The sequence below is a fragment of the Flavobacterium sp. MEB061 genome (assembly GCF_000834715.1).
Taxonomy (GTDB): Bacteria; Bacteroidota; Bacteroidia; order Flavobacteriales; family Flavobacteriaceae; genus Flavobacterium; species Flavobacterium pectinovorum.
The window spans coordinates 1-57,671 of record NZ_JXQR01000074.1 but is presented as its reverse complement, the minus strand read 5'-3'; the positions used below and the strand labels follow the sequence as shown (position 1 = coordinate 57,671).

Annotated in this window: 39 protein-coding genes and 1 pseudogene (1 of these 40 running past the window's edge); 17 read left to right on the top strand and 23 right to left on the bottom strand. The window is 33.4% G+C overall.

Going from position 1 to position 57,671, the window contains the following annotated elements; genetic code table 11:
• Nucleotides 1–2,364 carry the 5' portion of a SusC/RagA family TonB-linked outer membrane protein gene (locus tag RT99_RS21430; protein ID WP_242607240.1) on the bottom strand. It extends 1,173 nt beyond the left edge of the window, so the window shows 2,364 of its 3,537 coding nt (coding positions 1–2,364); the start codon lies at nucleotides 2,362–2,364; its stop codon lies off the left edge, out of view.
• Between the two features lie 323 nt (nucleotides 2,365–2,687).
• Nucleotides 2,688–3,839: a FecR family protein gene (locus RT99_RS21425; RefSeq protein WP_042566789.1), complete on the bottom strand. Its 1,152-nt coding sequence runs from the start codon at nucleotides 3,837–3,839 to the stop codon at nucleotides 2,688–2,690.
• Nucleotides 3,840–4,118: 279 nt separating this feature from the next.
• Here RT99_RS21425 and RT99_RS21420 point away from each other — a divergent pair, with 279 nt between their 5' ends.
• The 16 genes from RT99_RS21420 (at nucleotide 4,119) to RT99_RS21345 (ending at nucleotide 24,141) form a co-directional block, all read left to right on the top strand.
• Nucleotides 4,119–4,721, top strand: a complete 603-nt coding sequence (locus tag RT99_RS21420) for an RNA polymerase sigma factor (RefSeq protein WP_042566788.1) — start codon at nucleotides 4,119–4,121, stop codon at nucleotides 4,719–4,721.
• A gap of 143 nt (nucleotides 4,722–4,864) precedes the next feature.
• Complete coding sequence (locus RT99_RS21415) at nucleotides 4,865–5,218, top strand: hypothetical protein (RefSeq protein ID WP_242607239.1); 354 nt, start codon at nucleotides 4,865–4,867, stop codon at nucleotides 5,216–5,218.
• A 263-nt stretch (nucleotides 5,219–5,481) separates the two neighbouring features.
• Nucleotides 5,482–6,177 carry an ABC transporter ATP-binding protein gene (locus RT99_RS21410; protein ID WP_042566787.1) on the top strand — a complete coding sequence of 232 codons (696 nt, stop codon included), beginning with the start codon at nucleotides 5,482–5,484 and terminating at the stop codon, nucleotides 6,175–6,177.
• A 27-nt stretch (nucleotides 6,178–6,204) separates the two neighbouring features.
• On the top strand, nucleotides 6,205–8,496 hold the full coding sequence (locus RT99_RS21405; RefSeq protein ID WP_042566786.1) for a TonB-dependent siderophore receptor: 2,292 nt from the start codon (nucleotides 6,205–6,207) through the stop codon (nucleotides 8,494–8,496).
• 8 nt (nucleotides 8,497–8,504) lie between these two features.
• The gene (locus RT99_RS21400) at nucleotides 8,505–9,941 is read left to right on the top strand and encodes a DUF3526 domain-containing protein (RefSeq protein ID WP_042566785.1); all 1,437 of its coding nucleotides are present in this window, start codon (nucleotides 8,505–8,507) and stop codon (nucleotides 9,939–9,941) included.
• A 1-nt stretch (nucleotide 9,942) separates the two neighbouring features.
• Entirely contained in the window at nucleotides 9,943–11,289 is a 1,347-nt protein-coding gene (locus RT99_RS21395; protein WP_042566784.1) for a DUF3526 domain-containing protein, read from the top strand.
• 211 nt (nucleotides 11,290–11,500) lie between these two features.
• The gene (locus tag RT99_RS21390; RefSeq protein WP_042566783.1) at nucleotides 11,501–12,145 is read left to right on the top strand and encodes a hypothetical protein; all 645 of its coding nucleotides are present in this window, start codon (nucleotides 11,501–11,503) and stop codon (nucleotides 12,143–12,145) included.
• Nucleotides 12,146–12,548: 403 nt separating this feature from the next.
• A complete protein-coding gene (locus RT99_RS21385; protein ID WP_042566782.1) occupies nucleotides 12,549–13,148 on the top strand; it encodes an RNA polymerase sigma-70 factor in 600 nt (199 codons plus the stop codon).
• 67 nt (nucleotides 13,149–13,215) lie between these two features.
• Nucleotides 13,216–14,319, top strand: coding sequence for a FecR family protein (locus RT99_RS21380; protein ID WP_042566781.1), 1,104 nt, complete (start codon nucleotides 13,216–13,218; stop codon nucleotides 14,317–14,319).
• A 42-nt stretch (nucleotides 14,320–14,361) separates the two neighbouring features.
• Nucleotides 14,362–17,688 carry a SusC/RagA family TonB-linked outer membrane protein gene (locus RT99_RS21375; protein WP_242607238.1) on the top strand — a complete coding sequence of 1,109 codons (3,327 nt, stop codon included), beginning with the start codon at nucleotides 14,362–14,364 and terminating at the stop codon, nucleotides 17,686–17,688.
• Nucleotides 17,689–17,692: 4 nt separating this feature from the next.
• On the top strand, nucleotides 17,693–19,171 hold the full coding sequence (locus tag RT99_RS21370; RefSeq protein ID WP_242607237.1) for a RagB/SusD family nutrient uptake outer membrane protein: 1,479 nt from the start codon (nucleotides 17,693–17,695) through the stop codon (nucleotides 19,169–19,171).
• The gene (locus RT99_RS21365) at nucleotides 19,158–20,621 is read left to right on the top strand and encodes a hypothetical protein (RefSeq protein ID WP_042566779.1); all 1,464 of its coding nucleotides are present in this window, start codon (nucleotides 19,158–19,160) and stop codon (nucleotides 20,619–20,621) included. Before RT99_RS21370 ends, RT99_RS21365 begins: the two co-directional genes overlap by 14 nt.
• Nucleotides 20,622–20,703: 82 nt before the next feature.
• Complete coding sequence (locus RT99_RS21360) at nucleotides 20,704–21,852, top strand: cytochrome-c peroxidase (RefSeq protein WP_052483755.1); 1,149 nt, start codon at nucleotides 20,704–20,706, stop codon at nucleotides 21,850–21,852.
• Nucleotides 21,853–22,051: 199 nt separating this feature from the next.
• On the top strand, nucleotides 22,052–22,702 hold the full coding sequence (locus tag RT99_RS21355) for a VOC family protein (protein ID WP_042566778.1): 651 nt from the start codon (nucleotides 22,052–22,054) through the stop codon (nucleotides 22,700–22,702).
• Nucleotides 22,703–23,003: 301 nt separating this feature from the next.
• On the top strand, nucleotides 23,004–23,621 hold the full coding sequence (locus RT99_RS21350) for an outer membrane beta-barrel protein (protein ID WP_042566777.1): 618 nt from the start codon (nucleotides 23,004–23,006) through the stop codon (nucleotides 23,619–23,621).
• Between the two features lie 46 nt (nucleotides 23,622–23,667).
• Nucleotides 23,668–24,141: a hypothetical protein gene (locus RT99_RS21345; protein ID WP_042566776.1), complete on the top strand. Its 474-nt coding sequence runs from the start codon at nucleotides 23,668–23,670 to the stop codon at nucleotides 24,139–24,141.
• A 170-nt stretch (nucleotides 24,142–24,311) separates the two neighbouring features.
• Here RT99_RS21345 and RT99_RS25620 read toward each other — a convergent pair whose 3' ends face one another.
• The 9 genes from RT99_RS25620 to RT99_RS21290 form a co-directional block, all read right to left on the bottom strand.
• Nucleotides 24,312–27,182 carry an RICIN domain-containing protein gene (locus RT99_RS25620; protein ID WP_242607236.1) on the bottom strand — a complete coding sequence of 957 codons (2,871 nt, stop codon included), beginning with the start codon at nucleotides 27,180–27,182 and terminating at the stop codon, nucleotides 24,312–24,314.
• A 296-nt stretch (nucleotides 27,183–27,478) separates the two neighbouring features.
• A complete protein-coding gene (locus RT99_RS25755) occupies nucleotides 27,479–29,350 on the bottom strand; it encodes a carbohydrate-binding protein (protein WP_242607235.1) in 1,872 nt (623 codons plus the stop codon).
• 2 nt (nucleotides 29,351–29,352) lie between these two features.
• Entirely contained in the window at nucleotides 29,353–30,978 is a 1,626-nt protein-coding gene (locus tag RT99_RS24840; RefSeq protein ID WP_052483754.1) for a glycosyl hydrolase family 18 protein, read from the bottom strand.
• A 314-nt stretch (nucleotides 30,979–31,292) separates the two neighbouring features.
• Nucleotides 31,293–33,959 (bottom strand): beta-1,3-glucanase family protein, encoded by a 2,667-nt coding sequence (locus RT99_RS21320; protein WP_042566775.1) that lies wholly within the window; start codon nucleotides 33,957–33,959, stop codon nucleotides 31,293–31,295.
• A 125-nt stretch (nucleotides 33,960–34,084) separates the two neighbouring features.
• A complete protein-coding gene (locus RT99_RS21315) occupies nucleotides 34,085–38,047 on the bottom strand; it encodes a family 16 glycosylhydrolase (protein ID WP_042567185.1) in 3,963 nt (1,320 codons plus the stop codon).
• Nucleotides 38,048–38,543: 496 nt separating this feature from the next.
• The gene (locus RT99_RS21305; RefSeq protein WP_042566773.1) at nucleotides 38,544–41,471 is read right to left on the bottom strand and encodes a triple tyrosine motif-containing protein; all 2,928 of its coding nucleotides are present in this window, start codon (nucleotides 41,469–41,471) and stop codon (nucleotides 38,544–38,546) included.
• A 447-nt stretch (nucleotides 41,472–41,918) separates the two neighbouring features.
• Nucleotides 41,919–42,554: an HAD family phosphatase gene (locus RT99_RS21300; RefSeq protein WP_042566772.1), complete on the bottom strand. Its 636-nt coding sequence runs from the start codon at nucleotides 42,552–42,554 to the stop codon at nucleotides 41,919–41,921.
• A 76-nt stretch (nucleotides 42,555–42,630) separates the two neighbouring features.
• Nucleotides 42,631–43,095, bottom strand: coding sequence for an NUDIX domain-containing protein (locus tag RT99_RS21295; RefSeq protein WP_042566771.1), 465 nt, complete (start codon nucleotides 43,093–43,095; stop codon nucleotides 42,631–42,633).
• Nucleotides 43,096–43,176: 81 nt separating this feature from the next.
• Entirely contained in the window at nucleotides 43,177–44,106 is a 930-nt protein-coding gene (locus RT99_RS21290; RefSeq protein WP_042566770.1) for a nuclear transport factor 2 family protein, read from the bottom strand.
• A gap of 228 nt (nucleotides 44,107–44,334) precedes the next feature.
• On the opposite strand from RT99_RS21290, the gene RT99_RS21285 reads away from it, so the two are divergent.
• On the top strand, nucleotides 44,335–45,504 hold the full coding sequence (locus RT99_RS21285) for a DUF4861 family protein (protein ID WP_042566769.1): 1,170 nt from the start codon (nucleotides 44,335–44,337) through the stop codon (nucleotides 45,502–45,504).
• A 72-nt stretch (nucleotides 45,505–45,576) separates the two neighbouring features.
• On the opposite strand, the gene RT99_RS21280 is transcribed toward RT99_RS21285, so the two are convergent.
• From RT99_RS21280 to porQ, 12 genes and pseudogenes are all read right to left on the bottom strand, one after another.
• Nucleotides 45,577–48,168 (bottom strand): T9SS type A sorting domain-containing protein, encoded by a 2,592-nt coding sequence (locus RT99_RS21280; protein ID WP_042566768.1) that lies wholly within the window; start codon nucleotides 48,166–48,168, stop codon nucleotides 45,577–45,579.
• Nucleotides 48,169–48,309: 141 nt separating this feature from the next.
• On the bottom strand, nucleotides 48,310–50,091 hold the full coding sequence (rpsA, locus tag RT99_RS21275; protein WP_026984997.1) for a 30S ribosomal protein S1: 1,782 nt from the start codon (nucleotides 50,089–50,091) through the stop codon (nucleotides 48,310–48,312).
• A 423-nt stretch (nucleotides 50,092–50,514) separates the two neighbouring features.
• A complete protein-coding gene (locus RT99_RS21270) occupies nucleotides 50,515–50,841 on the bottom strand; it encodes a helix-turn-helix domain-containing protein (protein ID WP_042566767.1) in 327 nt (108 codons plus the stop codon).
• An 11-nt stretch (nucleotides 50,842–50,852) separates the two neighbouring features.
• A complete protein-coding gene (locus RT99_RS21265) occupies nucleotides 50,853–51,185 on the bottom strand; it encodes a type II toxin-antitoxin system RelE/ParE family toxin (RefSeq protein WP_042566766.1) in 333 nt (110 codons plus the stop codon).
• Between the two features lie 129 nt (nucleotides 51,186–51,314).
• Nucleotides 51,315–51,671: a hypothetical protein gene (locus RT99_RS21260; RefSeq protein WP_042566765.1), complete on the bottom strand. Its 357-nt coding sequence runs from the start codon at nucleotides 51,669–51,671 to the stop codon at nucleotides 51,315–51,317.
• Nucleotides 51,672–51,697: 26 nt separating this feature from the next.
• Nucleotides 51,698–52,420: a hypothetical protein gene (locus RT99_RS21255; protein WP_042566764.1), complete on the bottom strand. Its 723-nt coding sequence runs from the start codon at nucleotides 52,418–52,420 to the stop codon at nucleotides 51,698–51,700.
• An 83-nt stretch (nucleotides 52,421–52,503) separates the two neighbouring features.
• Nucleotides 52,504–53,879: pseudogene (locus RT99_RS21250) on the bottom strand (nucleoside permease).
• Between the two features lie 68 nt (nucleotides 53,880–53,947).
• Complete coding sequence (gene cmk / locus RT99_RS21245; RefSeq protein ID WP_042566763.1) at nucleotides 53,948–54,640, bottom strand: (d)CMP kinase; 693 nt, start codon at nucleotides 54,638–54,640, stop codon at nucleotides 53,948–53,950.
• A 36-nt stretch (nucleotides 54,641–54,676) separates the two neighbouring features.
• Nucleotides 54,677–55,279, bottom strand: coding sequence for a murein L,D-transpeptidase catalytic domain-containing protein (locus RT99_RS21240; RefSeq protein ID WP_042566762.1), 603 nt, complete (start codon nucleotides 55,277–55,279; stop codon nucleotides 54,677–54,679).
• 21 nt (nucleotides 55,280–55,300) lie between these two features.
• Nucleotides 55,301–55,813, bottom strand: a complete 513-nt coding sequence (locus tag RT99_RS21235) for a hypothetical protein (RefSeq protein WP_042566761.1) — start codon at nucleotides 55,811–55,813, stop codon at nucleotides 55,301–55,303.
• 96 nt (nucleotides 55,814–55,909) lie between these two features.
• A complete protein-coding gene (locus RT99_RS21230; RefSeq protein WP_042566760.1) occupies nucleotides 55,910–56,509 on the bottom strand; it encodes a murein L,D-transpeptidase catalytic domain-containing protein in 600 nt (199 codons plus the stop codon).
• A gap of 11 nt (nucleotides 56,510–56,520) precedes the next feature.
• The gene (gene porQ, locus RT99_RS21225) at nucleotides 56,521–57,540 is read right to left on the bottom strand and encodes a type IX secretion system protein PorQ (protein ID WP_042567184.1); all 1,020 of its coding nucleotides are present in this window, start codon (nucleotides 57,538–57,540) and stop codon (nucleotides 56,521–56,523) included.
• Nucleotides 57,541–57,671 lie beyond the last annotated feature (131 nt).

Sequence of the window (57,671 nt, the reverse complement as noted above, 5' to 3'; positions counted from 1 at the left end):
TTTATCGATATTCCATCCGGCTCCGGCAGACCATGTAGGCTTATTTTGATATTCGCTGTCGGTTCCCCAAAGATTAGAACGGTCCCATCTTAAACTTCCTGATAATGAATACTTTTTATCATAAGTATAACCTCCTGTTCCATAAACAGAAACGTAACGGTTTAATAATTCTTTTTCTAATGAAAAATCGTCTTGTATCATAGATCCTCCAAAAACGCTTCCGTATACTTTAAGAAGATCTGCCTGATTTACCGGTGCAAAACCTAAAGTTTGGGCATCATAACCATAACGTGTATTAGTATTGAATTGTAGCTTAGTGTGACGAATTTCCATACCTGCAATAGCAGATACATCATGCTTTTCGTTAAAAGTTTTATTGAAATTTAACTGTTGACGGAAATTATAAGCATTTGTAATCTGCTCTGTATTTTTTATAATATCTCCGTAAGGCAAATTATAAACTGCTTTGTTATTGGCAATTGTCACCATACTATTTACCATACTTCTTACGTAATATGAGTCTTTATCAAATAACTGGTTGGCACGATCTGAACCAAATTCGTATTGAAACATGGCATTATAAGTAAATGCATTACTGAATTTTACATTAAACTTGGCAAATGTTCGGTTTAGGAAATTTTTACTTTCTGTAAGATTTCTTCCCAGCTCATCCATTGGCGTAATGTTCATATCATAAAGACCATAGTTTTTGATAGAATTTAGCGTAAAAGCATTGTAGCGAGATTCTGGTGTAGAAACAAAATTAGTTCCATCGTCATTAACTAACTGATTGTATGGCATATATTTATAACCAGGATTGTTTGAAACAGAAGCTGGATTTGTAGGCAGATAACTCTGCGTATCACCTTTTCCAAAATTGGTATAAGATCCTAAATCCAAAGAAAGCCAGCTGTTAATCTCAGTTGAGTTTTTTAAGTTAAGACCAACTGTTTCGTTTTCAGAATACATATCTTCAAACTGATTGCTTTTGTATGTCAAAGAAGCATTAAAAGTATTTGTTTCTGTTGCTTTGCCTAAACTAAGATTGTGCTGTAAAAAATATTGATCACGTTTAGCATATTTAGCTACATCGTCATAATATTTATAACCTTGAGAGCCAAGCTGATCCAAACGACCGTTCATTTCTGTTTGTGAAATATTTCCTGCATAACCATTTAAAATAGTCTGCATTCCTAAACTTGTAAATACAGCATTATTAAGCAATGATTGTGAATAAGTACTTGCATTAGCCGTTTTTAAATTAGGGTTTCCGTCTGCCCATCCTCTTTCTAAACTGATAATATCTGCAGAATCTGTCAGGTTTCCTGTATAATTTCTATAAGGAGTAATTGTTAAATTACTTGAAAACGAAATATTTGTTTGTCCTGCTTTTGCTTTTTTAGTTGTAATTACCACAACTCCATTAGCTGCACGCGCACCATAAATAGAAGAAGCTGCCGCATCTTTTAAAACCGTAATCGTTTCAATATCTTCTAAATTCAGATTAGGCAAATTTTCTTCTATTGTAGAATACGGAGTTAATTTTGTATTCTCAACCGGAAATCCATCAATAACATATAAAGGAGTACTTTTACCTGTCATAGTAGTTGTACCACGAATTTTTCCATTTTGATATCCAACGATACGTCCTTCCAAAATGTTGTCTAAACTACTTAAACGTTGCTCCTGAAAATCCTTTGCTTTTAAACTGGAAAAAGATCCTGTCGCTTTCTCGGCACTAATGTCCTGATAACCTGTCTTTAAAACAAGACCTTCTAATTCCAGAACATCTTCCTTCAAAACAACATTTATAACATTTCTACCCTCAACTTTAATTTCCTGTCTCTCAAATCCCAAATAGGCAAAAGCCAAAGTAGTTTCACTGCTTACTGCAATAATTTGATATTCACCATTAAAATCAGTTTGTACACCTCTTCCCGAACCGTTATCAGAAATCGCGGCACCTACTAAAGGCATTCCTTTTTCGTCTGTAACTCTACCTTTTACAATAAAATCCTGGGCTTCTGTTACAACTGGTTTAGATTTGGTTTCTTCCGGTGCTTTTTTGGCACTTAGAACAATATGAGAACCCGAAATTTTAAAATCCGTTCCCGTATTATTAAAAATTACGCTCAAAATATTTTCCATCGAAACATTTGTTAGACTAATGTCTATAATTCGGTCCAGATCAACAGATCTAACATTGTAAACAAATCTGTAATCTGTAGTATACTCAAGCTTTTCAATCACTTTTGCAACAGTCATATTGTTTGCATTGAAAGAAATCTTCGCTTTTTGTGAGTACGAAACCCCAGCGTGCATTACAGATAAAGTGGTCAATAAAAATATTGTAGTCAATTTCATTTTCAAATCAAATTTCAAAAAAGGCTTATCAAACCTAATTTTGTTCAAGAGTTTTTTCATACTTTTAAATGTTTTTTAGTGTGGTTGGTTAATTAACTGATCGCATTTTTATCTACCGGAAAATGTTGGCGCATTTTCCGGTTCTTTTTTAAACACGATCCTTTTAGCGGGATTTTTGCTTCATAGGCGTTTTTTAAATTTTAGATTCTTATTTAATTTTAGATTGTTGATTTTAGATTTTAGATTCTGTATTTATTCTATTTTCTATATTCTATATTCTATTTTCTATTCTCTTGCTTCTTGCTTCTTTCCTCTTAACCAAACTACCTAATCACAATCTCATCTTCATCAATCTTATAATCAATAGCATAACTGTCGTTGAAATATTTCAAAACCACTTCTATCGGTTCATTGTCAAAACGGGCGTTAAAAATTTCTTTTCCTAAAACTTTATTTCTGTTGATGAAAGTTACATTGTAATGACGTTCAAGTTTTTTAATGATCGACGCAAAAGATTCATTTTTAAATACTAAACTTCCTTTTACCCACGCAGTATAATAATCTGTATTTACTTCTGCTTTTGTAATTGTCGGTTGTCCTTTTACGTTTGTTCCCTTTAATCCCGGAGTTAAATAAACCTGATTCTCGTTTGTTTTTTGACCTTTATAAAGCGAAACCTTACCTTCAACCAACACAATATCAGTGCTTGTATCTTCTGTATACGAATTCACGTTAAACTTAGTTCCCAAAACTTCCACATCAACTTCTTGTGTATTTACCGTAAACGGATGCGCTTTATCTTTGGCAACTTCAAAATAAGCTTCGCCAGTTAGAAAAACTTGTCGGCTTTTATTTTTAATAAACTGAACCGGATATCGCAACGATGTTCCCGAGTTTAAATGCACAATAGTTCCGTCAGATAATTGAACTTCAAACTTTTTGCCGTACGGAATCTTCAACGTATTATAAACCAATTCGCCGCCCGACAAAGTATTTGTATAAACCAGTTTGCTTTTGCTTTGTTTTCCTATTATGTTTCCAAATTTATCGGTAACATTTCTTTCTTCAGACAGATCAATCGTTTGTTCTGATTCGTTACCAAATTGTAAAACAATATCATCTTCTCTCGGAACCACAACATTATCTTTATGATGAAATAAAGTCGGGTTTGTATAGAAATAAAAACTGCCCAGAACCAATATTAATATCGCTGCATATTTATAATAAGAGGAGAATCTTCTTTTATAGAAAACACTTTTCTCACTTTGAATTCTTTCAGATAATTGTTTTTTTACTTCCGTAGAATCAAAAGTGTACATTACCTTATCAACGGCATAATTTGTTTTTACAAACTCCTTAAACGTAATTTTGTTCTCGTCCTTTTCAAGCCACTTTGTTAACTTTTCAATTTCTTTTTGATCGGCCTGATTGGTGATGTATTTTACAATTAATCGTTCTGACTTTTTCACTGTCATTTTAGTTATTTTTAATATTATTACGAAGCCAAAAAACAAAACCCTAACAATTTGATAAAGTTTTTTTCATTTTGATGAATTTTATGTTTTTCACAAGTCTTTTCTCTCAATAAAACTATACTAATTCAATAGAAATAATAAGGTAAATGATTTATCTTTGCTTTTTTGCTCCTTTTTATTTGTAATAAAATTCAAGTAAAAAATGGTAAAACACCGATTCTGAGCGAAATTAAGCTACTAAATGAATCCTAAAACCCATTAATTTATATATTTGTTTCTATGAAAAATGATGATTATAACGATAACAACGCGCTGATTGAAGCTCTGAGAAACGGAGATGAAAAAGCGTACTCGTATTTAATCGATACTTATCATCATAAACTTTGCGTTTATGCAAACAGTCTGGTAAAAAACATTTACAGCGCCGAAGACATCGTGCAAAATGTTTTTATTAAAGTGTGGGAACAGCGCACCAGATTAAAATCAGACCATGCCCTTAAAAGTTTTCTTTATAAATTGGTTTACAATGAATTCATTGATTTGTATAGAAAAAACCAATCGTTATTTTCTCTCGAAAAATCGTATTATGATGCTTTGAATTCTATTGTTTTTGAAGATGATTCAGAATCATTTCAGCGTGTTTTAAATGTTGTAAACAAAGAAATTCAAAACTTGCCGCCAAAATGCAAAGAGGTTTTTATTTTGAGCAAAAAAGAAGGTTTGACCAATATAGAGATTGCAGAACATCTTGACGTTTCTGTAAAAACAGTCGAAGCTCAAATCACGAAAGCTTTCTCTATTTTACGTACTTCTCTTGAAGAAAAAATAAAAAATGTGCTGTTTTTATTATTCGGAAAAAAGAAAAAATTTGGACTACACTAAATTCTGATTTTTATAGATTCTTTAATTCCCAAGAAATTCATTCCCAAAAATAAAATCACCAACCTTATATAATTTGCAAATAAGATCTCTATATTTGCAACCAAGTTGCGTTATTTTCCACAAAAGATTTTCCAAAATCAAGAATGAAGAAAAAGAAATTTTTAATAATTAATCTTTTAATGTCGTTGACAGTATTGTTCGCCATGCTGTTTCAAACGATACATTCTTACGAACACGTTTATAAGCAATTAACAGAAAAACCTTGCGAGCATAAATACAGCGCTCATAAAAATCAAATTACACACAGTCATAGTGTAGAAAATAATTGTCCTGTTTGTCATTTTACATTTAGTACTTTTATTTCAAATTCATTTCATACTTTTTCATTTCACAAACAAGAGGTTTCAACTTTAACTGTATTTTTCTACAATAGAGAAACTTCAACATTTTTTAAAGGCAGTCTCTTTGCTTTACGAGCGCCTCCTACTCTATTTTAGTTTACTTAACGAAATTTATTTAGAATGAACTTTTGCTTTATTTAAAAGCAAATAGTATCACTATTTCATTTTTTTGATGAATTCTATTTTGGCGAATAGAACAAAATCTCAAAATGTACTTTTTTCTCTTGAAGAAAACTGTTTAATTCGTTAGTAAACAACACCTTCCACTATTATATAATATTCTGATTAATAAGCTTTAATAAAGTTTATTGATTCGATAATCTTATTATTAAAATTAAATCCCAAACAAATATAAAACCATGCTTACAGCAGAAAATCTGACTAAAAAATACGGCGATAATATTGCCCTAAACAACTTGAATCTAACAATTAACAAAGGCGAAATCTTTGCTCTTTTGGGACAAAACGGTGCCGGAAAAACAACAACGATAAACCTTTTTCTTGGATTTATAAAACCAACGCAGGGAGAAATTAAAATCAATGATATTTCGGTTGTAACCGATGCTGAAAAAACAAAAAAAGATGTGGCTTACATTCCCGAAACTGTAATGTTATATCCCAATCTTACTGGTTTAGAGAACCTTAAATTCTTTTCTTCTCTGGCCGGATTTAACTATTCTACCGGAGAACTAACTTATTTTCTAGCAAAAGCCGGTTTGCAAACCAAAGCTCACGATCAAAACCTTGGCGGATATTCTAAAGGAATGCGACAAAAAGTGGGAATTGCGATTGCGATTGCCAAAAAAGCAAAAGTGCTTTTATTAGACGAACCTACAAGTGGTTTAGATCCAAAAGCTTCAAATGAATTTTCTCAAATCCTGAAAGAACTTTCTGCAGACGGAACGGCGATTTTAATGGCAACGCACGATATTTTCAGAGCGCGTGAAGTCGCAACACATATCGGAATTATGAAACAGGGAAATCTGGTAACGGTTATTGAAGCTGAAAAAATTTCGGCCAATGAACTGGAAGATTTGTATTTACAAACAGTTTAAAAAGGAAAGATTTCCATCAACATAAAAATGAAACAGCTATTTTCCTTTATATTTTTAATAATTGGGACACATTACGCACAATCTCAAACCAATAAAGTTACTGATAGCATTGCCAAAGATTCCATTAAAACAAAAGCAGTCAACGAATTGCAAACCGTTGAAATTGTTGGCCGGTCTACTAAAAAATACAACAGCGATTATTCTTTTGCAGCGACAAAAACGGCGGCACTAAACAAAGATATTCCGCAATCTATTTCGACTGTCACCAAAGAATTAATTGCCGATAAAGCCGCTTTTTATCTCGCCGATGCCGTAAAAATGACGAGTGGTGTAATTCCATCAAGTTATTACAATCAATACACCATTCGCGGAATCAGCCAAAACGAAGAAGGTCAGATTATCAACGGAATGCGAACCCGACAATATTACTTTTTACAGCCTTTAACCAATAATATCGAACGTGTTGAAGTCATAAAAGGGCCGTCGAGTGCTACATTTTCATCTGTAGATCCGGGCGGAAGTATTAATTTGGTGACCAAAAAACCTTTGGCGACAGACCGAAAAGAAGTTACTTTGAGCGTTGGCAGTTTTAGTACTTTTCGTGGAGCACTAGATTTTACAGGACCTTTAAACGAATCAAAAACACTTTTATATCGCGTAAATGCAGCGTATCAGGAAGCCAAATCGTTTCGTGATTTAGTGGGCAATAAATCGTTTTTGGTTTCTCCGTCATTCAGTTATATTCCCAATGAAAAAACGGCTATTAACGCCGAATTAATCTTAAGCGATATGACTGGAATTCTGGATCGTGGTCAGCCAATTTTTGGTGCCGTTGCCGGAGTTACCAATTTAAATAAAACGCCAATTAGTCTGAATTTGGGTGCGCCAAGTGATTTTTTTAAGTCGAAAGAACTTATTATGATGACCAATTTTGCGCATAAATTCACTTCAAAAATTGGTTTTAATGCCCAATATATGAAACAATCCTGGACAGAAGATCTTCAGGAACACAGAACTACAAATGCTTTTGCGGTCGATATGAACAATCAGCCCGTAACAAGTTTGGCGATGATGCAATTTGTTCAGCGTCAGCAATATTGGAATGTAGACAATTTAAGTACCTATTTTAATTTTGATATTAAAACCGGAAAACTAAAACATAAATTATTGGCAGGTTATGATTTAAGCAGTTGGAACAAAACCAAAGGCGGCGGACAAAATGCAGCAAGAGGGTATTTATTAAAAGACGGAACGGTTTCCGGTACTTTTGTCCCTGCAAACGCTTCAAATTATCAAACCATTACAGTTGACGGTGTTGTATTGCCAAAACCAAACGTAAATTTTTTCAACTTAAATAATCCGGTATACACAGTTCGAAGTCCCGAAGATTATACTTTGAATGTGAGAACAGCATTGCCATCGGCATTAACGACAACCAATGCTATTTATATTCAGGATATGATTCAGTGGGAAAGGTTTACTTTTATATTGGGTTTGAGAAACGAGTGGTTTGAAGACATTACAAATTATGAAACCAACAACGAACTAAAAGTAAAAAAACAAGCTTTACTGCCTCGTGTTGGTGTTACTTATGCTGTAAATAAAGCTATTAACGTATATACAACTTATCTGGAAGGCTATCAGCCACAATCAAATACTGTTACTTTAATGCCGCAAACAGGAAGTTTACCAGCAGGAAGTTTATTTGATCCGCTTGAAAGTAATTTGAAAGAAGTGGGGTTAAAAGCAACCTTTTTTGACAATACGATGAGTTTTAATGCTGCGATTTACGAAATCAATCAGCGTAATATTTTGATGAATGCCAATGATCCTGCAAATCCTGATTTATTGGTTACCAGAGGTGCCGAAAGAAGCCGTGGTTTCGAGTGCGATTTGGCGGGATATATCACGCGTGATTGGCAAATAAATGCTTCATACAGTTATATCGATGCCGAAATTGTAAATGATCGCGACGCTTCGTTAATTGGTGCAAGAAAACAAAACACACCAAAAAACAGCGCAAATTTATGGACACGCTACAATTTTAACTCTGATTCTGTTTTAAATGATTTTGGGATTGGTTTGGGAATGCAGTATCAAAGCAGCAAAATTCCTTGGTTCACCAGAGATTTTACCCTTCCTGATTTTACTGTTTTTGATGCTGCTTTATATTACAAACCTACTAACAGCAATATGCAAATTGCCATTAATGCGGGTAATATTTTTAATAAAACCTATTGGCTGGGTGCACAAAATTATCTGCGTTTATTTCCTGGTGCGCCACGAAATGCAACGCTTACTTTAACTTATAAATTTTAATAAAAGCCATGTCTTTACACGTAGAAATTTTAATTGCAAAACATTTAAAAAACTCCGCTTTTAAGAATTCGGCTGTTTTTATAATTACTTTTTTTATTGGTATTTTACTCGCTTACGCCGTTTTTTCTGGCTGGGAAAATTATACCAATCAAAACGAAACCAGCGCAAAATACCAGCACGAATCTCGCGAAGACTGGTTGAAAAATCCGGATAAAAACCCGCACCGAATGGCACATTACGGCAATTTTGCTTTCCGCAAAAGTACTTCGCTAAGTGTTTTTGAATTTGGAATGGAACCGTTTTTCGGAAATGCCATTTTCCTTGAAGCTCACAAACAAAATACAGCCAATTTTTCTGAAGCCGGATTCTCTAACAGTATGTTACGTTTTGGTGAAATTAGCATTGCCATGATTTTGCAAATTTTATTGCCTTTGCTGATTTTTTTCTTCGGATTTAATTCAGTCGCAGCCGAAAGAGAAAATGGAACTTTAAAACTTCTTTTAAGTCAGGGAATTAACTGGAAACAGCTTTTGTTAGGTAAAACTCTCGGAATTGCTTCTGTAATCATGCTATTGTTTATTCCAACAATTATCGTTTTGGTTTTCATTTGGTTAGTGCTTCAAAGTTTCACCATTTCATTTGATGAAACGATTAAGATGATTCTGTTTATTGTATTTCATTTTTTGTATTTAATATTCTTTTGCGTCATCGCGGTTCTGATTTCTGCTTTAAGCAAAACCTCAAAAAAAGCTTTGATTTCCCTTATCGGAATCTGGCTGCTTTTTACGATTATTTTGCCAAGAGTTACACAGGCAATTGGCGCTTATATTTTTGAAGCTCCTTCAAAAATAGAATTTAACAGCAACATCGAAAAAGACATTCTGAAACAAGGAGACAGCCACAATCCGAATGATCTGCATTATAAAGCAATAAAAGACTCTTTGCTTGCGGTTTACAAAGTCGATTCGGTTCAAAAATTGCCTTTTAATTATTCCGGTTTTATCATGACCGAAGGCGAAAAAATAAGCGCCAGAATTTACAACAGACATTTGGACACTTTGCTTCATGTTTACCAAAAACAAAACAGTTTTTCCAGAGCCATGTCATTTTTAAATCCGTATATCGCGATGAAAAACCTTTCTATGGCCTTGTCAAATACCGATTATGATTCGTATATCGATTTCCAGAAACAAGCCGAAACCTATCGTTATAATATGGCTCAAAAAATGAATGCTTTACAAATTAAATATATCAGTAATGATAAAAGTAAACCGGCTTTAATTGGCAAAGATCATTGGGCAGAAGTAAAGGAATTTCATTATGAACCAAAAGGAATCCGGGCAATTTTAAAAAATGAAATCACTTCGGTCATTTCTCTTTTTCTGTGGATTAGTTTACTGTTTATTTTCATCAAAATAGCCTCAAAAAACCTTAAAGCCATTTAATATGTTAGCATTACTATTTAAAAATTTCATTCGATCGAAAGGGACAAAAATTGGATTATTGTTTCTATTTCTCATCGGATTTATAAGCCTTTTAATTGGAAAACAATTTCAGGAAAAACAAACTAAAAATATCGCCGAAGCTGCTGAATATCAAAAAGAGCATATTGCGCGAAATGCCGCTTTTCATAAAGACGAGATTGGGCTTTTGCTCTATTATGTCAAGTTTTCGCTAGTCAATAAAACGTTTCCTATAAACAGTCTGGCAATTGGACAGCGAGACGTAAACCCGTCGATTCAAAGTGTTACAATTCGCGGTTTGGAAGGTCAGAAATATGATTCGGAATTAAATAATCCGAGTAATCTTTTGTTAGGAAACATTGATTTTAGTTTTGTTTTGGTTTATCTTTTTCCACTTTTAATAATCGCTTTTACCTATAATATTGTTTCTGAAGAAAAAGAAAGCGGAACCTGGAAAATTGTGGCAACACAAACTGATAATACATTTTCATACATCATTAAACTATTCTACATTAGAATTTTAAGTTTAATTGCATTACTAACAATTGTAATTTTCATTGCCATTTTTATACTGGATATTCCATTTAACAAATCACTTTTTACATTTTACATTCTAAGTATTTTGTACATTCTTTTTTGGTTTTCGGTTTGCTTTTTTATTGTTTCATTGCAAAAGAATTCAAATTTTAATGCCGTTATTTTGTTAACAATCTGGCTGTTTTTGATTATTATTTTACCGGCAACAATTAATACTTATATAGTAAATAAATATCCCGTTCCCGAAGCTTTAGAATTGACTTTAAAACAACGAAATGCCTATCATGAAAAATGGGATATGGATAAGCAAACAACGCTTGATAAATTCTACAAACATTATCCTCAATTTAAAAGTTATCCTTTGCCGGATAAGGAATTTAGCTGGCTTTGGTATTATGCCATGCAGCAAATGGGTGACGACGAATCGGCAATTCAGTCAAAAGAATTAGAAACCAAGCTGACACAAAGAAATCAGGCAAGCCAGAGAATTGCACAATTTATACCAACTTTGCACACACAGATTCAGTTGAATGAAATTGCAAAATCGGATTTAGGAAATCAACTTTTGTTTATGCAAAAAACAAAAGACTTTCACGAAAAAATGCGATTGTATTTTTATCCAAAAATTTTTGATAATACTCCGGTAGAGAAAGAAAACTGGTCTAAATTTAAGGTTGAAACTTTTAGTGATGAATCTTCAATAAGTTTTGTGAAAGCTTTTCTTCCGTTATTAATTTTTAATTTATTGTTGATTGGTTTCGGATATACAAACTTCAAGCGTAACTTTTCTTAACCGCAAAGAGCGCAAGGGTTTACGCAAAGTACGCTAGGCTTTGTGGTGAGTTTTACCACAGAGATTCACAAAGGTTTTCACAGAGATTCGCAAAGTTTTTACACAAAGCTTTGCGAACTTTGTTTTTATAAAAAACCGCTTATTCTAAAACTTTGTGCTCTTTGCGGTAAAAACTTTGCGTACTTTGCGGTAAAATACACTCCAAGTAGAAATGAAAAAAATAATATTAATAAGCTTACTTATAATTGCAGTTTTCTACGTTCTTAAACAATTCGTTTACAGACCTTATGCATGGAAAAAAGCAATTAATAGTCCGGAACACAAACTACAAGTTGGCAGTTTTATTTTTAGCAAAAAAAGAGGCTCAAACGGAAGCCAAAGTATGCAGAATTATTATTTTGCTTTTAAAGTAATTGAAATAAACGGCGATCTGGTAAGACTTTCGGTGATTAGAAAATTATCAGATAAAAATAATCTTTTGCAATCTGATTTTTCGACTACAAAAGAAGCTTATAAAAACTTAAAACAAAACATTCAAAATCTCACCATTACCGGAATACTCACAGAAGATTTATACAAAATTGATGGCGCAACATATACCATAAATGACTATTTAAGAAGCAAATATCCAGATCTAAAAAAGTCAAGATATTATTATCAGGATATTCCGGCGGCTAAAAAAAATACCGCTGTACCAACAAATCCAGACGATCTGATTATGTATTACGATTTAGTTTATTCTAAGGAAGAAATCATTAAAAATGGCAGACTTTCTCCGTATACAATGACAAATAGAACAAAAGGCGAAATTGATACGGGATTATCTCAAGATATAGATTTGATTATAAATGAATGATTTTTTCACCATATAAGTTATATAAGTTCATATAAACTTTGTGCAGATTAAAACTAAACTTTAATTAAGACCATATAATACTCTTTGCAGTTATATATTTTTTCACGATATGAGCTCATAAACCTTTACAGTTTTTTAACCATACAAGTTTGTATAAGTGATTAATATTTGATGACCTATATTAAGCTTTAAATTATCCCAAAGTTTATATGAACTTATATAACTTATGTGGTGGGAATTTTTTTTTACGCTTATTCTGAATAATTTTTCTGTAAATATTCTTTATTTGAATTTTATTTAGAATTAGTATAAATAATATTTTATATTTGCCGGATTCTGAGCAAAAACGAGTAGTTTTTAGAAATTACTTATATTGCTTTTCCAAAAACAGAAATCCGTTTCGATGATTGATAATAACAGTTTTGAACTTAATCTTTTTGAATCTTTTAAAGAAGGAGATCAGGCTGCATTTACTTATTTCTACGACAAATATTTCCGCCGGATTCAGGCTTTTAGCGTTCAGTTTGTTTATGATAAAGATGAAGCAGAAAATCTGGCTCAGGAAGCTTTGCTTTATTTATGGCAAAACAGGGAAAGTGTTGATTCTATAAACGGAATACAATCTTTTTTATATACCTACGCCAAATCGAAATGTTTGAATATGATTCGTCATAATAAAGTGAAGGATAAATTTAAAAGCGATGTATTAAATCAGAAAGAAAGAGAACTGGATATCGAAGTCTTAAATTCGATACAATTTGACACTTTAGAATTAACCGAATTAGAACGTATTATTCACGAATCAATCAACGAACTTCCAACTAAAACCCGAGAAGTTTTTATAAAAAAACGATTCGAGAACAAAAAAAATGCAGAAATAGCAGAAGAAATGCAAGTGACCTTAAAAGCTGTAGAAGCCCATATGACAAAGGCTTTGAAGATTTTAAAAACAAAATTATCTGATTATTTATTTTTACTTTTTATTCTTATTTGTAATAATTAAAAATAAAAGGTAGGGTTTTTTATTTCTGAAGTGTACTTACTAAAACCAAAAGATTAAAAACCAAAAAATGATATCGGAAATAATCTATAAATATTTATCGAACGAAGCTTCAGAACAGGAAATTCAAACTCTTTTTGAATGGATCGATGCTTCGGAAGAAAATAAAAAACAGTTTATAAATTTAAAAAAGACCTGGGCAATAACTTCGTTGTCTGAAGATTTTTCTAGTGAAACTATTCCTGTAATTTCAATCAAAAAGAAAAACAAACTAACAACCTTCTTAAAATTTGCTTCTGTATTTTTAGTCCTTTTCGGATTAGCAAAACTGGCTTTTAATTATAGTCAAAAAACAGCATCTTCAAAAGAAATTGTGTTAGAACTCGCAGACGGAAGTTCAGAGTTAATTACTTCAAATAATCAATCGAAAGTAGTAAATGACAAAGGAGATTTGATTGCCAAAAAATTTCCAGACCAAATTGTTTACTTCGGAAAAGTTCAGGATCAGGAAGTGGTGTATAATACACTTAAAATTCCGTACGGAAAAAGATTCAAACTACAGCTTTCAGACGGTACTGTTGTGAATTTAAATTCGGGAACAACTTTAAAATACCCGGAGCAATTTGGTGTAAACGGAAAAAGAAATGTTTACCTGACCGGTGAAGCTTTTTTTGAAGTCGCCAAAGACAAAACTCATCCTTTTATCGTGCACGCCAACAAAGTCGAAGTTGAAGTTTTGGGAACAAAATTCAACGTAAGCGCTTATCCTGAAAACCCAACAGTAAATAGCACTTTGATCGAAGGAAGTATTCAAATGGCTGAAGTCGAAAACAAATCAAATGCTGTTTTATTGGTGCCAAACCAAATGGCAACATGGCAAAACAATTCGAAAAAAATCACCACCAAATTCGTAGATACAAGTATTTATGCCGCCTGGACAAAAGGCGATATTGCTTTTAAAGATACCCCATTTTCAACTATTGCAAAAATTATAGAGCGCACTTATGATGTAAAAATCATCAACGAAAATTCTGATTTGGCCAGACAGAATTTTACCGGTTCTATAAAAATTAGTGAGTCGAGCGTCGAGAATATTTTAGAATTGCTAAAACGCGACACTCCATTTAATTACGCAATAAAAGAAAATACTATTACTATTACCAATATTCCATAATTAACTAAAAACATGACATTTACGATACCCAATTTAAGGAAAATGCTATTTTTCCTAGCCCTGTTCATATCTGGTTTTAAAGGTTTTTCCCAGAATAAAACGATTACTTTACATGAAAAAGAGCAGCCTTTAACTGTAATTATTAAAGCTATCGAAGAGCAAAGTAATTTCAGAATCATTTATAATGCCCGTAAAATCGACGCCGATCAAAAAGCGTCTATTGATGTAGATAATGCAACTTTAGAAACTGTTTTGACGCAATTGTTTAAAGGAAAAAATATTTCGTTTTACGTTCAGAACAAGCAGGTTTTACTAACTAGCTCCACTCCTGTTTCAACAGATAATTCTTCGCAGGAAACAGAAAGATTCATTACCGGAACCGTTTATAGTGCCAAAGACAAACTGCCTCTTCCAGGTGCCACAATTCGCATCAAAGGAACGGGAATGGGTGCTGTAACCGATTTTAATGGAAAATTTGCTTATCAGCTAAAAGGAAATAACATCAATAATCTTGTTCTGGAAGTTGCTTTTTTAGGAATGATTCCACAATCTCAAAAGGCAGAAAACAAGAAAGATTTTGTGTTTTACCTTGAAGAATCTGTAGACGAATTAAATCCCGTTGTAATTACTTCATCTTATGGAACTACAAAACTGAAGGAAGAAATTGTGGGCAGTATTTCGACTATAACTGCGAAAGATATTCCGGTGCAGCAAGCCTCAGAAAGCGTTGATAAAATGTTGGAAGGGCAAATTGCGGGGGTTTTAATTGAAAACACTTCTGGAGTTGGTGGTCCTGTAAAAATAAATATTCGTGGTCAGGGAAGTTTGAAATCGTTAAGTAATTCCATTTTAGGTACATCTACTCAACCTTTAATTATAGTTGATGGTGTAATTATGAGTGAACAAACTGGAATTGACAGCCAATATTTTGACGGAGGAAGACTCGCAGAAGGATTGTCAAATCCATTGGCAATGATTTCGCCTGATAATATCGAAAATTTCACTGTTTTAAAAGATGCCGCAGCCGTTGGTATTTACGGTGCCGATGGTGCAAATGGTGTAATTTTGATTACAACCAAAAAAGGGAAATTAGGAAAAGCTAAATTTGGTTTCTCCAATCAGCTTGGTGTTTCTTCTGCAATAAATCAAATTAAATATTTAAACGGAGAACAATATACAGAAGTAAGAAATCAATATTTAAAAAATACAACTTCCGGTTATGTTCCTGTTGCTTATAACGGAGTTGATACAGATTGGTTTGGTTTATTAAACAGGTCTGGCATTTATAATAAGTATAATTTTAATGTTTCAGGAGCCACTTCAAAATTCTCTTACCGAACCAATATTTCTTATTTAAATATTGATGAACCACAAGTAGGAAATACTACAAAACAGCTTAATGGAGGGATAAACTTAGGTTATCGTGCATCAAAATGGGATATTAATTTATCGCTTAATCCTAGTTATATTAAAAAAGATGCTCCAAACATCTATTATGATTTTGCTTATTTGCCCACTATATCTCCATACAATGCTGATGGAACTTATGCCAATTTAGGTGTATCCGGTGGTAATACAGGAGGAAATCCATTGGCAGCAATTGAGCAAAACAAAAATGAGACTGAATCACGTGGACTTTTAGGAAGTTTGAATGTAGCTTATGAGCTAAATAAAAACATAAAATTCTCTACTTTATTTGGAATGGATTATGTTGATAAAGTTCAGGATCGCTGGTTCTCTGGCGAAAACGAAAGCGGGCAAAATAACGGATCTTTTATTTTAAATGGCACTACTTATCCAAACTGGGGAAGACGCCTTTTTAATAACCGAAACTCAACCAAATGGAACTGGCAAGGGCAAATGCTATATAATAAACAAATCAATCCAAATCATGGTATTGATGGCGTAATAGGCTTTGAACTTTCTGAAGAAAAAACCAATTTTGATTATGCATCCGCTTCCGGTTTTACAAATCCAAATGTAATTAACAGAGTTGAAGATGCCATTCAGGATGATGACACCACAACTCCATTGGTTGATGAAACAACAGCAAGACAAATTAGAGGATCTGATTTTAGCAATAATTCAAGGGTTTCTTTATTTACACAAATCAATTACAATTATAAAAAGAAATATTACGCTTTAGTCAATTTTAGACGTGACGAAAGTTCTGTTTTTGGAGATGATACCAATGTTGCTTACAACAGCGGCGCAGGTTTGGCCTGGATTACAAGCAACGAAGATTTTTTAAAATCAAGTTCATGGATAGATTTATTAAAACTTAAAATTAGTTATGGCTCAACAGGAAATTCCCGAATAGGTTCTTATCGTTCAAAAGGACTTTATACGCTTTCGCAAAATGGATATAACGGATATCTTGAAGCTAATCCAAGTGCGGCACCAAACGGAAATCTAAGCTGGGAAAAAAATCTAAAATTTAATACAGGAATCGATTTTAATGTATTTAATACTGTTGAATTATCATTAGAATATTATTATGATGACTTACAAGATTTGATTACAAGTAGAAATATCCCAACCGAAACAGGATATGGAACGGTACAATTAAATGCTTCAAGCATGTATAATAAAGGTTTCGAATTTTCAACGCGAATTAAATGGTTTCAAAAAGGTAAATTTAAGTGGACATCAGCATTTAATATATCAACTGTAGACAATAAAGTAACCGAGTTAGTTGGTTTAGGAAGCAACTATTCTATCGCAAATCTTGCACTTGCACAAAAAACCGGTTACAGTACCACTACAATTTGGGGTGTAAACTGGGTAGGAATTGATCCTGCAACAGGCAGAGATCTTATTAAAAAAGATGGACAGCTGTATGATTCTACAACTTATGCAAGAACATTTAGCGAGGCCGACTGGGTGCCAATTGGAGATTTACAGCCAAAAGCTTTTGGTGGTTTCAGCAATTCTTTTTCATTAAACAATCAAATTACTTTATCAATTAATGGTGCTTTTCAATGGGGTGGAGATAAATTGGTTTCAGAAGAAATAGTAGCAAAATACAGAACTTCGTCAAACAGAAATATGTCTGTCAACGCTTATGATTACTGGAAAAACCAAGGAGATATAGTTTCACAGCCTTCTCCTGGAGATAATACCATAATTTCTAACATGAGCAAATATGTTTATGATGCTTCGTACATTAAAATAAGCAATATTAACCTGAGCTATAATGTTCCTTTAAAAAACACTTTTCTTGATACATTAACTCTTTTTGCTGATGTTTCTAATGTGCTTTACTGGTACAAAGAAAAAAGTCCTTCCGGGATGAATGGCATTAGAGAATTTAATTACACTTATCCACAAGCCAGAACTATTTCGTGTGGAATTAATACTAAATTTTAAAAAGATGAAATACTTCAAAAATATAAAGAGATTTAAGTTTCTTATGCTTTTGGCAGCAATTTGTTTGCTGCAAAGCTGTAGTGATTTTTTAGAACAGGAACCTGGAACTCAAATTTCAATTACTGAGCAATTAAAAACGAAACAAGGTGTTTTACAGGCTTTAAATGGTATATACGGCGATCTTGAAGCCGATGTTAGAGGGGAACGTTTTGCTGTTTATGCAGATTTGCAGGGAGGAAACTTAAAATTTAGTCCATCATTAACAAATGGTTCTCAAGGACAATTTACTATTCCGACTAACATTAAAAATCTGTATTCTTTTGGAGATATTGCTGATGAGTCTAACTTCTCAATTTTTTATGGCGATAGTTATGATATTATCAATCAGGCCAATTTAATTTTAGAATTTACAGATGCTTTAACAGACGCCACTGAAGCTGAAAAAAACCAGATAAAAGCCGAAGCTTTAACAGCAAGAGCATATGTGCACTTTTTATTGAGTGAAATATACAGTCAAAATTATGGTTATACTGATGATGCATCACATTTGGGAATTGTGTATAATACAAAATCTATTACTGAAGGAATTCAATATCCTTCGAGAGAAACTGCTGCAAACACTTATTCCTTAATCATTAAGGATATAACAACAGCTTTAAATCTTTATTCTGACAGTTCACTTTTGCAAGGTCCCATTTATTCTTTTTTTAATACCAAAAACACAAAAGCACTTTTGGCAAGAGTTTATTTGTCTAAAAAAGACTGGAAAAATGCTTATGAAACTGCAAATGATGTAATTGTAAATTCAGGCGTAAGCTTAATGAATTCTGCTGATTATATTACGCAATGGGAACAACCCGATCTTCCTGTTTCAGAAGTTTTATTAGAATTTTCGATTCCAAAAGGTTCAGACGGAACAGCCAGTGGATCATTATCTTCCTATTTTGGTTATACCAGCGATGCCAGTTACTCCAATTATGTCGCGTCGCAAGACTTATTAAGTTTGTATGAAACAACAGATATTAGAAAACAATTGTTTTTAGAAAAGCCATTATCAACATTGGTCAACAATCAACAAATCAAACAAAATTATTATTTTACTAAAAAATTTCAGGGAAATCCGGGATACATTGCTTTTAGATTGAGTGAACAATATTTAATTCGTGCCGAAGCAGCATTGGAACTTGACAATACCGATCAGGCAAAAAAAGATATTAATACCATAAGAACCCGGGCAAATGCAAGTGAATTAAAAGATACTGAAGATTTGAAAGAAGCATTATTTCTTGAGCGAAGAAAAGAATTGTGTTTTGAAGGGCATCTGTTTTTTGATATTGCCAGAAATAAAAAAGATATTTCCCGTAATGATGGCTGTATATCTCTTAGTTGCGGTTTAACCTATCCGTCGCCAAAATTTGTATTGCCAATACCACGAAGCACTATTATTGTTAACCCAAACTTAAAACAAAATGAATCATATTAAAATTATAGCTGTAAGTATCGTTTTAACGTTATTTGCTTCATGTTCAAAAGATGATTACAAATTAGATTCTAAAAACATAGATCCCTTTATCAGGTTTAATTTCCAGACTACAAGCACTGGTATTCCGTTAGAATATCCAGCAATAAATACTTCATTATTGCCTGCCAGTACATACGATAATAAATCTGTGAAAACTTTAAAAATACCAGTAACACTAACCTCTACAAATTTAAAAAATGCTGTAGAAGCTTCTTTTAGTGTAACAACAACCGGAAGTGAAGATGATTTTACTTTAAATCCTGTTGATAAATTATTATTTGAAGGAACAAAACTTACTGATACCCTTTTTCTTTCTTTTGATAAAAGATGGCAGCCAAATCAAAGTATTACACTAAAACTTAAAGAAACTTCAGATCCGGCAATTCACATTGGTAATTTGAATACATCTGCGGTAAATGACGTATTTACAGTAAATTTGGGAGAAATAAGCACAACTTATACTTTTCCTGTAAACCGAATTAATCTTAAAGGAGTTGCCGGAGAAACAGTAGATTTTAAAATCAATTTCCCAAATGGATTCTTGCCATCTGAGATTGAAAATCTTGATATATTTACATTTCTTAATGGTTTTGAATATTCTTTAACACACGATGATTTTGGAGATGACAGAAGCTCAATTACATATCATTTAACGCTTTTAGAAGATATTCAAAATGATGATGTTCGTTATGTAACTGATATTACTTTAAACAATACAACAAATTACACCGCTACCGGAAATACTATTTTACAAATTATAAAACCAATTAAATCACCAAGAGATGTTCAGGCCAATCCGGCATCTAAATTTTATGATTTATCAAATCAGTTTTACCTGACTTACGGCGAGCATTGGTTTGATAAAAGCGGTACATGTGCCTGGCAGACTTTTAATGCTTTTACGTTTCCTTTAGTAGTAACAAAAGACAACGAAAATGCTATTTTATATAGTGATAAGGGTACAACAAATACGGCTGATGATGTTTATCATGACGCTTTTATAATCGGATTTAATGTTGTAACCGGAACAAACACAACAAATTCATTTGGGTTAAAAAGATTTTTTTCTAACGAAAGTACTGCAGCGCAATATTCTCCCGGATTTAATATTACTTCGGCTCTTGAATTTTTTCCAACAAATGGAAACAGCAAAACCGATGGTAAAGTACTTGTTATTCCGCAATATATAACGATTGGAACCACTAAAGTATCTCATGTTATTGCTATAGCTGGTGAAGGAACTTATAAAGAAATTAGTACCGGTTTGTTTGAAATTTCTTTTGAGTTAAAACTAACCAATGACGAACTTTTTGGAGGAACGGTTTCTACACAATATAAAATGTATAACAACAAAACATATCCAAAAATAGACCCAATAAACGACGCTTGCCCTAAAGAAGTTACGCTTTAAGTTTTAAATTAAAAAAGTTTCAAGTTTCAGGTTTCACGTTCTGCCGCAACTTGAAACCTGAAACTTGAAACAAAAAATAAATATGAAATTAAAAACCTTAATAATACCTATCGCCCTTCTCCTAAGTTTAACAGCTTATAAAAGCGTTGAACAGCCAGATTATATCGATATTACAGAATTAAGAAAACTGTATTCCAACGGAGATGCTTCGAAATGGCCTGCAGCAGAATTACACGAAAGTATCGATAAATCTAAATTTGAGGATATTGGTGTTTTGCCTGCAGTTCCTTATCCGGATTATAATCCGTATTCGAAAGAGAAAGAAGCGTTGGGGAAAATATTGTTTTTTGATCCGAGATTGTCTTTGAGTGGACAAATTGCCTGCGCGTCGTGCCACAATCCTGAATTAGGGTGGACAGATAATTTAACTCGCTCTTTTGGTCATGATCGCCAAACGGGAAAACGCAATTCGATGACGATTTTAAATTCGGCGTATGCCAAAACTTTATTTTGGGATGGCCGTGCGAAAAGTTTAGAAGATCAGGCACAATTCCCGATTGGAGATCCATTGGAAATGAATGAAAAGCTTACGATTGCCGTAGATAAAATTGCCAAAATTAAAGGGTATAATGCTCTTTTTACAGACGCTTTTGGTGACAAAAAAGTCTCGTTGCAAAGAATTCAATATGCCATTGCTACTTTTGAAAGATCGATTAATAGTCCGAAAAGTAAATTTGATAATTTCATTAGCGGAAAATCTGAAGCATTTACAGATGCTCAGGTAAAAGGTCTGCATCTATTTAGAACCAAAGCGCAATGCATTAATTGTCATAACACGCCTTATTTTAGTGATAATCAATTTCATAATGACGGTCAGACTTTATTCGGAACAAAAAATGAAGATTTCGGAAGATATAATGTGACCAAAGATGTAAAAGATATTGGCAAATTCAGAACGCCAACACTTCGTGAAGTCGCGAACACAAAACCCTGGATGCATCACGGACATTTTCCGTCTCTGTTAGATGTTGTTGAATTGTATAATGGAGGAAATCCCTCTCCTATTCAGAAAAAATATCTGGGAACGGCAAGAGATTCCCTGATTCCAAAAGTAGATCCGGTACTTAAAAAATTAAATTTAAACAAAGAAGAAATCAGCGATTTATTGGCTTTTATAGAAACATTAAGCACACCAACGAGACGTATTATGACGCCAGTAATGCCAAAATAGATCGACAATAAAATTGTGAATACGCTCCAAAGTTCCACTATTTTAAAGCTCGTTTCATTTATATGAAACGGGCTTTTTTTATTTCCGTTAATGCTTCTTTCATATCATTTTTTTATAATCTTATCAACGTATATAATCACATTTTCACGATAATACGAGTGCCGTTTTTTAAATTTGATCTAAAGAAAAAATACCTCACATGAAACTAGAACAAATACAAATTCAGACCAATAATATTCAGGAAACAACTGCATTTTATCAAGACATTCTTGGGCTTTCCATCATAGAAAAAAACTCAAAATGGGTTACAATTCAGGCGGGGAATTCTATTTTAAAATTCATAGAAAATTCAACTTTTGATTCTATTTATCATTTTGCTTTTAATATTCCGGAAAATAAACTTGAGGAAGCTATCAAATGGTGTAAAAACAAAGTGGGTTTAATTGCAATTGAAGATCAAAACGTGATCGCCAATTTTGAAGCATGGAATGCCAATGCGATTTATTTCTATGATAATAATGGCAATTTATTGGAGTTTATTTCCCGATATGATCTTGAAAATGCTTCAACAGAAAATTTCAGTTCTAAATCAATTTTAAACATTAGCGAAATCGGAATCGTAACCGAAAATCCGTTGGAATTAGGAAAACGATTAATCGAAAAACATGCGTTAGAATTCTTTTCTAAAAATAATAATAGCGAAGCTTTTTCTGCTCTGGGAGATGATGAAGGTTTACTAATTATCGTAAAACCAAACAGAAACTGGTATCCAACGCAAACTCCGTCTCAAAGTAATCCGACAGAAATTAGAATTCAGAATAATGAAAATATTTTCGAATTAATTTTTTAAGCATTCAAATAATTTTATACGAAATATATACACAATGTATATCGTAGAGGCACACAGCAGTGTGTCTACGCAAATATATCAACAAGGAAAACAAAGTCAGTTTCATTAATTTGAAACGGACTTTGTTATTTTTTATTGAACGAATTTCACTACAATCTTGTTTCATTTTCTAAAGTGAAACCAAGTTGCGGCGTTTAAATACTTTTTCTAAATAACTAAAATTAATTTTGAATTATAATTTTAAAATCCCCTGTTAAGTCTTTAACAAGAACTAATTACAAATCAAATTAAAACTAAAATTATGAAAAAGTGTAATCTATTATTCGTTATTTTTTTATTTTCAATTTTTGCAAAAGCGCAAACTTCAAACTCATTTCTGCTTAATTTATATGCAGGTTATGCCTTTCAGGATAAAGTAGAATATGATAACTCTTATGCTTATGTAGAAGACGGTTTTGAATATGGTATCGGTTTCGAATATTTTATTGTAGAAAATAGTTCTATCGAATTAAAATACAACAGACTCGATACAAAATTGCCTATATATGGTCCCTTAGGAACTCAGCTTAATGCCGGAGATGATAAAGGTGCATTAAACTATATTTTAGTTGACTACGCACATTATTTTGATATTGGTTCTAACGTGATGCCTTATCTTGGTGCCGGTGCCGGTATTACTCTTCTTGAAACACCTCAAAGCGGAACCGAAAATTATTTTGCCTGGGAAATAAAAGGCGGTGTAAAAATTAAAACTTCTTCGCCTTGGTCTATCAATTTAAATGCTTATTTGCAATCTATGTCCGCCTCAGTTGGTACCAGCTATTACTGGACTTATTATGGCCCGGTTGGTGTAACAGATTTTGTAGCAACCTATCAATTTGGTTTAGGAGCAACTTTAAGTTATGATTTCAGTAAATAATTAATAACCAATCAAATATTTTTCAACTAAAATAAAACTTCAAATTATGAAAAAATTATTTCTATTGTCAGCCCTTCTTATTTCTACCATCTTATTTGCTCAATCTACAGATGATGTGATACTTGTGCAAAGTCTTTACGGAAAATCTAAAGGAGATATTATAAAAGATTATTTGAATTTGGCAGAACCACAAGCTACAGCATTTCAGGCCGTTTACGATAATTATGAAGCCGAGCGCAAAGCTTTGGGTCAGAAAAAAATACAGCTAATAAACGACTACGCCATCAATTATGATAAAATTACGGATGAAAAAGCAGATGAACTGGCAAAAAATAATTTGAAAAACAATGTTGATTTTGAAAAGCTTTTATCTAAAGCTTACGGCAAAGCAAAAAAAGCAATTGGACCAATTAATGCCGCAAAGTTTATCCAGTTAGAGCAGTATTTTCAAACTACAATACGATCTGCGGTTCAGGACGAAATTCCGTTTATTGGAGAATTGGAAAAAACGAAAAAATGAGTTTTGAATTATAAATTATGAGTTAGAGGTAAAAAATCATAAATCATAAAATTAACTCAAAACAATAACTTATAATTACATTATAATAGAAAAGGCTGCCGTTTAAACTGGCAGCCTTTTTAACTAAAATTACAAGCCATAATTCATAACTCATAATTCATAACTAACTCTTACTTTTTAATAAAACGTTTGATCGTTTTAGTTCCATCTTTCTCAAAAACAATAAGATAAATTCCGTTTCTTAGACCCGAAACATTTAAATTATTGTCGTTGATTTTTTGTGATACAACCAAACTTCCTGTTTGGGAATCTACCACGCTTACGTTTCCTCCCACTACATCTGTAGTAAAGAAAAGTATATCTGTAACCGGATTTGGATATACATTTAAAGCAACTGAATTTACCTCATCTTCAACAGTAATAGACGAAGCTACAGGAGTTGCTGCTGCCCCAATTTTTGTAATTCTGATCCAGTTGATGTTCATTCCGGTATTTTGAATATAGATTCCAAAATTGTACGTTCCGGCATTTACGCTAACTGTTTGCGTTACAGTTTGCCAATTTTGCCATCCTCCGGTGTTAGGAATATCAACATTTCCTAAAATAATTGTTCCGCCGTTTAAATCAGATGATAATTTACCGCCTGCTACTCCACTCGCAACTCTGTATTCAATTAAATAAGAGCCTGTTGTTGGAAAATTAATGTTATTATAGGCCAGCCAGTCTCCCGTTTCTGTATAGCCAACATTTGAGCCTCCACCTGTATCTGTTGTAACTTCGGTCTGAATTCCGCTCATAGCAGAATAATCTTCTGCCTGAATTAGGGTTGAAGTTTGTGCCGTTGTGGTTGAGATTAATTTCCATTGTCCGCAAACCTGTCCGTTATCCTGCCATTGCTGTACATTGGCACCATTTGTTGTGCTTGCTCCTGCAACCTCAACTAATTTACCACTATGTCTGGCAATAATTTTATAAAATCCATCTCCGGTAGAAAACAATATAAACTGTTGATTTGTAGTTCCGTTGTACGGATATTGCTCTACATTGGCACCATTGTCTTTATTAAAATTATTTACATCTAAAGACTGGCCGCTGTGATTGGCAATAATTTTATATAAACCGTCGCCTAAATGGGTGAACGTAAACTTTTGATTTGTCGCCGAATTTGCAGTTCCCTGAGCCACATTGGCACCATTTGATAAACTTGCATTCCAGACATCCATGTTTAAACCACTGTTTCTGTTTTGCAAAAAGAAAGTCTGGTTTCCTAAAGTGGTAACTCCGTTTGCGAGAATTCTGACAGAACTCACTTTATCATTCCAGGTTGTGTTCAAACAAGAATTATCAGAATTAATTACAGTTGAAGTTCCCGTAAAATTATCGTCCTGATATAAAATTGCCTGAAATCCCTGCGTGATTCTTAATGACGAAATATCATCATTTAAAATTCCCAAAGAATTTAAACGTGCCAAATTGTAGTCACCAATTGTTAATCCGCCAGAAAATCCGGTGTAGTTACAATCTTTATAAGCCGTAATCACATCTGTTGAAGCGGCTATATTTCCTCCCGGCGGAATTGTTCCTGTAACCGTATAACTTCCGATGGAACCATACGCCGAATATCCGCCATAACCGGCACTTCCGGCACCGTTGCCATCAACACCAATAAAGTATTTTCCTGCTGGTAAATTCACATTCATCGAAGCGTTTAAAGCAAACGGATCAGAGTTCCAGTACGTTCCCATTTCTGCTCCCGCTGAATTGTATAAGCGAATTAAAAGATGCAGATTTCCATGTCTGGAAACGGTATTGGCATTGATTGACACATTTCCTCCGCCTGTTGTAAACGTAAAGAAATCATAATCGGCTTCGCTGGAAATAATTCCATTTTTTTGGTTGATGGCTCCGCTTGCGTTATAATCTAAAGTGGCTGCAGATGCGGTTGTATTTCCGTAATCATCTCCTCTGTAACCTACTCCGAATTTATTACTTGCAATAATCGCAACATCATCTTGTTTGTTGTTGGCATAATCGTATTCACCTTTACTCCACTGAACCACAGGTCTGTAATATCCTGCACCCATAATTGGCGCCCACGAAGTATTATTTATTCCTACGAAATAATCTTCTGCAGGATTTGTACGTCCATCGTGACCAAGGTCAAAAGTATGACCAACTTCATGCGCAGAGGCATCTCCACCAGATTTACCCGAGGTAATAAATACCCAGCAAGGCACATCGTTGTCCCAATTGAAGGAACCAATATACGCTACTCCCCCCGCCCCCGGGGCCGCAGTATTGGTTGGAGTTACCACCACACGCATTCTTCTGTTTCTTGGGTATGAGTTAAAAACAGCTTCACTTGTTGTAACATTCACGTTAAAAGGTCTGTAATCTTCAGCCACGACTTCCCAATGTTCCTGAACGGCTGCATCGCTCATTCCCGATGGCGCTGCATTTATCGCATTTCCGTTGTTCCAGAGATTTCCTGCCGGCATATTGTATCCGTCAAAATCTAAAAAAACACAGCCTGCCGCTCCAGGTAAACTTTGCAAATTCAACAAGGCCTGAGCAATTTGTGCTGCGGATGTTTTACTTGTTATTTGAGTTTTTTCAGGAACATTTTCATAGTTCACACAAATCAGCGTATTGATATCTACTTTCGATACAAAAGCATTTCCGCTGGCATCAGAATAGTATTTGTAAGCTTCTTTTGTTTTCTTTAGAATAATATGTCCTTCAAGCGATTTGTCCATCACTTTGATATAAAAAGAAGATTCAGGAACATTCTTGATTTCACCAATCAAAAATTCACTTGAAGCATTTGATTGTTTGTAATTGATTTTTCCATTGAAGTTTTTATGCTCCGCCTGAAGTAAAACGGTTTTCTCACCCGTACTTTTTGAGGTAGCACTTGCGAGTCCGTTCTTTAAATTGTTCATGAATGTTTTACTCGAACCTAAAGAAGTCTGCGCGACGGCAAAACTGCTAAAAGCAATAAAAACAAATAAACTTAACCGAAATCTGTAATTGTTTTTCATATGATATTTGAGGTTTGGGGTTACATATTTGATATAGTGTGTTGCTATTTAAACACATAGAAACATAGACGTTTACTTATAAAAAAAACGTTTCATTTGATTTTAATACACCCCGACACTTCGGGACTATGTGATTTTATTTCACGCAGATTTTAAAAGATTTAAGCAGATATGCGCAGATTATTATCAAATTAAATCTGCCACAATCTGCAAAATCTGCGTGAAAAAATCTTTTTAATACTATAACACAGCTAATGAAATTTTTAATTTTTAATTCTCAATTTTTAATTAAATCCTTATTTCTTAATAAAACGTCGCACCGTTTTGATTCCGTCTTTTTCGACCAAAATCAAATAAACTCCGCTTTTTAAACCGGCAACATCAATGCTGTTACTATTGGCTTTTTGCGAAGAAACCGTAGCGCCATCCTGAGAATTGATAATGCTTAAATTTGCTCCTATAATTTCTGCAGAAAAGAAAAGCTCTGATTCTGTCGGATTTGGATAAACAGTCAAACTTTCAATTTTATCTGTTGAATCTGATTTTGCTGCTAAAGCCGATGCCGATTTCGTGATTCTGATCCAGTTGATATTCACACCCGTGTTCTGAATATAAATTCCGAAATTATACGTTCCGGCGTTTACATTTACGGTTTGAGATACGGTTTGCCAGTTTTGCCATCCTCCGGTATTCGGAATATTGACAGCCCCAAGCTGAATCGTTCCTGCACTTAAATCTGAAGAAATGATTGCTCCGCTGACACCACTTGCCACTCTGTATTCAATTAAATAAGAACCAGATGTTGGAAAATTGATGTTGCTGTAAGACAACCAGTCAGCCGTATCGGCATAACCTACATTTAAACCTCCGCCTGTATCTGTGGTTGCTTCGGTTTGAATTCCGCTCATGCTGGTATAGTTCTCCGCTTCAATCAATATTGAAGGAGAAGAATTGGTTACTGCCCTAACTCTTACAGAACTAGCAATATCATTGAAACTATTAGCCACCAGGCACGTATTATCTGAAGTAATAATAGCAGAAGAACCAGCAAAATTATCATTTGCATAAAGCACTACTTCATAACCGGTTTGTACTTTAAGCGAAGAAATATCATTATCTAAAATTCCTTTCGCCTGTAAATTAGCTAAAGTATAGTTGCCAGCTGGTAAACTCACAGCATATCCGCCATAATTGCAATCTTTATACACTGTGGCAACACCACTTTGCGGTGTGTCATAAAAGGTTTGTCCAGCCAGATTTCTTCTTTTCAATCCTTGTGCTTTATAACTGGCAACCAAAGTATTAATCTGAGCCAGATCTACTGCTGTGTTTTTATAATATAAAACCCAGTCGGTCATGAAAGTATTTTCTCTGTTACCAGTTCCGATACCTAATACATTGTTCCAAATCCAGTTTGCAAATGCGATCTGCATCGTACTTCTGGGATAAACCGAAAGACCTGCCTGAGTTTCATTGTCTGTAACAGAATGCGTTGCAATAAGCGTGTTATCCATATAATATCTAATATTCACGCCATCTGTACATGTAGCAATAAAGGTATGCCACCCGGCTAATGATTTTTGCTGGGTCGAATAGGTTTTCCATGGCTTCCATGGATTTGCGATATATTTGTGATAAGAGGTTGTATATCCTACTCTGTTATCCGGAGAAACACCCCATTTATCAGCAGCCATATATTCAATGATATCCAATTCACTATATTTTGAACCATCCTGAGCAAGTGCTGAACTTACAATGGTAAAAAACGTCTGTATATTGGCATCTTTACTCGCAAAAGCTTCATCTGATAAATATACTCTTGATGCATACGTTCCTTCAAAATATTCATACGAACTTTCTATTCTGGAATGTGTTATCGCTTTTGACTGACCATTAACGGTTGTTTTTAAAGTCATTAACTTATTCGATGCGTCATTCGGGTCTGTAATAAAATTGACGTTATTACGGCTGTAAGTGGCTCCTTCCGGAGGTCCACTTACGCCATTAATAATTTGCCATTTGTTAAACGATGCCAATTGCGGATCTGTATTACCGGAATAATTAAAATCATCAAACATGATAACCTGAGCCTGGCCGCTTAAACCAAAGAAAATAAATGTTAGTATCAGTAACTTTGAATTACTTAAGACTTGTATATATTTCTTCATCCTTATTTTTTAATAAAACGTCTTACCGTTTTAACTCCGTCTTTTTCTACCAAAATCAAATAAATTCCGCTTTTTAAACCTGCAACATCAATACTGTTGCTGTTGGCTTTTTGTGAAGAAACCGTAGCGCCATCCTGAGAATTGATTACGCTCACGTTTGCTCCTGAAATTTCTGCAGAAAAGAAAAGTTCACTTTCTGTTGGACTTGGGTAAACGGTTAAACTTTCGATTTTGTCTGTTGCAGCTGATTTTGCAGCTAAAGCCGAACCTGATTTTGTGATTCTGAACCAATTTAAATTAAAACCTGTATTTTGAACATATATCCCGAAGTTGTATGTTCCTGCATTTACGTTTACGGTTTGAGTGATCGTCTGCCAGTTTTGCCATCCTCCGGTATTTGGTACATCAACAGCACCAAGCTGAATGGTTCCGGCACTTAAATCAGAAGATAATCTTCCTCCTGAAACAGCACTCGCTACTCTATATTCGATAACATAAGAACCAGATGTTGGAAAATTAACATTAAAATACGCCATCCAATCTCCAGTATCTGCGTAACCTACATTTAAACCTCCGCCAGTATCTGTTGTTGCTTCGGTTTGAACACCGCTCATAGAAGAGTAATTTTCGGCCTGAATTAAAGTTCCGCCGCCAACTGGTGGCTGACTTCCCGTAATAACCTGATTTACGGCTGTCAATAAAGATTTTGATCCGGTTGCATCTTGCGATAATTCCCAAATCATAACACCACCCGCATTTTGAATCGCGAAAGTAGTTTTTGCTTTTATGGTTGGTATTCCGTTATAATAAATCGTATTTCCTACCTGATCCTGATTTTCTGCTCCCGGATATTGTGCTACAATATTCGCAAAAGAAATTCCCTGATTGGCAGAAGCTCCAAAACCATAACCGTAAAACGGAAGTCCGATAATGGCTTTACTTGCCGGTAAACCTCTTCCTGTCCAGTAATTAAACTGGTTTACAGCCATACTGTACGGAGAGTGCTGTCCTGGATTTCCTGGTGCCCAAGGACCTGTTGCATCGTACGCCATAATGTTGATCCAGTCATAAGCGGCAAAAGTAGATGAAGGCACATTTGCACCGCCGTAACCTTCAGAAAGTGCTGCTGTAATTTGTTTTCCTCCTGAATGCAATTTATTTGCCAAAGCAATTACAAACCCTCCATAATCACCATTAATTGCAGGACCTTCTAAATCTACATCGACTCCGTCGAAATTATGTGCTATTACATAATCGTAGATCTTTTGGATAAAAGCTGTTCTGTTGGCAGGCGTAATCAAATTAAAATAATTATCACGAATAGCGCCACCTTCAGAAATTGCGCCTCCGCCAAGCGAAACAAAAACTTTTACGTTTTGAGCGTGAGCCGCATTAATAATTGTGTTTGATCCTGAGTTGAAAGTTAAATATCCGTTGGCATCCGGATTTTCAAACGCAATATTTATATGCGTTAATTTGCTGTACTGAATAGTGCTCGAAAATGAATTCAAATCAATCCAGTTAGGAATGTAAGCGATTACTTTTTTTTGGGCTATTGATAAATTAACAACACCCAGAACCAAAATTAAGATCCATTTTAACTGGATCACTTTGTAATTGTTTTTCATAGTAACATTTTTTAATAGATTAATAGATATTTAATTTTCGGGGGAGAAAATATAATTTTAGATTTTAGACTTTAGATTTCAGATTATTATCTAATCTTAACCTAAAGTCTGCCATCTAAAATTTCTTTTAAAACTATAGGTAATTAAATTCCAAATTTTTTAAATCCCAAATTCCAATTGCTTCGTAAATCAAATCTGAAATTAGATACGAGATCAATCCTTAAAGTTTCTTTCAACGCGTAACACACTATGAATAAAAAATTTAACTCCATAGTTTGGAATTTGGAATTTAAAAAAATTGGAATTTAAAATGACTATTTCTTAATAAAACGTTTTACCGTTCTTTGACCATCTTTTTCTAAAACAATTAGATAAATTCCTTTTTTAAGTTGAGAAACATCAACGCTGTTATTGCTAACTTTTTGTTTTGAAACTGTATTTCCACTTTGAGCGTCTACAATACTTGCATTTTCACTGCTTACGAAAGTTGTAAAATAAAGTGTGTTTTCTGCCGGACTTGGATAAACGTTTAATGCTGTATCTGATGCTTCTTCAATTGTTTCTGTCGAAAGTGTTTTTGCAGCTAAACCAGCACCCACTTTTGTAATTTTAACCCAGTTGATGTTCATTCCCGTATTCTGAATATAGATTCCAAAATTGTATGTTCCTGCATTTACATTTACGGTTTGAGAAACCGTTTGCCAGTTTTGCCATCCTCCCGTATTTGGGATATCAACATTGCCTAAAACAATTGTTCCGCCATTTAAATCAGATGATAATCTACCACCTGTTACACCACTTGCAACTCTGTATTCAATTAAATAAGAACCTGTTGTAGGGAAATTAATGCTGTTATACGCCAACCAATCCCCGGTTTCTGTGTAACCAACGTTTGAACCTCCGCCTGTATCCGTTGTTGCTTCAACCTGAATTCCACTCATGGCTGAATAATCTTCGGCCTGAATTAAAACAGAAGTTTGCGAACTTGTTGCCGGAACCAGTTTCCATTGCGCACAAGTTTGTCCGTTATCCTGCCATTGCTGTACATTGGCACCATTTGTAGTGCTTGCACCAGCAACTTCTATTAATTTACCGCTGTGTCTGGCTACAATTTTATAAAATCCGTCGCCTGTAGCAACCAATACAAATTGCTGATTTGGTGTAGCATTGTATGGATATTGCTCAACATTGGCACCATTATCTTTATTAAAATTATTTACATCTAAAGACTGACCGCTGTGGTTGGCAATAATTTTATACAAACCGTCGCCTAAATGTGTAAATGTGAATTTCTGATTGTTTGCTGAGTTTGGAGTTCCCTGCGCTACATTTGCAGCGTTTGCTGTACTTGCGTTCCAAACATCCATATTCAGGTTACTGTTTCTGTTTTGTAAATAGAAAGTCTGATTTCCTAAAGTCGTAACTCCATTTGCTAAGATTCTGATCGAAGTTACTTTGTCATTCCAGGTTGTATTCAAACAAGTATTATCAGCAGTAATTACGGTTGAAGTTCCTGTAAAATTATCATCCTGATACAAAATTGCCTGAAATCCTTTTGCTACTTTAAGTGAAGAAATATCATCGTTTAAAATACCCAGAGTATTTAACCGAGCCAAGTTGTAATCTCCAATCGTTAATCCTCCTGAAAAACCTGTGTAATTACAATCTTTATAAACCGTAATCACATCTGTTGTAGCAGGAACCGAAGGAACTGTTCCGGCATATCCTCCAAAAACAGCAATTACTTTTGTTGGCTGTGGTGTATGAAGAGATGGCGACTGATCTGCAACATCATCATAAGCAAAACCGTAAGCCAGATTATCAATGCTGATGCCTGGTAAATGCCAGAATTTAGAATAATGGTTTGTTGGGTTTACCTGGTAAAATTTCGACGCATCGTACCAGTTTTGCTGGCCCGGATTTGGCGTTGTGGTATTCACAACATGTCTGTTTATTGCTGCTGTTAATTGTGCCTGAATCACCAAATCTAAATCTCCGTCGACTAATCTTCTGTCCAGAACACCTTTTCCTTCCAGAGCTTCCTGAGTTGTTGGGCGATTTTGAACTCTTCCCGTACGGCCTACAAATCCACCGGATTGTCCCACCATTTCCAGTTGTTCTCCAATAACTCTTCCCTTGAAAACTCCCGCGTCTCCGGCATAAAATATTAAGTCTTCGTTTTTATATTTGTTCCAAATGGCATCAATATAAGATTTTAAATAATTAGCCTGAGGTCCTACAGTAGTCCCTCCTGTTCCATCTGCAAAAGCAGGCGTTTTTGATGGCGCTGTAATTTCTCCTGTGGCGTCATTTACACAACCCTGAAATTCTGATGGTACATTGGCTTTAAAAGCAGCTACGATATCAGCATGTTTTTTTAATTCACCCACTTTTTTCTGATATCCGTTGGCACCAAATAATTCCAGTCCCATTGGGTATTTATATGAATCCACACGTGAAGGATTTCCGAAGAAACCATATTGATTATTTGTCAACTCAATAATTTCATATAAAATTCCCTGATTTGGATCTGTAACATTCAAAGGGTTTGGCGAAGTATATCCAGATGGCGCACCATTGGCACCAAAAAAGTAGAAATACAATTGCTGCCCTTTAGCAATAAAAACTCTACAGCCTGCGATTAAAGGCAATGTGAAAGTTTTATTTGGAATTTCACTTAATTTGGTAAAACAAGCCGCATATTTTGAATTTTGTCCCGGGCCTGTATTCCCACCAATTGTTGGTCCTGTAACAGTATTGTAAGACGGACTCATTGGCAAAACCTGACTTGTTTTGGCATTGACCCAAACGTGGTTTCCGGTTGTATAATCGATACCTACGATGGCAACGTACAATTCGTTGTCATTAAATGTAGAACTATTTGTGATTGTAAATGGTATGGCACCCTGGCCGTACATAAGGTTTGAAAACACCAGAAACAGTGTTATCAAAGATGATATTCTAAGTTTAATTTTATTCATATCTAAATTATTTTGGGGTTACTTAAATAGTTTTCAAATCAAAAATTGCTTTTGAAAAAGCGTTTATTGATCCGTAAAGTGCAATGCTAAAACTAACAAAGACATTGCACCAAACGGATTTATAATTATTGCTTAAGCAGTTTTTTAGTCCAGCTTTTTTGATCTGATTTAATATTCAGAATGTAAATTCCTCTTGTTAATCTGCTAATATCAATTACGCTTTCCTGTGTATCAGCATCTACTTTTGTTTGTATTAAGGCAGTTCCTGAATTATCATAAATCGTAATTACTTTGTGATCTAATTTTTCAGGTAATGAAACCTGAATATAACTGCTTGCAGGATTTGGATACATTACAAAATCTGTATTGGTAACTTCGGCTTCCTCCACAACATTTGCTATTTTAGCTGTTGATGCAGATCCGTAAGCTTCAATTTCAAACAATGAATATCCGTACGGAGCCAGCGCTTTTGCAGTACATAAAATTCTCAGGTATCTTCCTGTTCCGCTTACCGCTAAATCATCTGTTCCGCCATCACTTGCCGTTTGAGTATTTATGGTTTCGTTTTCTGTGAAAACATTATCTGTAGAAAGTTGTATTTTGTATTGGGTTGCAAAAGCCGCTTCCCATTTTAAAACCACACGATTAATGTTGTAATTAGATCCTAAATCAACATAAATCCATTCGCTTGCATTAGCAAAACTACTCGCCCATCTTGTGATTGTTGCATCACCGTCTGTGGCTTTCGCCGAAGAATAAGTGGCGTTTTCTTCTGTAGAAGCTATTGCTGTTTTGGCTAAAGCTAAATTGACATTGTTATTTGGAGGTGTAATATTTCGAACAATTACGTCGCTAAAAACTCCGGTTGCCAAAGTTCCATTTGCATGGGAAGTCACGGCCATTCCCACATAAATCGTATTGGCCATGGCAATCGTTCTTGCCGTACCAAGTTGTGTCCAGGTTGTTCCGTTATCGGATGTGTAAGATGTAAATACATTTCCTGAACGAACAATACGAAGCCATTTTGGCGTTGTTCCCGCCGCTCCCTGCTGAATTGTTGCTACTGAAACTGCATCTCTTGATAAAAACTCTACTCCTGCCGCAGCCGTAATTGTGGTCATAGCGTGTTTAGAGGTTGGCGTAAGCGTTTCTCTAAACATCACTCCCGCTTTTGCATAAGTATTGGTATTGGTCAATGAAGTTACTCTGGCAATAATCTCGGCATCACCAGTTATCGGTTGATACACATATTGAAACTGATCGCTCGATTCCCAAATATCAGTTCCTGAACCTTTTATGGTGAAAGTTCCGCTGGCGTGCGTTGCTTCTCCTGCCGGAGTTACAGCGCCTAAATCTGTGCTTACCCACGGTGCAGGTAAAGTTGCCGGAGGATTTTCTGTAGAAACTAAATTTAAAGCTCTTAAATTGTCAAAATAATAAGTGTTTCCTGAATTTGTTCCAGGTTCAAACAAGAATACAAAACGATTTACATCGCTGTCTAATGTAGAAGCGTCCGGAGTACTTGCATAAGTAAATGTTACGGTATGCCAAGCGTTACTTTGTTTTACAACACCTTGATAAATGCTATGTCTTCCCGCAGGATAATTGGACGGAATAGAAGCATTACTTTCTGCCTGCCATGAAATTATAGATCCAACCGGAGCCGAAGTGTACACATCCATTGCAAACTTTTTAGTTCCTGATTTGAAATCTCCAATATTGGTTAAAGTGGTATTGAATGAAAAATTATCATACAATTCAGTTGATTTTCTAACATATCGCCCAACATTTGAAGAGGTATTTATCCCGCTTGCGTTTGGATTTGCAACGTTTGCAGTATAAGTTCCGATGGCATCTCTAAACGTAATATTATGTGTGTTTTGATAATCTTCGTACACAACGCCCGGCGTAAAAGTGTCCGGTAATTTGGTTGAACCAATTCTGATATTATCAAAATAATAGGTATCGCTTGTATAAGAACCTGAATTAAATAACAATACCATTTGGTTTATTGCCAAATTTGAAGTTCCTGCATCAGGACTTGAATTGTAATAGAAAGTTAGTGTTTCCCATTGATTTTGTTTGGTTGTAATCGCTACATAGTTACTGTTTCTTCCTGTTGGAAAATTAGCTGGAAGCGATGTCGCACTATTCTCTAAATTCAAACTTACAACCGTACCAATTGGTGCCGAAGTATAGACATCAATCATGATTTTATTGGTCTGATTTTTCAATAAACCAGCATCTTCAATTGTGCTTTGTGTATTGAAAAATAAAACGTCGTATTGCTCGGTTACATTTCGAACATAACGTGCCACATTCGCAGAAGCGTTAACTGAATTTGCTCCCGGATTTGCTACTACAGAATAAGTTCCGGTCGTAGTTCCTTTAATGATTTTATTGATTCCGTCGTAGTTTTGCAAAACGTCGGTCGCAATAATTGGTTTTTCCGGAGCCGCTTTTGTCAACAGATTATCGAAATAATAGGTCGCTCCCGAATTCGAATTGGATTCAAAAAGAAAAACTACAGTATTGATTGTCAAAGCACTTGTATTTGGATCGATTACTTTTTCGAATTCAAATTCGATTGTTTCCCATTTGTTTTGTACCGTTGTCGTTGCTTTGTAACCACTGTGTCTTCCTGACGGAAAATTGGTTGCTGTTGTTACCAAACTGTTTTCTAATTGCATTGAGATTTTTGTACCAACAGGTGCAGATGTATAAATATCAAAAGACATTCTTTTCCTTCCGTATACATAATCATTTGCATTGCTGATTACGACGTTTTTAATATTCATAACATCATATAATTCAGATGAGTTACGAACATATTTTCCCACCAAAGCAGAAGTATTTATTCCTGTTGCCGATGGGTTTGCTGTAGCTTCTGTTAAAACTCCCGTTTTAAGACCATAAACTATATTTCGATTCGATTGAAAATCTTCGTGGATTTTTTCTACCGGCAAAACGGCTTCTGTTGTTACAGCCAGTTTATAAGTATTTGAAGTACATCCGGAAACTGTTGTAGCTACGGCAACATCTCCTCCTGATGTTCCCCAGTTAACCGTAATAGTATTTGTTCCTTGTCCCGATGTAATACTGGCACCCGCAGGAACTGTCCAGTTGTAAGTGGCACCGGCAATCGCATTTAAGGAATACGTTTTATTGGTTTCGTTTTGATACACTTTTGCATCACCAACTACGCCGTAATTAAAACTTCCGCTGTAAACACGAACATAATCTACTTGTAATTTTGCCGGAAAATCTGCCGGAATTGGCTCAACTCCGGCTCCGTTTACACTGGTATAAGGCGTTCCTAAACTACCAACAGCCAGATTTAGAATAATATAAAACTGTTGCTCATTAAAAGGCCATCCGCCGTTTACTGTAGTATTTGGAGTAGCGGTATGAAATAAATTACCATCAATAAACCATTTGATAATATTTGGTCCCCATTCTACAGCATAAACGTGAAATTCATTAGACAAATCTGTTGGTGATGTATAACTTCTGCCTGTATAATGGTATCCGCCTCCATCATAATGAATGGTTCCATCTATTGATTTTGGGTTTCTGTGTTTGGCTTCCATGATGTCAATTTCGCCGGTATAAGGCCAGTTTGCTGTACCTGCCGGTAACATCCAAAACGCAGGCCATGCGCCCATTCCTGATGATAATTTCATACGGGCTTCAATTCTTCCGTACTTTATGGCATACTTTCCTTCAGTAGTTAATTTGGCTGAAGAATACGGCTGTTGCGGAAATGAAGCACTTGGTTCGTATTTCGCCTGAATATTCAAATAACTATCTGTACCTTCTTTAACGATTGTCGCCTGGTTTGGATCATAACGCTGAGCTTCTGCATTTCCAAATCCGCAAAGCGATGGACAGCCATTTCCGGAAATACTTTGCCATTTTGTTAAATCTACTGTGGTTCCGTTAAACTCATCAGCCCAGACTAAAGTGTTGCATTGTGCCTGAAGTCTTAAAAAAGGTGTAAGAAAAAATAGTATCAGTATAATACACCTTTTTAAAAAATAGTAATTACTTCCCGGTGGTCGGCCGAAAGAAAAGTCTTTTTGTTTCATTTTTTTTAGTTTTTTGTTAGTAAAGCTCATTAACACAATAAATCTTCTATTTTTTAAAAAACAGTTCTATATTGTATTAATAAGATGACAATATTAACAAATAAACTACCGAAGACGTCAATTTTGAGGTACGGTTTGACTACGGTATTTGTAAAAAAATGTAATAATCAGCTTTCAAAAACCGTAAAACTACTTAGGATTTTACTGATAGTGAAAAATTGCTTAGCGGCTGGTTTTAGAGAGAAAAAGCTTGAATTTATTTTGTAGGAATGCGTAGTGAAATGTTTGCCACAGATTAAATGATTAAAAAGAATTATAAAGTCTGTCCTCATTTTGTGATTTAGAACAAGATGCGTTAAACCCGACAGGTTTTAAAAACCTGTCGGGTTTGAAATGCCGATGCTTTTTGTGTTTAGTTTGTCATTTAATCACATAAAGTTAAGACACACAGTTTGTCGCTCTCTGGATGTGATTTCTCGTTCCTCGAAATGACAAACTAAAAATTCAAAATAAACTCCGTAATATTCGCATCAGACGAAAGTTGCAATTTCTTGCGAATGCGATATCGGGTGTCTTCCACGCCTCTTACGGAGATTCCTAAAAGCGGCGCAATTTCTTTGGTATTAAAATTCATTCGCAAATAAGCACATAAACGCATATCACGGGGAGTTAATTCGGGAAAACTCGTTTTTAGCCGTTGCATAAAATTATCATGAAGCTGGTTGAAAATTTCTTCAAATTCATTCCAATGCTGATCTCCCTGAAGTTCGTGATCAATCAATCGGTTTATTTTGGTCAATAAACTGAAATTTACATTAGTGTCATTCTTTTTATCAATTTGTCCGATAAGTTCTTTTATCGAAAGCAAAATCTCATTTAAATGGATAAGATTCACAGTACTAGAAGCTACTTTTGCATTTTTAAGATTAATGGTAGCTTCGAGGTTTTCGCGCATAATGGCCATATTTTCCTGTTCTAATGCCAGTTTTTGTTCGTTTAATTCTGCTCTGTTTCGCAATAATTCTTTTTCCTGATTTAAAATCAATTGTTCCCGATCGCGCTCGGCAAGATTTTTTTGATATTTGATAATTGCATAAATCAAAACACCAAAAAGCAGCAAATACAAAATATAAGCCCAGCTTGTACGGTACCAAGGCGGTGAAATTTCAAATTTAAAAATAGCTTCTTCGCTTACGACATCGTAAATATTTTTTGCCCTTACGTGAAAAATATATTCGTTTTCAGGCAAATTGGTATATTCTTTTTCGGTCTGCAAACTCCAATCCGACCATTTTTCTTCAAAACCTTCCAGCCAATATTCATACTTTGTAGCATCGGCTTCATCATAACAAAGTGAAGCAAACGAAAAGTGCAAAGCGTTATTAGAATGTGATAAAACAGGAATGAGTTCATTTTTATCCAATTTTATATTATTAGGAAGTACATCATATCTACTGGAAAACAATAAACTATCTTTTGGTAAAATACATTTCACCTCAGAAATAATCGCTTTATACTTTGCCTGATAACTTTTATTTTTGGTTGCGTTATAATGAATTAAGCCATCCTGAGTACCAAAAAAAACATCGCCATTTGTAGTGGTCTGAATGTTTTCGAAACCCGGAACATATAAATATCGAAGTTTTCTAAAAGGCAATTCTTCTACAGTAAAATTTCCATTTGCCTGTCGGGTCATTTTCCCTGTATTTTCTCCGGAAACATACCAGATATTATTTTGATTATCTGCTTTAAGCAATCGAATATGATTTTCCAATCCCAAATACTTTTTAAAAACCGCATCGGGAATCATTTTTTTTGATGTGTCGTCTTGTTTGTAAATACCTTTTGTAGTTCCGAAAAGTATTTGATTGTTAATTTTAAACGTATTCAAAAACAAACTAGAAGGAAAACCACTTTCCTGATTGTAAAACTGAAGATCTGAAACTGCATCAAATGTTTTATTGAATTTAATTTTATAAATTCCTTTATAACCATGAGCTAACCAGATACTTTCGTTATCAGTTACAATTATCCTGCTGCTTTCCTGAAAGTTTTTAATTTTATGCTGATATACCCAGGAATCGTTTATTTTTTTTAACAAATGCATTCCGTTATAACCGCCAGCTAATAATAAATCAGGGCGATTTGGAATATTTATGCCTTGCCACGCCCCATCAGTTTTTGCCAGTAATTGAGCCGAATTTCCTTTGATTTCATAGATCCCGTTTTTTTCAAAAGCCAATAGCGACTTGCCAAAAACACCAACATTCCACACATTTTCAGACATTCCTGAAATGTGCTGAAAATGTGTATTTTCACGCTTTCCGTTCTTATATGCTTGCCAATCCATCCAAAATAAACCGTTATCTGTAGCGATATATAATTTATTTTGATAAATCTGGCTGCAATATATTTTAGTTTCGGAACTTGATGTGTCTAATATTCTGGACAAAGGCGAAGAAATCTGAATTAATGAAATACCTTCTTTTAAAGTTACCCATAAATTGCCTTCTTTATCCGTTTTAAGATTTGTAACATATTCATTTTGCAGCCCCATTTGTTTATTGATGTGCTGAATTAAATGTCCGGTACTATCAATAACTATCAATCCGGATTGTCGTGTTCCAATTCCTAAATAGCCATCAGAAAACAAAATTGCGGTCGTAATTTGATACTGTTTCAATAAATAATCAGCTTCTGTAACATAAGGTTTTATTAGATTATTTTTATAAATGAAAAGACCATCTTTTTGGGTTAGCAGCATCAATCCTTCTTTCGTTGCAAAAGCTTTCCGAATTTTCATTCCCAAAAATTGTTGTCCTTTTTCTACAGGAATTAAAACATCATCTTTTAATTTCAGCAAACCTTTTCTGTTATCTAAAACATAAATAGTATTGTCAACATTAAAAAACTCATCAAAATTTGAAGTAGATTGTATTACCTTGATTTTATTGTTCTTATAAATAAATATTTTTTCGTTTGAGAAAAAAATAACTTCGTTATTTCGAACAACAGTATGTAAAACATCTCCAAAATTTCTGGACGAAACCGGAAGTAATTTCACCAATGAAGTATATTTGTATTGCCCGTTTGGCAACTGAAAAGTATAACCAAAATCGCATTGAGCCCCTACATATATTCGATCATTTTTATCGATTGCAAGGGACCTTACCATACTTTTATTTTCTGGCTGTGTAACAATATTCCATCGCACACCATCAAATTGCATAATACCAAAATGATTGGCAAAAAACATCATTCCTTTTGAATCCTGCAAAACATCCCAGTTTTCTGAAGCTGCCTTGTATGTTTTTGGATTATAATTTGTAATAAACGGAACCCCGATTTTTTTTATTTGTGCACTTATAATAGCAGGCAAAAAAAAGATCGATACAACTAAAAATCTAATTATACATTTTGTCATTTTGTTTCTGTCTGTAGGTTATTTTTTATGGTCGTGAGAAAACCATAATCCTAAAAACAGCAGCTTGGGATTGCTGTTTTCAGGCAAAAAAAATTGTTTTATAATGCTTTTTAAAATTATAATTTGATAATTTCCAGGGCTATAAAAACAATTATATATAATCAAATATATAAAATTTTATTTTATTGTAACAAATTACATTAGAATTAGATAATTTGATAATGCGGTTAATTAGATAATTGGGCCTTAGATAATGAGATAATTTTTAAACAAAATCTTTTCAGGCGGAGTCGAAGCCTCGTGAACATGAAGTTTCGTAAAAGCTTTGTCAAAGTTTTAAACTTTGACAAAGCTAACTCAGTATAAACACAAAACCCGACAGGTTTTAAAAACCTGTCGGGTTTAGCGCACTATTGTCATTGCGAGGAACTAAGCAAACCTGAAACTCTATTTCAAAAGATTTTCTAACTCTTCATAACTATTAAAGAGAATTGCACCTTCGTTTGCTAAGTCTTCATTGTTATAGCAATTCGCAAAACCGTAGACTTTAAATCCGCCGCTTTTTCCTGCCATTACTCCTGCTTTACTGTCTTCGACTACAATGCAATCTTTTACATCAAATCCCATTTGTTTTGCTGCGTGCAAAAAAATTCCGGGTTCTGGTTTCCAACTATTAATTTGGTAGGAACTAAATATTTTATTTTCGAATTTATCCAATAATCCGGCAACTTCAAGATTAAGTCTGATTTTATCAACAGGACCGCTTGAAGCCACACAATACGGGATTTTTAATTTTTCTATAAATTCAACTACGCCTTCCATAGGCTTAACCTGTGTTTTAAAAGCTTCAAAACTTTTTGTACGATATTCATTTTCAAAATTCTCCGGAAGTTTTTTATCTATTGCAGTTTCTATATGCTGAAAACATTCTTTTAAATTACGACCGTTAAAATCGCGGTAAGCATCTTCCAATTTCATTTCAAAACCATGTTCAGCCGCCATTTCAAGCAAAATTCCGTTACCAATTTTTTCGGTATCTACGAGAACTCCATCGCAATCGAAAATTATACATTTAGTATTCATATTTAATTTTTTACATTTAATTATCAAATTTGACAAGAATGTAAATTACAAAATAAATTTTAAAAAGTCTGTGAAATTAAAGTGAAGCAGATATTCTGGAAACAATCTGAACTATAAAATCAGCCTGTGCCGGGTTAATTTTTTTTAAAGCTTCTGCGGTTTGAAACCATTCTGCCCTGTCAATTTCTGGAAAGCTTTTCATGCTTCCGGACTTGGGCGGCCATTCGATTTCAAATTCATTACTTTTTATTAAAGTAACGTCAATATCAAATTCTAAAGCCCAGGCAAAAACTGTTTTTCCTGATTTGAGTTTTACAGGTTCCAGTTTAATAAAATCTCCATCTGCTTCAAAGCCTGTTTCTTCGACAAACTCACGCTGGGCGGCAACTAATCCATCTTCATCATCTGTAAACTCTCCTTTTGGAATTGACCAGCTTTCTAAATCCTTATTTTTCCAAAATGGACCACCAGGATGAACTAATAAAAAATAAATCGTTACATCTACAAATTTATAGAGTAATAAACCGGCGCTTTGTTTCATTTTTTTGATATTATAATCTTAAAGATAATTCTTTTTATTTAGCAATAGTTCAATTTGATATTATTTCAAAAGTGATTCTGTTTAGTCATGATTTACCATTTGGCGATAAAGCATCAAAATACCATTTTTATCTCTTTTCCAGATATTTGTGCTTTTTCCGGTAACTGTTGCTTTTCCTTTTTTCTTGTCCCACGAAACGTCTACATAATAATAACCATATTCTATAACAAATTTATCGAGAGCAATCATTTTACTTGCCTTAATTTCTAAAAAATCAATTGATACTCCATTTGGTTTCTCATGTTCAACAAAATAAGGTTTTATATTATCCATACCTATCAGCATTGGCGTGTCATAAGTCATGTATATTGCATCATTTGCAAATAACTCTGTAGCATGTTTCTCGCCTTCTCTTTTTGTTACAAGTTTAGCAATAAGATCATTACGTTTATTTACTTCATCATATATAGATTTGTTTACCTTTAGCTTTGGCATATTACTGGCCTGCGGTTTTAAGAATGAAAAATTAGATTTATCTACTGCAGTATTGGCTCCCCAAATTTCTGATATAAGGGTGAGATTCTCATCTTTCTCAATTCTCCATACATTCATGTACTTTCCGTCATAAACAAATAAAGTACTATCAGGTTTTGTAAAATTATTGGTAAAAGTTCCTATTTCTACTAAGTGATTTTTAATTAATAAAACTTCGTAAATAGTACGTTTATACGAATTTATCTTAACGTTATCAAACCATTGCTGATAGTAGTATGCTATACCATATTTTGAATATATTGCCTTATAGTATTCAGGCATGCAGGTTGGCTCATTTTCATCATAATATTTCATTATGACATTGATGTCTTTATCTACAAAAGCATCTGCTAATTGAGTATTTATAGAATTTAACTTTTCTTTCCAATAGTCAATACTTTTAGCTGTTTGAGATTGTGCAGACAACTTTAGAAAACTCAAGAAGATTATTGTAATCAACAAATATTTTTTTTTCATCTTTTCTAATATTTAAATTGATAGACTAAAAGTAATAAATAACTTTTAAAACACTACAGTACAGAATATTAAATACAATAAATAGGTTTTCATATTAACTGCTAAAATTAAATTTTTGTACATTTTTATACCATATTTGTATTTATATCTAAAGTTTCATTTGTAATTTTAGAAAGTCATAAGCATTTTAAGTCACTAACTTTCTAACGAAAATTAAACCACAAAAAATTGAAAAAATATCTTCTCCTCACTGTAATTGTGGCAAGTAATTTTGTCGCCCATTCTCAAAACAAAATTATAACCATAATAAATTCTCTCAATATTGAAAGGGAATTTGAAACTGTTGAACTCACAAAAAAATCACTCGGATTACCCGATGCTGCAAAATTGGAAGAACTTGCCATAAAGGAAAAAAACAGTGGTTTATTTCTCGAAAGTCAAGCTGTAGATGACGATGGCGACGGAACAATGGATGTTTTATTATTTCAGCCGAAAATAAATGCTTCTTCTCAAAAAGATTTTGAAGTTGTTGTGGCAAAAAATACATCAGCAACAAAAAATAGTATTTGCTATTCGAGATTTGTTCCCGAAAGAACAGACGATTATGCCTGGGAAAACAACAAAGTTGCTTTTAGAACTTATGGTCCTGTAGCACAACAAATGGTTGAAAATAAAATTGAAGGCGGAACTCTGACTAGCGGAATTGATGCCTGGCTAAAAAGAGTCGATTATCCTATTATTAATAAATGGTATGAAAAAGCCACTAACGGAACAGGAACTTATCATAAAGATACTGGCGAAGGTTTGGATAATTTTCATGTTGGAAACAGTCGTGGCGTTGGCGGAATAGCTGTAAAAGTTGACAATAAATATTATTTTTCTAAGAATTTCATCAGCTGGAAAACTATTACAACTGGCCCAATCAGAACCAGTTTTATTCTAACTTATGCCGATTGGGATGCAAAAGGAAATAAAATAACCGAATCTAAATTAATTAGTCTGGACTACGGAAGCTATTTATCCCGACTTGAAATTTCTATTACAGGAACAAAAACAATAGCTGCAGGGTTAACACTTCATGATAAAAAAGGAACGATTGGCACAAACATAAAAGAAGGCTGGTTAAGTCATTGGGAACCAATTGACGATTCTGAAATTGGAACTGGATTAGTTGCGCCAAAAAACACCTTAACGAGTTTTGATAATTATCTTACCAATGATAAAGACTTAAGTAATTTGTATGGAAACTTAAAAGTAAAAAACAATAAAGCAATCTATTTTGTTGGTTTTGGATGGAAAAAAGGAAGTCCATTTCAAACCAAAACAGAATGGGAAACGTATTTGAGTTCTTTTGCTAAAAAGATTAATAATCCACTTGTTGTGAAAGTAGAGAAGTAATCTAAAACATTTTTTAGAAACGAATAAAAAAAGTCCCACATTTCTGTGGGACTTATTATTTGGAGGAATTTATTATTGTTTGATAAATTTCATGCTTGAATTTCCTTTATCAGATTTTACCATAATAAAATAATTACCAGTTCTAAGTTTTGAAACATCAATAGTAGAAACTGATTTTGCATTTGGAACAGCTATTACTAATTGTCCTAAAATATCAAAAATAGCTAATGATTTTATTTCTATACTTTGAGTTGCAGTAATATTTAAAACATCTTTAGCCGGATTTGGATATAAAGTGAAATAATTTGAAAACTCGAAATCCTGGGTCCCCAGATTACTAACAGTTTTAAAAGTTGAAATGGTTTTATTAGTTAAAATCGGAAAATTATAATCAAAATAAATATTAGCATCGTTGGTGAATGAATCTCCAACAACGAGTGTCGGCTTGGTCTTAATTTTAAAAGCAATATAACCGTCATTAGTTGTATTGTCAAAAGGAAGATTTATATTTTCGAAAATAAATTCTACTTTGTTTCCTTCTGAAATTTTGGTCACAAATGAATGACTTGAACTATTTGGGATTAATGTTGAGATGTCAAATTTTGTTAAATCAATTATATCAGTAACAACAATATTTCTTGCAGGAGATGTTCCTGTATTTTCAAAACGAATCATATAATGAACGTATTCGCCTATTAGACTAGATGTAATAATTGAACCTTCTAAACAAGTTTTATCGTTTGGATCATAAGAGCCTACAACCGTTTGATTTAAGGTAAAATTATTATCTAAAGGTGTGTCATCTGTAAAGGCAGACACTATAGATGTTTTAAATGATAAAGCATCTCCATTGTTTACCGGAGGAACAGCGGTTGGAGTATTTACTTTAAATGTAAAAATGATTTCTGCAGATTCAAAAGGTTTTAGATTACTAAAGTTCCACGATAAATTATTTAATGCTTGAGTCGCAACAGGATTTGTGGTAACCAAATCTAAAACAGCATCATCAAAAGTTAAATTTACAACACCTGATTGTGTTGTATTTCCTTTGTTTTTGTAAATAATTTTATATGAAGAATTAAATCCGGGTATAGCCGCAGTAATTGGTAAAATTGAAACCTCTAAATCGGGATGGCTACCATTTGCAGTTATACAAAAATTTTGTTCTAGCGGGCTTATTTGTCCCGGAAAAGTAACATTGAAATCCGTTGGCGAAATATTAAAATAAGCTGTGTTTTCTAAAACCGGAGTTATTGTATGAGTACCAACTGGTAAGTAAATTGAATAATTACCATTTACATCAGCTATTATGCTTGCGTTATTGGTTCCATCTGATAAGCTAAATTTTAAATTTGGAAGACTTAAATCTGAACCATCGCAACCATTATTATTTAAGTCAAATTTATTAATTCCCTGAATGGTATAATAGGTTCCAATTGGTTTAAAAGAACAATACGAATTTAAATTGCAATTAGTATAACCGTATTTAGTAATTAGGGTTTGAACATCTGCTAACTGACTCTCGTCTGCACAAACGTATTGTAAATTAGGATTTTGCGAGAAGTCTAAAGTTTTTCCCTCATTGCTTCCGTTTCTGATAAATAATGAGGTAAGCTCATTTTGATAGCAGCTAAATTGTTCTATTTTATTTAAATCACTTAAGTCTAATGTATTCAATTGGTTATGATAACACTCAAGATTTAAGAGATTTGTTAATCCGTTTAAATTCAAAGAAGCTAGTTGATTATAACCACATTTTATCCCCTTAAGATTTATTAATCCATTTACGGTTAGTGTTTTTAATTGATTATCTGTACAATTTAACCACTCCAGATTAGCTAAACCATCTAAGTTTAACGACGGAATATAATTTCCATCACAGTATAACTCTTTAAGATTAACCAATCCATTGACGTTCAATTCCATTAATTGATTTGAAAAACATGTTAAATTTACTAAGTTTATCAAACCGCTTACGTTTAATTTAAGCAATTTATTAATTTGACAAGATAAACTAGTTAGACTTGTTGATCCGGTAATGTTTAGTGTGCTTAATAGATTTCCTCCACAACTTAAACTTTTAAGATTGATTAAATTGCCTGCATCTAATGTTTGTAATTGATTACCTTGACATTGCACATTTTTAAGAGCTGTTAACCCATTTAAATCCAGGGATGCCAACTTATTGTTAGAACACCAAAGATCTGTCATATTTACTGCACCTCTAATACTTAATGACGTTAGGTTCTTATTACCTGTACATTGAACTTCTTTTAAATTTGATGATCCATCAAGTATTAATGTCGTAAGGTTTGAATTTACAATATTAAAGTACGTAGTACTTTGAATAAAAGAATAGTTTAAATAAGTGAGTTTTTGAAGTAGATTAAAATCAATTGAATTAAATATTGGATTGTTGCTACAATTCAAATACTCAAGATTTGTAAAGTTCTCTAATCCTTGTAAAGAATTAATATTTGAATTACTAATGTCTAAAAATTTTAAATTTAGTGCTTCAGAAGTTTCAATTTGAAAATTTGAGTTTGTATCAACATTTAATGATATCAACTTCATTTTAAGATTATTGTCAGGAATATTAATAATCTGTGCATTCAAACTATTTAAAAAGCATAAAGCAAAAGCCAAAAAGTAGAGTTTCTTCATATATAGAATTTTTATTACAAAAGTAACTTTTTAAGACAATAACACAACTTTATTTGTTAAAATGTCTTAAAAACTAAAAATAAAGAACAAAAAAAAAGTCCCACATTGCTGTGGGACTTTCTATTTATAGGAAATTAAGAATTATTTTTTCTCAGTTTTTTCCATTTTAGCTTTCAATGCAGCTAATACATCATTGTTATCTCCTAAAGTTGCAGCTGGTGCATTTGTGTTAGAAGAGTTAGATGAAGTATTTTCAGTTGCAGCTTTCACGTTTTTCTCTTCTTCTTCACGGAAGATAGCAGTGTGAGAAGCAACTACTCTTTTGAATTCTTTGTTGAATTCGATAACTTTGAAATCAGCAGTATCACCTTTTTTCAATTTCTTTCCGTCTTCTTTTTCAAGGTGACGAGTAGGAATGAAAGCAACGATATCATCTCCGAATTCTACAGTAGCTCCTTTGTCAACGATTTCAGAAATTTCACCATTGTGGATAGTTCCTACAGCGAAAGAATCTTCGTATTGATCCCAAGGATTAGCAGTAGTTTGTTTGTGACCTAAAGATAATTTACGTCCTTCAACATCTAATTCTAATACAACTACATCAAGTTTCTCACCAACATTTACAAATTCAGATGGGTGTTTGATTTTCTTAGTCCAAGATAAGTCAGAGATGTAAATTAATCCATCAATTCCTTCTTCTAATTCTACGAAAATACCAAAGTTTGTAAAGTTTCTAACGATACCTGTATGTTTAGAACCTACTGGGTATTTAGAAGTAATGTCAGTCCATGGATCTTGAGTCAATTGTTTGATACCTAATGACATTTTACGGTCATCTCTATCTAAAGTTAAGATAACAGCCTCAACAACATCTCCAACTTTTACGAAATCCTGAGCAGAACGTAAATGAGTTGACCATGACATTTCAGAAACGTGGATTAAACCTTCAACACCTTCAGCAACTTCAATAAATGCACCGTAATCAGCGATTACAACTACTTTACCTTTTACTTTATCACCAATAGTTAAATTAGCATCTAAAGCATCCCATGGGTGAGCGTTTAATTGTTTCAATCCTAATTGAATTCTTGTTTTCTCATCATCGAAATCAAGGATTACAACGTTTAATTTTTGGTCTAATTCAAGAACTTCACTTGGGTGGTTGATTCTACTCCAAGAAAGGTCAGTAATGTGAATTAATCCGTCAACACCACCTAAGTCAATGAACACACCATAAGAAGTAATGTTTTTAACAACACCTTCTAATACTTGTCCTTTTTGTAATTGACCGATGATTTCTTTTTTCTGTACTTCGATATCAGCTTCGATAAGCGCTTTATGAGATACAACAACGTTTTTGAATTCGTGGTTAATTTTTACCACTTTGAATTCCATCATTTTGTTTACATATACATCGTAGTCTCTAATTGGCTTAACGTCAATTTGAGAACCAGGTAAGAAAGCTTCAATTCCAAAAACGTCAACGATCATACCACCTTTAGTTCTGCATTTTACAAAACCATTAACGATTTCTCCTGTTTCGTTTGCAGAAATAACTCTATCCCATGATTTAATAGTACGTGCTTTTCTGTGAGATAATACTAATTGACCTGTTTTATCCTCACGGATGTCGATTAATACTTCTACTTTGTCACCAACTTTTAAGTTTGGGTTGTAACGGAATTCGTTTAAAGAAATAACACCTTCCGATTTTGCGTTGATATCAACGATAACGTCTCTATCTGTAATTCTAACAACTACACCTTCAACTACTTCTTCTTGGTCTGTAGCGATGAAAGTTTTTGAAACTAGTTCTTCGAATTCTTGTAAGTTTTTCTCATCTACTGCATCAATTCCTTCTTGGAAGTTATGCCAGTTAAAATTTGCTAAAAACTCTTCTTGTGATTTTAATTGTTCAGACATGCTCTGATAAAAAATTTGTATTCTGTATTTCTCGAGTTTCTTAATGCAGTAGAAAAAACAGAAGTTGTTTTACATAAATAGTTGATACCTAAAGGAAACTCTTCTTTGCCAAAAGGACTGCAAAATTAATACATTTATTTGTAATGGCAAAATAAAACCAAATGATAATCAATCAATTATTCAGGAGCAGAAGATTTCAGGTTTTTCAAGACGTCCAGTCCCGCTTTCGCTCCTATCTTTTATGGTGAACGCCACCATAAAAGGATATCCGCTCTATCGGGGCTAGATTAGAGGTTTTAGTATTTTTAAAAAACCCAACCCTTCCTTATTGACAAACCCGACAGGTTTTATCCCGAGGCTTCGGGACTGTCGGGTTTACTATGCGCAACTATCTTTGTCAAAGTTTTAAACTTTTACAAAGTTTTACGAAACCTGCAAATTCTGATTTTCTATTTTCACATTAAAACTAATTTCAGCTTTTAGTGCTTTGAAAACCTTAATTATAGTATCAATTGTTGCGCTATTTGCACTGGTTTCCAATTTAGAAATTTGTGCTTTTTTCACACCAATTAATTCTCCTAATTGCTCTTGAGTAAGGTTTCTCTCTTTTCTTGCGGTCTTGATCATTCTTCCTAAAATATCCATACGAAGTTCATATTCATATTGATCTCTATCAGGTGTACCAACTATACCAATATATTTATCTTTCATTTCAGAAAGAGAGTACGACTTAATTATTTTCTTTTCCATAATTTTGTTTTTTACTTATCTTGCAAATAGCGAATCCTTATTTTATTTGCTCTTTCAATCTCGTCAGTTGGAATTTTATCCACCTTTTTGAAAAAGCCATGAGTTGCAAAAACTAAAGTTTGTTTATTATCCGTTTTATCCCAAAATGCTAATAGCCTAATTTGAGTACCTCCAAATCTCACTCTAAATTCCCAAATCTCATCTTTCAATTTTTTAAATAATCTTGGATCATGACTTTTCTCTGCCAAATCAATATTATAAAATAATTTATTAATTATTTTTCTATCAAGTTTTGATATAAACTCATCAGCCTCTTCTAAAAATTTTGTTTCAAAATATTTCATTCAAATTGCATATAACAAAAATACCACAAAAGTTTCTAAATTTAGAAACTTTTGTGGTATTTTATATTTATTAATATTCTTTGTTCAAATACTTGTTATCAAAGCCTGAACGACAACAAAGATAATAGATTATTTCTTATTTCTCTTAATCCAAAACAAACCTCCCAAAACAGAAACAGGCGCAAAAACAAAAATTGCCAGCAATTGCGTCCAGGAACTACCACTCGATTTAAAAAGTGAAAAAGCAGCAAAACCAATCATGATAATAAAAAGCACATAATTAACTTTTAAGTTTCTCGCCTTTGAAATTAATTGAGCAACTAGCCCACTTATAAACGAAAAAACAGTTCCGTAAACAAATGTCAAAACCATAAATAACTTCGAAGCATCTTCATGCGGATTAACTCCTGAAAATTTAAAAAGAAATATAGAACTAATTACAAAAACAGCATACCCAAGAATAACACCTAATATTTGCTTTATCATGACTTAAAATTTTAAAACAATTAAAATCAATAAACTACAAAGTATAAAATTACTAAAATCAACACACAAAATAAAAATCCAAAAAATTGAATTTGCCTTCGTTGACGATAATTAATTACATAGTTTTCAGAATCAATATAGTGCTTTACAAAAATTGCGGGATCTATAGTAATATCAGGTCTGTAATGCGCAGTTCCTAAAACAAAAGCCCTAATCAATTCTAACCGGTTAGAATAAATCATTGAAAAAAAGTGTTTTCCTAAAAATGCATTATTATGAACTATGACTTTATCATTAATTAAAACCGGCCAATAAAACTGATCAAACACTGCTTTCATAGGCGTATTTGAATTAACATCATATTTTGGTGGTTCTAAAATGTATTCAACTTTTTCTTTTTTAGCGAAACAACTCCACGGCAAATCTTTTACAATAGCATTATTAAATTTATTTAGATAACGAACCCCTTTTTCATCAATTATAGTTGTGGTATACATTCTTTTTCTATAATAAAATAGCAATGCCGAAAAACTTACTAAAGCAAATAGAAATATCAAAAAAAATGCAATCGTAGCAATTTCATCCAATCCGGTTTCTTCAAAAGAATTCGTCATTATAAAAATTATTCCCGCCAGAAAGAATAGCAGAAAAAACACTCCAAAAAGCCCTAGTATAATATTAATAAATACCATTGGTTTTGAAGTAACGGCTTTGAACGGCGGAAGTGATTTTTTTATCTGATTTTGCATTTTTTAAATATATGATAAAATAATAAAACAAGAAACCCGACAGAATTTAAAATTTGTCGGGTTTTTAATAAAATAATATAATCTTAATGACTCAAATTTTCTATTTCTTTCGGATCATGTTTATGTTTAAATAAAATAGCAAAAGCAATCGCAATAACTAAAGCGTAAGCTGCAAACGACAACCAGATGGTATGCCAGTCTTTCATTAAAATTGGATTTGCAAAAACTCCATCTGTAGAAATTGAATTCCCCTGACTTTTTACAAATTCTAACATTTTAGGATTTGTAGTTTCTGTCTGCAAAAATCCAGATAACTCGATTGTATTACTAAACGATTTGGTAAAAAATCGATCAATTGCCCAACCCGAAGTTAAACTTCCTAAAACAGCTCCTACTCCATTGGTCATCATCATAAATAATCCTTGCGCTGATGAACGTATTTTAGAATCGGTATTGCTTTCTACGAATAACGAACCTGAAATATTAAAGAAGTCAAATGCCATTCCGTAAACGATACATGACAAGATAATCATCCATAAGCCTGTTACAGGATCTCCAAAGGCAAATAATCCGAAACGTAAAACCCACGCAAGCATACTAATAAGCATTACCTGTTTGATTCCGAAACGTCGTAAGAAAAACGGAATTGCCAGAATAAACAAGGTCTCAGAAACCTGTGAAATCGACATAATAATCGTCGAATATTTAATTACGAAAGAATCTGCATATTTTGGAAAATGTTTAAACTCATCCAGAAATACATCTCCGTAAGCATTTGTTAATTGCAAAGCCCCTCCTAAAAACATAGAAAAAACAAAAAACAAAGCCATTTTATAGTTTCCAAATAACTTAAAAGCTTCTAAACCTAATGTTTCTGTTAATGAAGCATCTTCTTTGGTCAATCTTTGTGGCTCACATTTTGGCAATGTAAAAGCATAAATTCCAAGAATTAAAGCTCCAATTCCTGCAATATAAAATTGATATTCTGTGGCTTTACTTCCACTTAAATTGGTAATCCACATTGCGGCAATAAAACCAATAGTTCCCCAAACACGAATTGGCGGAAAATCTTTTACAATGTTTTTATTATTTAATTTTAATGAAGTATATGAAATTGAATTACTCAATGCAATTGTGGGCATATAGCAACACATTGCTGCAAGCATTACATAAATAAAATTATCAGGAGTTGTAACTTGTGCAATACCAAATAAAACTAAAGCATATGTTATATGCAAATAACCATATAATTTTTCGGCATTTACCCATCTGTCAGCAATAATTCCGGTCAAAGTAGGCATAAATAAAGAAGCAATTCCCATAGTTCCGAAAACAAGACCAAATTGGGTTCCTTCCCAATTTTTAGTTCCAAACCAATAATTTCCAATTGTTATAAGCCAGCTCCCCAAACAAAAAATTGAAGAAAGCTCATTATAATCAACCTGTTTTTAATGCCCATATGATGAATTTGTCTTTAGAAATAAATGAAGCGGTAAAACTACCATTAAAAATGATATCTACAAAAAATTAAACTGTTTTAACAACGTCATTTATTAATTCTAAAACAGCAGCAAATTGTTCTTCTCTGCTTAAGTAAGAATTATCTATTTCAATTGCATCATCAGCAATTATTAAAGGAGAATCTTCGCGGTGTGTATCTATATAATCTCTTTCTACTACATTTTTTAAAACATCTTCATAAGAAACATTGTCACCTTTTTGCTGCAATTCGTCAAAACGTCTTTGCGCTCGGGTTTCGGCACTGGCAGTCATGAATATTTTAAGTTCTGCATTTGGAAAAACTACAGTTCCTATATCCCTGCCATCCATCACGATAGCTTTGTTAGTTCCCATTTCCTGTTGTTGTTCAACTAATTTGGCACGTACTTCAGAAACTTCGGCTACTTTGCTTACAAAACTGGAAACCTCAATTGTTCTAATTGGTTTTTCGACATTTTCACCATTTAAATACATCTCAGCAAAACCTAAATCAGCATTGTATCTAAACTCTAATTGAATTTTTGGTAAAGATTCAATCAAAGCTGCTTTATCAAAAAAATCAGCACCAATAAACTTATACTGCATTGCAAAATAAGCCACAGCACGGTACATTGCTCCGGTATCTACATATACATATTCAAGTTCTTTTGCCAATTGTTTTGCCAAAGTGCTTTTTCCTGTTGATGAAAATCCGTCGATAGCAATAGTAATCTTTTTCAATGTTTTATGTTTTAGTTTTTATTATTTTAAGAGTTTTCAATAATAAATACACATCAAAATATTAGATTCTGATGCATCAATTATTTTGGCTATTCTTTCAAAGTATCTTTTACTGACCATTGGACAGCCATAACTGTTGCAAATGTAGCCATCTTTCTCGTTATATGGAACATCGTAATAATAATGAAAAACAATATCTCGTTTGAAGGCATTATTATTTGTTTTATCTAAACCATACAGCTTATACGCTTTTCCAAACTTACCTTTGTAATGATTTCCAATTGAATATTTTCCTAATGAAGTACTTAACAAATTAGGTACATTGCTAAATTGAAGTTTTCCTTTTACTCCAGTTTCAGAGCCAGAGCCGTGAGCGACCAATCCCTTGTCTATAATTTTATCTGTTTTTAAATCATAAACAAAAAAGCGATTTTTACCCGACGGGATTTTCATATCAATAAAAAAGGCAATTTTATTATTGTATTTAGAGTTGCTATTAATCACTTTTTTTGCTTCATTTATACGAGACAAATGGATCGCTGCACTATTTGTTATGGAACTATTTTTATTTTCAAAAAAAACAATATATCCAATACAAATGAATACAATTAAAAAAAGAACAAAAATAATTTTCTTCATATTTTAAATAATCGTTTACTTTTAACGAGGAGGCGGTGGAGGTTCTTCTGCTTGCTTTAATTTTCTAATTTTCACATTCTTTTTATCACAAACGTCAATATTTTTTACTTCTTTAAAGCCCTTTTTATTTGTTAATATTACTTGACGTTTAACATTAGTATCACCTTCTGTATCTACGTAATAAACAAAGTCAATTTTTATTTTATTTTCATCATAATGTGTTATAGAGCCCTTTTGTGTTACACCGTTAATTACTGAATATATATCAAGTGACTTTTTCTGTTCATCATAGAGAATTTTGTCAACAGGGAATTTCTCCAACTCACTATAAGGTGTGTCTTTGGTAATAATTTCTTTTTCAGTAAAAGTAAAGGAAAGTAATGTGCAATAACGATACAAAACCAATTCCTTATTTGTTTCTGTCAAATAATACCAATCTTTATTGGCGTACTTTTTCATTACATCTTCTAAACCATTTTGCGAGTGCAAAATCCCTGTAAATAAAAAAACAACTAGAACATAGAACTGTTTCATAAAATCTAAATGTAAAAAAATCTATCACCAGCCCAATAAAACAAGACTGACAATAGATTTTATCTCTTATTCCTTAACAATGAATTTTCTTTAAACCTAATAATAAATATCTAAAACTATTTTCGATTTAGAATTATCAATTATTTTTTCTATTCTTTTAAAAAATTGTTCATTAACCATTGGACAGCCTTTGCTGCGTGATATATAATAATCTTGTTCTTCCTCAGGAACTGCAGAATAATGATGCAAAACTATTGCTCTTTTTAAAGCATTGCTATTGGTCTCGTCTAATCCGTTTAGTCTGTAAGCTTTTCCGAAAATTCCTTTATAACATTTTTCGATCGAATATCTGCCTAATGCGGTACAATTAGAATTTGGTTCATTGCTAAATTTTAATTCCCCTCTAACCGAAGTTTCAGAACCTGATCCGTGTGCTACAAGTCCCTGGTCAAGAATTTTATTATTTACCAGATCGTAAACAAAAAAACGATTTTTACCCGACTTTATCCTCATATCTACTAAAAAAGCAATCTTTTTACTGTACTTCGAATCAGTACTAATCACTTCCTTAATTTCATTTAACTGATAATTAAATCTTTCGATTTCGGCATCAGTCATGTTTTCATTTTTAAAATTTAATTTTGAGGTATTAAAAAAACCTGCAGTAACAAAAAGAATCAAATAAAATAGCTTCATAAATTACCTAATTATTGAAAGTTTATGATTAGTCCAAAAAGACTCGAATTACCCGCTAATGTGTATCGTGAATATGAATAATTAAATTTTAAACGGTTCATTCTTAAACCGAAACCTAAAGAGATGCCTGAGAAATTACGCTGATCATTAATTCTCAATTCCTCACCTCTTCTAAAGTTGTAACCTAAACGCAAATTAACTGCTTTTTGTGGAAAAAGTTCTGCCCCAAAAACAACATGTCTTAAAGCATTATTTACAAAAGAAACTTTCTCTTCACTTGTTGTTCCGTCGATATTGGTTTCACCACGCACGGGATTCGAAAAGGAAACGTTCCATTGTTGTAAATTTTCTAAAGAAAGATGCCAGCGCAGTGGCACATGCTCTAATTCCTGCGACACTCCTGCAATGATTTCAAGTGGCAATTTTTCCTGTATTCCTGAATATGTTGTAAACTGAGTTCCTATATTTCGAACTACAAGTGCCAGATTTAAATCATTCTTTTCAATTATATATAAAAAACCTAAATCAATTGCGCCTCCAAACGAATTATAACTTTCTAATGTTGAAGTTATTAACTTTGCATTTACTCCAACATGAACATCTGTAAAAGGTATATTGTATGCATAACCGAACGATAACGCCGCTTCACTACCAGTAAAGTCTGAAGTTGCCTGACCATTTTCATCATAACCTTCAAATGTTCCGTAGTTAATATAGCTTATTCCGGCATGAAAAGTTTGTACATGTCGATCGTAAGTATAAGCATAAGAAGCAGTTCCATAAGATGCTTCTCCATAATAACTACCATAATTCATAGCCAGATGATTGTCCATATCCTGGTTTAGGGTAGCTGGATTAAACATGACCTGATTAACATCTTCATCATAAATCGTTATCGTTTTACCACCTAACGCCGCCTGTCTGGGTGATGTCGTTAAATTTAGAAATTCATAGGTGTAGCGCCCACCAATTTGTCCGAAGGAAACCGAACAAAATAGTATCATAAAAAATAAAACAAATTGTTTTACCATATTTTTTTTGGCGTTCCTATATGGGAATAACGCAAAGACAAAGATAAAATTATATAACTTATAAAATAATTTTATATGAAATTCCAATTGAAAAAAATACCAAAAATTAAATTCCAAATTCCAATTTAAAA

Excerpts from the sequence above, each read along its gene's own strand:
- rpsA (WP_026984997.1), bottom strand. The coding sequence starts at position 50,091 with ATGTCTGAACAATTAAAATCACAAGAAGAGTTTTTAGCAAATTTTAAC.
- RT99_RS21295 (WP_042566771.1), bottom strand. The coding sequence starts at position 43,095 with ATGAAACAAAGCGCCGGTTTATTACTCTATAAATTTGTAGATGTAACG.
- RT99_RS21365 (WP_042566779.1), top strand. The coding sequence starts at position 19,158 with ATGAATCATATTAAAATTATAGCTGTAAGTATCGTTTTAACGTTATTT.
- RT99_RS25755 (WP_242607235.1), bottom strand. The coding sequence starts at position 29,350 with ATGAAGAAATATATACAAGTCTTAAGTAATTCAAAGTTACTGATACTA.
- RT99_RS21360 (WP_052483755.1), top strand. The coding sequence starts at position 20,704 with ATGAAATTAAAAACCTTAATAATACCTATCGCCCTTCTCCTAAGTTTA.
- RT99_RS21265 (WP_042566766.1), bottom strand. The coding sequence starts at position 51,185 with ATGAAATATTTTGAAACAAAATTTTTAGAAGAGGCTGATGAGTTTATA.
- RT99_RS21240 (WP_042566762.1), bottom strand. The coding sequence starts at position 55,279 with ATGAAGAAAATTATTTTTGTTCTTTTTTTAATTGTATTCATTTGTATT.
- RT99_RS21405 (WP_042566786.1), top strand. The coding sequence starts at position 6,205 with ATGAAACAGCTATTTTCCTTTATATTTTTAATAATTGGGACACATTAC.
- RT99_RS21300 (WP_042566772.1), bottom strand. The coding sequence starts at position 42,554 with ATGAATACTAAATGTATAATTTTCGATTGCGATGGAGTTCTCGTAGAT.
- porQ (WP_042567184.1), bottom strand. The coding sequence starts at position 57,540 with ATGGTAAAACAATTTGTTTTATTTTTTATGATACTATTTTGTTCGGTT.
- RT99_RS21315 (WP_042567185.1), bottom strand. The coding sequence starts at position 38,047 with ATGAAACAAAAAGACTTTTCTTTCGGCCGACCACCGGGAAGTAATTAC.
- RT99_RS21370 (WP_242607237.1), top strand. The coding sequence starts at position 17,693 with ATGAAATACTTCAAAAATATAAAGAGATTTAAGTTTCTTATGCTTTTG.
- RT99_RS21345 (WP_042566776.1), top strand. The coding sequence starts at position 23,668 with ATGAAAAAATTATTTCTATTGTCAGCCCTTCTTATTTCTACCATCTTA.
- RT99_RS21255 (WP_042566764.1), bottom strand. The coding sequence starts at position 52,420 with ATGCAAAATCAGATAAAAAAATCACTTCCGCCGTTCAAAGCCGTTACT.
- RT99_RS21425 (WP_042566789.1), bottom strand. The coding sequence starts at position 3,839 with ATGACAGTGAAAAAGTCAGAACGATTAATTGTAAAATACATCACCAAT.
- RT99_RS21350 (WP_042566777.1), top strand. The coding sequence starts at position 23,004 with ATGAAAAAGTGTAATCTATTATTCGTTATTTTTTTATTTTCAATTTTT.
- RT99_RS21420 (WP_042566788.1), top strand. The coding sequence starts at position 4,119 with ATGAAAAATGATGATTATAACGATAACAACGCGCTGATTGAAGCTCTG.
- RT99_RS21230 (WP_042566760.1), bottom strand. The coding sequence starts at position 56,509 with ATGAAGCTATTTTATTTGATTCTTTTTGTTACTGCAGGTTTTTTTAAT.
- RT99_RS21390 (WP_042566783.1), top strand. The coding sequence starts at position 11,501 with ATGAAAAAAATAATATTAATAAGCTTACTTATAATTGCAGTTTTCTAC.
- RT99_RS21260 (WP_042566765.1), bottom strand. The coding sequence starts at position 51,671 with ATGATAAAGCAAATATTAGGTGTTATTCTTGGGTATGCTGTTTTTGTA.
- RT99_RS21395 (WP_042566784.1), top strand. The coding sequence starts at position 9,943 with ATGTTAGCATTACTATTTAAAAATTTCATTCGATCGAAAGGGACAAAA.
- RT99_RS21410 (WP_042566787.1), top strand. The coding sequence starts at position 5,482 with ATGCTTACAGCAGAAAATCTGACTAAAAAATACGGCGATAATATTGCC.
- RT99_RS21235 (WP_042566761.1), bottom strand. The coding sequence starts at position 55,813 with ATGAAACAGTTCTATGTTCTAGTTGTTTTTTTATTTACAGGGATTTTG.
- RT99_RS21415 (WP_242607239.1), top strand. The coding sequence starts at position 4,865 with ATGAAGAAAAAGAAATTTTTAATAATTAATCTTTTAATGTCGTTGACA.
- RT99_RS21320 (WP_042566775.1), bottom strand. The coding sequence starts at position 33,959 with ATGAATAAAATTAAACTTAGAATATCATCTTTGATAACACTGTTTCTG.
- RT99_RS21355 (WP_042566778.1), top strand. The coding sequence starts at position 22,052 with ATGAAACTAGAACAAATACAAATTCAGACCAATAATATTCAGGAAACA.
- RT99_RS21380 (WP_042566781.1), top strand. The coding sequence starts at position 13,216 with ATGATATCGGAAATAATCTATAAATATTTATCGAACGAAGCTTCAGAA.
- RT99_RS21385 (WP_042566782.1), top strand. The coding sequence starts at position 12,549 with ATGATTGATAATAACAGTTTTGAACTTAATCTTTTTGAATCTTTTAAA.
- RT99_RS21375 (WP_242607238.1), top strand. The coding sequence starts at position 14,362 with ATGCTATTTTTCCTAGCCCTGTTCATATCTGGTTTTAAAGGTTTTTCC.
- RT99_RS21270 (WP_042566767.1), bottom strand. The coding sequence starts at position 50,841 with ATGGAAAAGAAAATAATTAAGTCGTACTCTCTTTCTGAAATGAAAGAT.
- RT99_RS25620 (WP_242607236.1), bottom strand. The coding sequence starts at position 27,182 with ATGAAAAACAATTACAGATTTCGGTTAAGTTTATTTGTTTTTATTGCT.
- RT99_RS21400 (WP_042566785.1), top strand. The coding sequence starts at position 8,505 with ATGTCTTTACACGTAGAAATTTTAATTGCAAAACATTTAAAAAACTCC.
- RT99_RS21290 (WP_042566770.1), bottom strand. The coding sequence starts at position 44,106 with ATGAAAAAAAAATATTTGTTGATTACAATAATCTTCTTGAGTTTTCTA.
- RT99_RS21280 (WP_042566768.1), bottom strand. The coding sequence starts at position 48,168 with ATGAAGAAACTCTACTTTTTGGCTTTTGCTTTATGCTTTTTAAATAGT.
- RT99_RS21305 (WP_042566773.1), bottom strand. The coding sequence starts at position 41,471 with ATGACAAAATGTATAATTAGATTTTTAGTTGTATCGATCTTTTTTTTG.
- RT99_RS24840 (WP_052483754.1), bottom strand. The coding sequence starts at position 30,978 with ATGAAAAACAATTACAAAGTGATCCAGTTAAAATGGATCTTAATTTTG.